Genomic DNA, 48,165 nt, shown 5'->3' with positions numbered 1-48,165 from the left:
TCAATAAAGATTTTTAGGTGCCTATATCGGCGGTGTCTACCTCTTCCCATTCCGAACAGAGCAGTCAAGCCCGCCAGAGCCGATGGTATTGCCGTAACAGGTGGGAGAGTAGGTCGGTGCCTTTTTTCACGGAAGCCCTTGCTGGAAACAGTCAAGGGCTTCTTTCGTTTAAGTACTTCCGTATTTCCATGTACAGGCTATGGCATATCCTCCGCCTATCGGTTATCGCAGCACAGGACCGTCGGTGAGTCCGGTCCATCGGAAGCTGTTCCGCAACCGTCGCTATCCTGCATATCCGGTACGAGAATATCCCTTTTTCAGATTTTTAGTCCCTTAGCTTATTTGAACTCTTCCCTTACAGTGGCCATAGCATGAATTAGTCTCAGTACGCTACGTAAAAAACTCTATTTTTTAATCCTATATTTTTTAAAAGATATGCCCAAATTGTATTCGCATTTGGAGTATTATATAAAATTATGTTCATTTGTTTTTAATAGAGAAACATACCGTGAAAAACAAAGAGGGACAAAGTGATCAAGACTTATTGTTGGCAATGAAAGATAATAGCCGACACGCATTCGATTGTCTCTATCATCGCTATTGGAATAGATTACTGGATGCAGCGTATAGTAAGCTGGGGGATGCTGATGAGGCGCAGGAGCTAGTACAACAGTTATTTGTGGATCTGTATCGAAACAGGGAAAGTGTTCAAGTGCGTACGACTTTAGAAGGATATCTTCTTGCCGCCCTAAAATATAAAGTCATTGACCGTTATCGGAAGATGATGCGTCAGACAGAAAAAATGGATACCTGGCAGTCTTTTACAAGCCAAGATGTCCCTTCTCCCGACGCCTTATTGGAAATTAAGGAAACAAATGAAAAGTTGCTTCGGATAATCAATACTTTGCCTGAAAAATGTAAGGAAGTATTCCACTTGAGCCGCTTTGAACATCAGTCTCACCAAGAGATTGCGCAGCAATTGAATATCTCCGAAAGCACTGTAAAGAAACACATTCATAAAGCATTGTTTATCTTACGAAAAGAGATGAAAACAGACTTTCTATTTTGTCTGTTGGCCACGATTTTTATCTCCAAATAAGCGTCGATCTCATCAATACATCCATCGTCTAAGTTCTTTTAGCAGTCAATTGTAGGTTTTAAAAGAAATATTCAAAAAAATACTTTTTGAATAGAACCTCGGCCTCTTTCGTACGACTTATCTATAAACAGGCTAACCAAATGTACAACTATCAACGATTAAAAGAGCTTTTTGAGAAGTTTCTCTCAGGGAATCTAAATGCTTTAGAGCAGCATGAATTGGACCATTGGTACGCACAATCGGAAGATAAGACGTTTTTCGAGGAAAATCCACAATATCATCAAGCAGATATTCGGGATAAATTACTCGGTAGCATCCACGAGGAACTTGGAATTGGTACTGCACACCGAAGTTTGTTAACGATCAGAAGACGTATAGTTCATTATTGGATTGCTGCGAGTTTATTGGTTTTCTTTTTAACTGGATTGGCTGTATACCATTGGTATGGGAAGATCGGAGCCGAAGTCCAACATCAGATAGCTGCAGAAACAGTAATGCCCGCAAGAGATCAGGCATTGATCCGTCTTGCTGATGGTCAAATAGTCGATCTTGATCAACTGAAACCAGGAGCCATGTTACGCGTTGGTAATTGTAATGTGATAAAAAACCGGGATGGCCAGGTTGAGTATGTGGCGGCTAACAGCAATTTGAACCAAGCGGTCATCAATCAGATCGAAACGCCTAAAGGTGGTACAATTAACTTAAAATTACCGGATGGTACAGAAGTTACCCTAAATGCGGGTTCGACGCTACGCTTCTCTCAGGATTTGGCCAGTCAGGAAATCCGTCGGGTAGAGTTGATCGGAGAAGGGCTTTTTCATGTATCTAAGTTGATGGAAAATGGGCATAAGAAACGATTTATCGTCCATACCGTTGAGCAGGATGTGGAGGTATTGGGCACTATTTTCAATATACAGGCTTATGCTGGAGAAATGCTGACCAAAACAGCGCTTGTGGAAGGCAGTGTTATGGTAAAGTATCAGCGTGAGAATCGGACCGTCAAATTGAAGCCAGGATATCAGGCTATTTGGGATAGCAATAAAAAGGATGTCGATGTCGAACCTTTCGACAATACGATTCAACTCGACTGGATCCATGGCGATTTTGTCTTTGAGAATGAATCCTTGAGGACCGTGCTCGATAAGGTCTCGCGCTGGTACAATGTGGATATAAAATATGAAAAGAGCTATCCAGATGTCACATTCTACGGTAGCGTCTCGCGTAAAAATAGTCTTGCCGATGTTTTGGAACTCTTGAAAAAAACTTCAAATATCACATTTCGCGTTACCATGAGCAGTCAAGGAGAGAAAACGCTGATTGTTGAATAGACGTAAGTACCTAATCTCATTATACCTAAATAACTATGAAAGAACAGTTACCTAATTTATGGACTGAAAGTCCATTAAGCCCCTCTATGGGGCGAATGCTCAGAAAGAGCGCACTTGCAATGTACCTTATCGTTCCATCTTTTTTTCCTGGAATTAGCTTGGCCAGCGGACAGTCTATTACGCTACATCGGCAAGGTAAGCTATCGCAGATTTTAGAAGAGGTTAAAAAGCAGACTGGATACGACTATATCCTGACGGGAGAACTTGCCAAAAAGGCTGGATCTGTCGACGTGGATCTCAACAAAGCAACGATAAAGGAAGCGCTCAACACAATTTTTGAAGGGCAGAACCTCGACTACCTGATGGAAGGAAAGTCGATTGTCGTGGTAGCCAAAAAGCCAACAGCTGCGCAGCAGCAAAGCGTAAGTGGTATCGTTGTCGATGCAAATGGTAAACCGCTGGCGGGTGCTACAATTCGTGTAAAAGAAAAGGCGACTATACAGACCAGTAGTGGGTCGCAGGGTGAGTTTCGGATTGCAGCAAAAAAAGGGGATATACTGATCGCCACTAGTATAGGATACCGTACTGTCGAACAAAAGGTTGAAGCAGGAAATGTATTAATTAGAATGACGGTCGCGGATAACGTGATTAATGATGTCGTCGTTGTAGGATATGGTACAACAAAACGTAGTGATTTAACAGGTTCTGTAGCTTCCGTAAATCCATCTGAAATAAAGAATGTACCCTTTACGAGTATTGATCAGGCTTTGTCTGGTAAGGCTGCTGGCGTACAGGTGGTACAATCGGATGGCTCGCCCGGTGCTGTAGCACGTATCAGAATCCGAGGAGGTGCCTCCCTGTTGGGTACAAATGAACCACTGTATATTATTGATGGCATACCTGTCAATGTGCAAAATCGCTATGTGTCGAGCAGTGCAGAAGTTGTTAATCCGATGGAAAGTTATTACGGCGATGATATGGGCAGTATGGTATCGGGATCCTTTAACAGGGGGCTCAATAGCTTGGCAGGCTTAAATATCAATGATATCGAAAGCATAGATATTCTTAAAGATGCTTCCGCGACCGCCATATATGGGTCCAAGGCAGCGAATGGCGTGGTTATTATTACCACAAAAAGAGGTCTTGCAGATAGTAAACCAATTTTGGACTTTAATTATTACACAGGGCTTACTTCTCCTTTTAAGGAAAAGATACTCAATGCAGATCAATATAAGATGATTATGAAGGAGGCAGCCCATAATCTCAATATAGCAAGGAGCAACATGGGGCTTCCGCCAAGCGCGACACCTACAGCCATTGAAAACGATCCTAAGTTTTTCGGAAATAATAATACGGATTGGCTAGGCTTGGTTTTACGGAAAGGGATCCTTCAGAATGCTGATTTATCGGTGCGTGGTGGTGGCATGAATACAAAGTATTATACCTCCTTAGCTTATAATAATCAACGCGGAACAATTATTGGTACAGACTTTAATCGGCTGTCGGGTAAAATAAATTTGGACGCGACGATTGCCCCGCGCTTTCGTATGAATACCAATGTTGATTATAGCTATACGACAAATCATATTACAAATGGAGCCTATACGCAGGCGCTGTTTGCCCCGCCAACAGAATCCCCTTACAATGCTGATGGTACTTTTTCGAACTTTGGCTTATTGCACGCGGAATATCAGGGCTATCAAAACCCTTTGGCAATGGCCTCGGGGATCAATCAGGGAAAGACGGGTATGTTGCTGGGGTCCTTAGCTGCAGAATGGGATATCTTGCCCGAGCTGAAATGGCGATCCGTGGGCTCAATCAATTATAGCACTTATAATCAATTGAATTATGTGCCCAGCTATGTGATGATGAGCGGCTTTTATGGTGCTGGGGATTCAAACGGGGGGACAGGAAGTCAGGCTCATACCGAATCGATCAATACATTCATTGAAAACACATTAACCTGGGACAAACAATTTAATGAAGACCATCGTCTGAATGCATTGATTGGGACATCATGGGAAAATTATAAGATGAATTTTTTCTCGGCTTCCGGCGCTGGTTATCCGGATGATGATTTTCTGAACAATTTAAATTCCGCTGCGATTCCAGTAGCTGTTAAGGGGAGTAGCCCTGCACAAACGAATGCGTTGTTATCGTTCTATTTGCGTGCTAATTATACGTGGAAAGACCGTTATCTCTTTACATTCACAGGACGTTCTGATCGTTCATCCAAATTTGCTCCTGCAAATCAGACGGGCTACTTTCCTTCAGGTGCTGTAGCATGGAAAATTTCGGAAGAGGAATTTATGAAAAGCGTCCCTTGGATAGACGAGCTGAAAATTCGTGTCAGCGCAGGTAAAACGGGTACACAGAATATTGGAAGTAATCTTTATAGAACCTTATACTCGCCAGTAAGTTATGCCGGTAAAAATGCATTTATTCCGACACAGTTAGGTAATGACAAAATTAAGTGGGAGGCGACCACTCAGAAAGATGCCGGTCTGGATTATGCTTTCTTCAAAGGAAGATTGAGGGGATCCATCGGATATTATGAAAAGATTACGGACGGTTTATTGCTCAATATCACAACGGCGCCTAGCTCTGCCTATTCGAATGTGGTGCTTAATATTGCTAAAATTCGTAATCGGGGGCTAGAGTTTGATATTCGGGGTGACTTGATTAGAAAACAAGATTTCAATTGGAATTTGGCCCTCAATATTTCGAAGAATAGGAATAAGGTCTTAAATATTAATGGTGGACCGTTTTCGAATCCCAATGATCGTGATGGATTAAATCTAGGGACAAGTATTGTTAAGGAAGGCGAATCGTTAGGTTTGTTATATGGTTATGTAACCGATGGCCTGATCCGAACTGCGGATGAGCTTAAGGCTTATAAAGAAAGTTTTCCTTTCCTAGAGTACATGGAGTATTACATCGGAGTGGGGGATATGAAATATAAACTAGACCCCAATGGCATCGGGGAAGGTGAACCTTTTTACAAACAGGATATTATTGGTAATGCAACGCCGGACTTTTTTGGCGGTATCACCAATACACTCAATTATAAAAACTTCGGACTGACCACACTATTTACATTTTCTTATGGTAATGATTTGATCTATCAGGCGGATATTGCGAATGGCTCTGCTGATAATTTGGCAAATCGAGGTGTGAGCGTATTGGGACGCTACAATGAGGATAATACTAGTGCGACAAGACCAAGGCTGCTTTACGGTACGGCACAGTTTAGACCATTAGCAGACGTCAATGTGTTCGATGCATCCTATCTCAAACTTAAGTCTATTACCTTGTCTTATAATTTTGGAAAATCTTTGCTGAATGGATTAAAGTTGAGAAGTGGCTCGGCCTATGTTTCGGCTACAAATCTCTTTACAATTACGCATTATCCGGGAATGGATCCCGAGGTTTCTGATGATCCTACGTCAGTCATTGGTGGTGGGCGCGATATCTCTGCCTATCCAGCGAATAGGATGTTTTCCTTTGGACTACGGTTTGGTTTTTAAAACATAGAGCTGATTTAAGAAAATAAATTAAACGAATGAAAAAGAGCTTTCTACTATATTTTCTGTTAGCAGCGCTAATAGGAATGAATACATCCTGTGACAAGACGCTAAATGCGTTACCGACACAGGAAAAAGTTGACGACAATGTCATTGTGGATCAAAAGAGTGCAGAAATTGCATTAAATGGGGTGTATTATTTATTTGTCAATGTAACTGAAAACAGAACAACTGGTCTACCTGGCACTACCTGGGCACCGGCGCATGAAATACTTCCGGCCCAGTTCGCAGGTCTCATTGAAAATTATCAGGGGCCCAGTCGCCCTGAAATGCATACGATGACCGCAAAGGATAATGGCGAAGTCCTGCCGATATGGAGCGGAAATTATAAACTTGCGAATGCTGCCAACGGCGTGATAGCGGGCCTTGAAGCATTGAGCGAAGAGAGATTTAGCGGAAGCAGACGTACGGAGATACTTGGAGAAACCCGGTTTTTACGAGCCTATGCCAATTTTAAGTTATTAGCATACTATGGCGAATTTTTTGACAGCAGCAGCAAATTCGGGGTCATGATACGTACAAAACCTGTTACGGTATCGACAATAGCTACTGTTCGTAAAAATGTTGCCGATAGTTACGCGTTTATCCTGGACGATATTGATTACGCAATAGCAAATGCGCCAGAGAATAATCCAAACTACTATGCAACAAAATGGGCTGCCATGCTGCTGAAAATGAGGATTCTGATGTTACGACAAGCTCCCGCTGACTATACCGCCGTCATTACATTGGCGAATCAACTCATTGAACAATCCCCATATGCCCTTGAAGCCCATGTTGAGGACCTTTTTTCTACAAAAGGGTTGGTCAGTAAAGAGGTGATTCTTGGTACAAAAGCTTTTGCTAACCAAATTGCAGAAATGGAAAAATACTATTTCCGCGCTAATTATAATTATAATGCAACACCATTTTTATTGGATCTCTTAAAGAATGATCCAAGGGCCAACTGGATGATTGGCACAGTAGCCAAACGTCAGGTTTTTAAGAAACATTCAGGCGGACAAGCGGAAGCTAAGTTTGTATTTCGTTTGACCGAAGCTTATTTACTGAAGGCTGAGGCTCTTGCCAAATCGAATGGCAGCTTGACAGAAGTCCGGGACCTACTTAAAATGGTCAAATCGAAAGCTGGTATTACGGATTTTACAGCATTAAATGCAATGAATACGCGAGAGCAGTTGACTACGGAAGTTTTTAGAGAACTTATGCGAAGTCTCGTTGCAGAGGACGGTTCGGACTGGATGGCTTTGTTACGTTTACCTTTTGATACGATTAAACAACTGAATGGTAATATGAAAGCGAGATGGCAGTATATCCTACCTGTACCTTATTCAGAATATGAGAAAAATCCAACGTTTGGAGATCAAAATCCCGGATATGGGTGGTAAAAGTTAGTGGACTTGTAAAATTAGCGCAACATACAAATAAAGAAATAATCAAATGAAACATATACTAAAAATAGCCGCCCTTATGGTAGTTCCTATGATGGGAATGGCGCAGAAAAAGTTTGTTCTGGATGGTGAACTTAAAAACGGGACAACCGAAAAGCTTTACCTTTTTTATATGGAGGGTCAAGGTAAACAAGTAACTGATAGTGCCTCAGTTCTCAAAAACCATTTTCAATTTAAAGGCACGTTGATGGAGCCTACCCTGGTATTTTTGACCAGATCGTCACATCCTGAGCGCGCAGCTGAGGGTGATTATACACAAATGTACCTGGAGCCGACCAAAATGAAATTGGAGTTTCGAGATGATAATCTAAAAAACTATACGCTGACAGGATCAAAATTGGATGCCGAACACAAGCAGTTAGAACTCGAAAAGTCAGCTATCAGAAAAGGAATGGAGCCCATTAGTAAGGCTTATGCTGCGAAAAATAAGGAGTATAGTCGTGCTGAGCGAGAACTAGAAGCTTTAGAAAAGAAAGTAAAGCTACTTAGTGAAGAGGCTGCCAGCATCAAGAATCAATTTGAGCCTTTTAATGAAAGAGCGGCCCAGATTGATATGACCTTTATTAAAAACCATCCACAGTCCTTTTTGAGTCCTTATTTGCTGATGTTCAGCATGAACAGCCTATCGTTGGAAGAAACTGAAACGTTATTTGCTGGTTTTTCCAAAGAGGTGCAAAATAGTTGTTTTGGAAAAGACATTTCGGAAAAACTAGAGGAAAGCCGAAGTGGTGCTGTTGGTAAGACTGCACCCGTATTTAGCACGACAGATATCGATGGCAACGCCCTAAGTTTGTCGGATTTCAGCGGTAAGTATGTCTTATTGGATTTCTGGGCTAGCTGGTGTGTGCCTTGTCGTAAAGGGAATCCACATCTTATTAAGTTGTATCAGCAATATAAAAGTAAAGGTTTTGAAATCATAGGGATAGCAGATGATGACAGTAAACCTGAAAAATGGCACAAGGCGGTTGAACAAGATGAGATTGGCATTTGGAAACATGTTTTACGTGGTGCAAAATTCGATGGAACAAATTTTGACCTTAGCAAAGATGTAACGAAGGGGTATGGTGTCAGTTCGCTACCAACAAAAGTGTTAATAGATCCGCAAGGCGTCATTATCGGACGTTATGGTGGAGGCAATGGCGGTTCGGACGAACAGTTGGATGCCAAACTTGCTGAAGTATTTAAATAACAGCATATCCTGTACGTAACGATGTCCTGCGGATCACCGTTACTTTAGTAGGTATATTGTGTAAAAGAAATAAGGGACTGTCATTTGACAGTCCCTTATTTCTTTTACTTATACGGCTTAGCTTATGAAATCCTTGCGATGATTTGAGCAAGGATAGCCTTGTCCAGAGGTTTGGTCATGACGCCATCAAATTGATGTAGCTGTCCTTCGGGAATCTGTACGGTTACTTGTGATTCGTCTGACGTCAGTGCAATAACTTTGCTATTCCATCCCTTTACGCTATTGTTGTCTTTGACCGTATTGAGGATATCCCAGCCGGTAGGTCCATGCATTTTGAGATCGGTGATAATAATATCCGTTCTATTTTCCTTCAGATAGGCTATTGCAGTAGCTGAATCCTGATAGATCTTCACATCTTCGAAATGTTGCAATGCTTGTTTTACGAATAGATTATTGATCGGATTGTCATCAATAACGACAAAGTGTAGCTCTTTTGAGAGCTGATCCAAGCTCGTAATTTGTTTCCTATTTTTCTTTTCTTCGGTGAATGGAACGACTAACGTAAATGTTGATCCCTTGCCTTGTTGACTGCTAACGCTTAACGTTCCGTTTAGCTGTTCGGCCATGAGTTTAGAAATATGTAATCCTAATCCAAAACTATTCTTGGATTTCTGATCGGTCATATAGTACTGTTCGAAAATATGCTCCTGATCTTTTGCCGAAATACCTTTTCCTGTGTCGTTAACTAATATATGTAATTTGGATCCCTGATCTCTGCTGATAAAGGCTTTCACCTCTATTTGGCCTTTATCTGTATATTTAATCGCGTTGCTAAGGAGATTGGAAACAATCTGGCGTACACGATACGTTCCGCTTTTGATTAAGATGTTTGGATCGATATCAATGTAACTGATGAGTTTTAACCCTTTTTTATCTGCTTGAGCCTGCTGCATTTTTATGAGGTTCGCGAGCAATTGAGTTGGCGAAAAATACTCAGCCTTAATTTCTAGTGTACCAGACTCTAGCTTACCCAGATTCAGAATATCTTCCACGGTATCATTGATCACATGGATATCTTGTGTAATGGAATCTAATAAAATAGGGTTGACCCGATTGTTTGCTGCATTGCTTTTCAACAGATCAATAACACTGACCAAAGAATTGACCGGTGTGCGCACATCATGACTGACATTGGCTAGTATGCTGGCCTTCTCCTTCGCTGTTCGCAAGGCATAATCTCTAGCGGCAGTAAGCTTGCGCTCATACACAAGTGTGTTGTAATGGTAGGACAACAAGAGTGTCACCATAATAATCATGAGAATAATAGAAGCGATCACCTGTTTGCCGAAAATGGAAGAGTTTTCTTTATAGAGTTTGAAATCTTGAATTTCCGCAGCCCTTAGTATCTCATCTTCATGGGTCTTAATGCGAAGCAAGGCCGTACTAATCGTGCTGAATAAGTTGTAATTAGATTGTAGAAGCTGTCTTTCCTTGTGTTGAAGCTCAGCAAAAGAACGACGAATCTTACTGAAATCTTGCCGGTGAAATATTTCATTTTGCTCGATCAAACTTTGGATCTGGCTATGTATTGCCTTGATTTGGTTAACGTTGAAATTTTGTTCTAGTTTATCGGCAACCAAGGTGTCGTTTTTAGCTTTGAAAATACGCGTAAAGAGTTTTTCTTTCTTTCGCACAATGGTATCCTTCTTACTTACATTGAGTGCGGTATCACGTAATATTTTATTGACAACAGAATCTGCGAGTATCCGATTATTCCCTGGACGGATTGTTCTATTCGTTTTCGTTAAGAGTGACAGCGAGTCTTTGGCTAAAAAAATCATGTTGTCAACAGCCAGTTTGATGTGGGCAAACTCGTCGGAAAGGGTGATATTTTGTTCCAAGGATGTCTTCGTAGAGAAAGTAAGTCCCTTTTGGGAAGATAATTTAGAAAGGGAATCGATATAAAATCGTAACGTATCCAAACTATTGCTGTAATTCTTTAAATTTTCGGTACTGAAGTCAACGGTATAAGAGCGAAAGGCATTTCCGGCAGCATTATATGAGGAAAAGAGTTCGTAAAAAAGATTCGTCAATTGATTTTTAGAACTGTAAGCTTTATTTAAACGGGCTTCGGTCTTTTGGTACTCAATATATTGATAGGTAAATATCGAACCGATATAAACCAAGGAAAGAATCAGAAAAGCAATTAAAACTGTCCTGATAATAAATAATTTTTTACTGTTTTTCACGTTATTGTTCTTTCACCCCAATAAGTTAACTATAGCCTATTTTGTTTTGTCTGGAAGTCAAATTTAATACTAAAAAATCATATCCGCTACTTGCTGCTGTAGCCGGTCAGCTACTTTTTGAAAATCTTACACAATCGTTTGATTGAAAGTTGGGGTAGAAGGATCATTTTTTATTTTTTATTTTGCATAACGAAACCCGTAAACGGTCTTTTTTTTGTCTGTTTATTTAAAAATAAAAACTTAAATTTTAATGAAAACACTCCTCTGTTCAGTAGCGTTATCCCTTTTATTTGCGCAAGGGCTCCATGCGCAGTCTGGGATTGATATTATCCCCAAGCCTCAGGAAATCAATAGGGGAGCAGGCCAGTTTCTGTTAAATCCACAAACTACCTTAAGTTTTAAGAACTGCGATGTGAAAGATGTGTCTTTGTTTGTTGAGCAGCTGAGAAAAGTAACGCATTATCCCCTGAACATAAAGAAACAGGCGAGCAATAGTATTGAATTTAGACTAGACTCTAAATTGACAACACCTAATGATGAAGGCTATCAGCTAGAGGTTTCCGATCGGGGAGTTGTTATTATAGCAAAAAGCTCCGATGGGCTTTTCAATGCAACGCAATCACTGCGGCAACTTTTACCGACAGCTTTCGAGGGTAGTAACCCAACCAAAGAAATAAGCTGGAATATTCCAGCAGTGAAAATTAAAGATTACCCTCGTTATCATTGGCGCGGTTATATGAAAGATGTAAGTCGGACTTTCTTTGATGTGAAAACCGTGAAAAAGTATTTGGATGTCATGGCATTATACAAAATGAATACGTTTCATTGGCATTTGACGGATGACCAGGGCTGGAGGATCGAAATAAAGAAATATCCGAAATTGACCATGGAAAATGCGACGGTATTTCATCGAACAGAAAAGCAACCTGCAGAACGCAGTGGATTTTATACACAGGAGCAGATCAAGGAAGTTGTCCAATATGCACGGGAACGCAATATTACGATTGTGCCCGAGATCGATGTTCCTGGACATTCATGGCCAACCATATTAGCCTATCCTGAACTTGGGGTCAACAAAAATTCCTACCCGAATCACATCTTTCCTTTTGTGTCATCTTGGGGCTATTGGGGTAATCAATTTACCCCCAATACATTGGATCCGACAAAAGAGTTTACGTATGAATTCTTGAATAATGTGTTCACTGAAGTCGCTAATCTCTTCCCAGGTAGTTATATTCATTTTGGAGGGGATGAGGTTCGTCATGATTTGTGGGAAAAAGAGGCGCATGTGCAGGATTTTATGAAACAGCACCAGATTAAGGATGTCAAAGCACTTCAGAGCTATTTCGTTCAACGTGTTTCTGCTATCATTGTTCAAAAAGGAAAAAAACCGATCGGGTGGAATGATATTTTGGCCGATGCTGAAAACTTACCAAAGAGTACAGCGATTATGAGCTGGCTTGGTGAAGAAGCGATCAAGGAAGCAACCAAAGAAGGGTTTAAAGCCGTGGCCACACCAGCATCGCATCTCTATTTTGATATTACCCAAGCCGATCGAAATGATGGTACCATGACGGATCTGGCCTATCCGCAGATAAACTCGCTGAAAAGAGTGTATGAATTTGATCCTTCTGCAGGACTTAGTCCGGCTGAGGATCAGCTTGTCCTCGGTGTTCAGGGAAATATGTGGACAGCGTTGGCCCAGGATATTAAAGACCTGAATGTGCAGAATTTTCCGCGATTGCTTGCCGTTGCTGAAATTGGATGGTCTGCTAAGTCTGCGAAAGATTATGCAGCGTTTAGCCATCGATTGGATGCCAATCTTCCAAGGTTAGACTCCATGCGTATTGATTATTATCGTCCCGGGGGATACATTGCGGGATCATGGGGTCCTAATGATATCAAGGAAACGTATAGTTTTCTAACCTTTGATGTGAGCAGGAAGATTTACGATAATGGTAGAGCGCAAGCTGGATTTTTCTTTGTGGAGGGGAAGAATTTTCTGGAGATTGATGCCGTACAATTGCTACAGGACGGGCATGTCATTGCAGAGGATGGACATCATGCGCTTGCGGATAAATTTAGGGGAACCAACAAGATCAAACCTTTTTACTACAATTTTACAGTAACAAATTATAATCCGCAATCGAAATACGAAATCAAAGCCCGTGTCAGAGGTGCCGGCGGTGTGGATTCAAAAGGAAATTTTACATTTAATTTGTCTCCGAATAGACCTTTTGATAAGATAGAGAAAAAATAAAGGGTATTACCCTTTATTTTTCACTTATTTGAGTTCAATCATCTTTTGATCTGCATTCTCTTCTTTTACTTCTTGAAGGATTGCAATTTCAATAGGTGCAATCAGGCTTAGAATAATCAGTGCAATGAAAGCTACAGGGAAAATAATTCCGATAATTACAGCTAGTAGCAAGGATATATTTAAGTATTCTTGTCCATTCTTGGATGAAACTTTTAAACGTGAGCTTTTGAAGGAATCAAAAAGATCTTGAAAAACTTTAGTAATTGTTTTACTGTTGATGCTGAATGTTGTTTTAGTTGCCATGATGTTTATTTTTTAATTTTTTTATTTCTTGTTTGATGACTCAAAGATAGGAAGCAAATATGGCCCTGAAGAGAGGCATTAGGCCAGTCTCGAGACAATCTCGGTAAACGACCCGCTTTTATCGGTTAATACTTTTTTGAAATTAGGGAAAGTGATATGATGATCACTATAGCTGAGGGGGGATACATTCTTAAACAAAAAACAGGGATAGCTTTTTAGGCTACCCCTGTTTTTTTGTCTATTATTTTGCTAACGTGATTATAGACCTACATGCTCTGTTTTCGATTTTGTTGGTCCTGACGGTCCTTGTTTAAACGCTGGGTCATAGTTCCATTCAATCGTGTCGGTTAATACCTTACCGTCTTTTTGGATTACTTTTGCTTCCACAGTATTCTTTCCCGGTTTTAGCTTTACGTTTTCGAAGATGTAGTGTACATTGGTCTGACCAATTTTGGCTCCTTTGATCGTTTGCCCATTGATGATCAATGTTGGCTCACCTCGGTTCGAATAAACCGTAATAGGCGTGATTTCATTACCTCTGTTGATCATACGTCGCTGTGTAATATATAACACGGGTTCTTTGCTCCAATTGGCTTTGTACCAATAAAAGCCATCCTTCTTCAGTTTACGGTCAAAGGAAACCAGTCCTTTATAATTCCGGGGGTTAACATTCAGCGCAGTAATGGGCGTGGCAAAATCGAATGTGTTCCAGACGTAGGAACCTAAGAAAATTGGACTTTTGGATATCACACCCCAATGTACTTCATGAAATTTGGTTGCATATTCTTCAGGGAAAAACGATGGATTGCTCCATTGATTTCCAAAATTTCCAACTTCTTCTGCTTGATCTTCGGGAATGGCTTCTGCACCATATTCCGAAAAGATAATCCGGTAGTCCTTGAATTCTTCACTGATACGTTTTGCCCAGGAGGCGACATCATCCTCTTTATCTGATTTATCTTCCAGTTCACCATTGTACCAGCCAAAGTAATGATTGATGCCCTGTACATCTGCGTTATTGTTAACTGGATGGTCGATAACATTGTAACCGCTGACAGAAACGGTATAGCGATCAGGATCTTCGGATTTAGCGAGGTCATTTAATTTGGTCGTTAGTTCGACGGTATAGGCAGAAGGAGAGTATACCTCATTGTGCATGCCCCATATATAGATGGAAGGATGGTTGAAGTTCTGGCGGATCAGTTCTTTCAGTTGCTGTTGTGCGTTGTTGTCTTCCAAGGTGGTTACCCGATTGACAAACGGGATTTCGGCCCAGATAACGAGGCCCATGCTATCGCATTTTGAATAGAAGTACTCAGACTGTTGGTAATGTGCCAATCGGATCGATGTTGCTCCCATTTCTTTGATGATTGCTAAGTCTTCGTCGTGGTCTGCATTGCTTAGGGCCGATCCTTTACCTAGTCGATCCTGATGGCGGCAAACACCATATAGTGGATATTTGATATCATTTAGAAAAAATCCTTCACCGGTTCGTAATTCAAATTTACGAAGACCAAGAGGTGCTGTTACCTCATCAATTACCTGGTTGTTCTTTTTGATCTGTGTGACCACCTTATAGAGATAGGGATCATCTAAACCTTGCCATAAATGTGGACTTTTGACTAGGATTTGTTGCGTAACGGTTTGACGACCTTGCGGTAACAACGTGTACTGTGTGCTTTGTTTGGCTTTAATTGATCCGTCTTTTTCGAAAACGGTTGTCAATAACTCAATTGGTTGTTTTTTTCCGGATTTGTTGTCTATTTTTATTTTTACAGCAACATCGGCTGTTTTCTTGGAGACATTTTTTTGCGTGATATAGATTCCTTTAGCTGCAAAATCATTCACCGCAATATGGATGTCGTCGGTTACAATAAGCTCGACTGGTCTATAAATACCGCCGTACATGGGGAAAAGGGTATGGTTAACAGGAATGACCTGTGGAGTAGCTTCATTGTTTACCTTCACCAAAATCTCGTTTTCTTTTCCAAATTGGAGCATATTGGTCAGTTCGAATACAAATGCAGAATAACCACCCTGATGTCTGCCCACGAAGTTATAATTTCCATTGCGTTTCGTATTGTCGTAGGTAATATCATTTTTGCCTTCTTTGGTAGGAAGGGGCTGATTGTTTACGTATACTTCTGTGTTGGTATTGACCCCTTCAAATCGAATGAAAATGCGTTTGCCTTTCCAAGCTGTTTCGGGAACAAAAGATTTGCGATAATAAGCATCACCGGTATAAAAACGCTCATTTTTTCCTAAACTACCAGACTTAATCTCTTTGGCCTGCATATCGTTTGCATTCCAGGTGTGCGGTAAATTGACAAGCTGCCATTTCCCTTCAAACAGTTGATTATAGTCTAATGTCGAAGTAGAAAAAGGTCCCTTTTTGAAAGTCCAGCTGGTATTAAATGGAACTACGGTTCGTGCTTGTACGTTCAATAGCAGTATTCCAATAAAGATTAAGGTATAAAAGATCTTTTTTATCATACGGTTTTAACTTAGGGTGTTGTATTTGTGTCTTCAAATATAGCTAACAAAATGATAATGACTAATTGGACTAGCCTCGGTAGAACTGCTATTCGATCTTGTTTTTAATTAATAGTGATCAAAATATCGCTATTAATAATTGTTTTTTCTTTATTCGCTTTGTTGCGTCCATTCACTACAACGTTTTCGAGATTTGCGCAAACGATTGACTATACTTGGACTACAGTAATACATAATAAATTCTTTACCATTGTATTACAAGATAAACTGTGGGCAGAACCGATATAAACAGTTCATACGATGGATTTTCGTATTCCTTTTACATCGCATGCTGGCTGTGGTGAGCCGATTATAGCACAAACTAGGTTTGAATAATGTAGGATCGAACCTCGTTAGAAACAAATACTTTACACAAGCAGATTTAATCTGATCAGTTGAAAATAACTATAGAACGGATGAAACATAGATTAATAGGAACATTTCTTTTGGTATTCTTGACGATACAGTTTGTGGAGGCACAGGTTGCTATTATCCCACGTCCGCAGCAGCAGGAAGCGCGGAAGGGGAAACTGATCCTAGGTAGAAATATAGGCATTATAAGCGATCCTTATTTTGATCCCACGATATTGTATTTCAAGAAGCTCCTACTTGGGCGTTTCGGGATTTCGGCCTATGCTGCGACCAGGGCCGACGAAGCCCAGGTTATGGTAAGCTGGGATAAAACACTTGAACATGAAGCCTATCGTTTGCAGATCGATGCTACTCATATTCGAATTTACGCTTCAGATAAATCAGGACTTGTCAATGGAATTGCAAGTTTAGACCAATTGTTGTCCGTTGCAGCTCAAAGCGGTGGTCAGCGTGAGTTGGATGCTGTTGAAATTACAGATAAAGCACAATTTACATGGCGCGGTTTTATGTTAGATGAGTCGAGACACTTCTTCGGAAAGGAAAAAGTGAAGTCATTGTTGGACTGGATGGCTTTCTATAAATTGAACAAGTTTCATTGGCATTTGACGGATGAGCCTGCGTGGCGGCTTAGTATACAACGTTATCCCTGGCTGGCTCAAATAGGTGGGATAGGCAATTATTTAGATCCCTATGCTGGAGTACAGTATTATACGCAAAATGATATCAGTGAGATTATTGCTTATGCTGATGAACGTAATATTGAGGTCATTCCTGAGATTGATATGCCTGGACATGCAACAGCGGCAAACCGCGCGTATCCGTTTTTATCGGGCGGGGGTAATGAAAAACACCCTGATTTTACTTTTCACCCAGCAAAAAATACGACATATTCATTTTTAAGCCATGTGTTGCGCGAAGTAAAAGCGCTTTTTCCTTCGACTTACATTCATTTGGGCGGAGATGAGGTTGCTTTTGGTAGTGATGCCTGGAATAATGATCTAAAGGTGCAGGAGTTAAAAAAGGCAGAAGGGCTGAAATCCAATAAGGAAGTGGAAGAGTATTTTATTCGACGTATGGCAGATTCCGTTGCCCGAATAAATGGAAAAATCATTGTTTGGGATGAGATGGTAGACGCAAAACTGAACAAAGCGCAGACTGTGATGATGTGGTGGCGCCATGATAAACCCGAACAGCTCAACAAAATTTTGGATAAAGGATATCAGGCAATTCTTACACCGCGTTTACCTTTATATTTTGATTTTGTGCAGCAGGAAAACCATCGGTATGGACGGAAATGGGGCAAAGGGTTTAACCCTATTCAAGATGTCTACAATTTTGCAGGCGAACAGTTGGATAGTTTAGGTGGTCGAAGAAAACAGATATTGGGTATCCAGGCCAATCTATGGACTGAAACCGTGACAAATACCAATCGATTGGATTATCTCGTCTTTCCGAGAATTGCGGCATTGGCGGAAGCAGCATGGACATCTGGCAAGCAACGCAATTTTGACCAATTTACTAAAGTGTTAAAGAAACATTTAGCATTGTATCGGGAACAGGGACTCTATTACTTTGATCCATTTCAGGACAGTAACCCTGAACCGGTCGTCATGAAGAAAGTACAGAAACAGTATATTGATCGTCCCGACTAGTTGTGTTGTTTGTCTTTGAATAAGTTGGACTATATAGAATCGTGGTAATAAACAATTAGATAAAATATGATAAGCTATAACAGATTGATGATGCCCTTGCTCTTGGCTGGTGCGCTATTGGCCGGAAAAACTGTTTCTGCCCAATGGACTGGGCCACGCAAAAAGGTGGAGCAAAGAATTGACGTAAAATACGGGCCTTTAATACCGGCACATCGAACCGATGAAGCGATGGAGCGTTTTCGGACATATGGTTTAGGACAGTTTATCCATTGGGGCCTTTATGCTATCCCAGGAAATGAATGGGAAGGAGTAAGCGCTCGTAAAGGTGCGGCCGCTTCCGAATGGATTCGTACCTGGAGTGGACCTACTGCACCAAAGGACTGGAAAAACACCTATGACAATTTATACAAGCAATTTAATCCCAAAGGATTTGATGCAAAGCTATGGGCTAAGCAGGCTAAAGAAATGGGTGCAAAATACCTGATTTTTACCACCAAACATCACGATGGATTTGCCTTATGGCCTTCGAAGTATACAGACTATACCATTAAGAAAAGCCCTTATAAAAAAGACATCGTCAAGCAGGTTGTAGACGCTTACACCGCTGAAGGGATAGATGTGTTTTTGTATTTTTCGATCTTAGAATGGAATAATTCAAACTATATGGGTAAGGCGCCGTCTACACCGGAAGAAAAGGTAAAATTCAATAAGTTTTTGGAGTATACCCGTAACCAATTGTTGGAGCTGCTTCAAAACTATCCGCAGATAAAAGGGTTTTGGTTCGATGGTACCTGGGATCAGTCCTGGATTCAGTCCTATGATTTTACCTATAAACTGGAAAAGGAACTCCGTGAGAAACATCCGGGCTTAATCATCGGTAGCCGTTTTCGAAACGATGAATTTGGAAAACGGCATTTCGACTCGAATGGTGATATGTTGGGGGATTATGAGCAAGGCTGGGAGCGTAAGATGCCGAAAGAATTTGAATGGCTAGAGGGACGTGACTGGGATTGTGTGATGACGATACCACCAAATGGTTGGGGTTATATGAAAGATTGGTCGGGTATTTATACAAAGACATCCGACGATTTGATCGATATGTTGATGAATTGTGTGTCGATGAACGGGAATTTCGTGTTGAATTTTGGCCCGGATGGAAATGGTCGGATGCATCCAGGAGAGGATAAATTGGCGAAAGAGATTGGTGACTGGATCAAAATCAATGGTGAAGCTGTTTATGGTGTAAGACATGCAGGACTTGCTCCATCTAAATTGGGTTATTTTACCAAAAAAGAGGACAATCTCTATCTTACTGTCTTTAATCGACCGGTAAATAATATTGTCCGCATTGCTGTACCCAAGAATTCAGCTGAGGTTCCGGTAGAGGCTGTCTTATTGCAAAATGGTCAATCATTAGCTCTTAAACGTTCCGATATTGGTTTGGATCTTGATAAGAATACATATTATGATGTTGTTCTTCCGGCAACGTTTAGTACAGATAAAGCTTTTGTTGTAAAAATGAAGCTTGGTAGGCCAAAAGTACAGGCTGATCAATTAATGGATGCAAAAATGTAAATTTTAGCGTTCGCGCGAAGGTTTTCGCGATCTTATCGGCATTTCAAATGTATAGGAGCGCTACTCCAGACCATTGGGAGTGATCTAAAAGGGCGGGACTTAAATCAGTGTTGATTTAGGTCCCGCTTTTCTTTTATAGAATTTCCAACAGTTCCTGTGGATGGTGGATAATATGCTGTGCACCGTGTTGTCTTAACTCGCTCTCTTCCCGAAAGCCCCAAGTAACACCGATAGCTGTTACCCCTGCATTATTGGCGGTATCCATATCCACGGATGAATCGCCTACATAAAAGCAATCTTGTTTGCTAACACCGAGTGTTTGGATACTGTCGAAGACAATATCGGGATCAGGCTTGGCGGGGCGACCTGTTCGATGCCCCAAAACGAGATCAAATGAAATATCGGGAAAGTATTCGGCCATCAAAGGTATCACCGCTTCATGGTATTTATTTGATGCTACCGAGATTAGATAGCCTAATGATTTCAGTTCTTGTAGTAGCGGTATAATCCCTGTGTAGGGTCGTGTATGCGATACAGGTTTTTGTTCATAATATGTCTTAAAAGCTGCAAGTAAGACTGTGATCGTCTCTACTGTCCGTGCTTCTTCGGGTAACGCCCTTTCGATAAGTTTCTGTACGCCATTGCCTACAAATTTCTTATAGGCAACGAGTGGATGCGTTGGGTATCCATGTTGTTCAAGAATAGCATTGCAGCTGTCCCCGAGGTCTTGTAATGTGTCTAGCAGTGTTCCGTCCAGATCAAATAGTATAAGCTTCATCTGCTAAATCTAGTGAAAAAGTAGGATTTATTATCTCTTTTATGATGTTATGCAAACGTTTGCTCAATATGCGCAAACGTTTGAGTTGTTTTTGGAGTCGTGATATTCAATTTCACTTATATACATTTGGTAAACTAACAAGCAATTATTGCCGTACCAGAATTAGAATTTTAATGCCGTAGCATATACTATTATATGCGCTACCGATACGCTTATACCAATTCAAAATTTATAGCCTAAAGTCAAAATCGAATGAGAAGACTATTTTGTTTTTTATTTCTTGTGCCCATGTTTCACAATAACCATGCGAAAGCTTGGGATAGGTGGAAGTTGCAACAAGACACTTCACAAATCAGTGAAGCGGATCAACAACTTTTGCGAGGAAGGCTCAAAGCCTTGTTGCAGAAGCAACAGGTGAAGGATAGCCTCAGCAAGGGAAATGTTGAGACGCTGCCTCTTGTGGGAATTCCTCAGTTATTGAAAGGACAGGTCTCTGGACTTTATGTTCAGGAATCCACTGGTGAACCTGGAACGCCAAAGAATATGGTCATTAGAGGGCTAGGAAGTCCCCTGATTGCGGCGAAGGATGCTGTAGGGGTTCAACCAGCAGTGTATGTCAATGGCATACCAATAGCACGGGATAACAATTTTACCTATTCAATTCAACAATATCAATTTAACCGATTAGGGCCAGGTACAGATAATTTTGCGGGAATTGAACTGTCTACGATTGAATCAGTTGAAGTAATCAAAGATCCTGTCTTGTTGGCTAAATTGGGCCCTTTAGCTGCAAACGGGGCCATTTGGATTTTGACCAAACCCGGAAAGGAAGGTAAACGAGAAATCAGTTTTGACGGTTATGTCGGATTAGCAACTAAACCGGTCGTAACTCCGGTAAATGCGCAATATGAGAATTTATTTCGGTCGGCCTTTTACGATAAATATGGATCTACATCCGATAAATTAAGCTATCCGGGTTATCTGAGTGATGAAACTAATGTAAATTACTATGGTCCTGCAAATTGGGACGATGAGTATTATAAAAACACACCAATTTACGGCGGTAATCTAGGGATAAGAGGGGGTGGGGACCGTGCGAATTTTGCTTTTATGGGCGGCTATATGAAAAATGCCAATGCAGCTGATAAGACAAATATTGAACGATATAATGCCCTTTTTAATGTCAATATGGCACCATATAAGTGGTTTAATTTTGGTACCACCATCAACGCCAGCCGCAGTTTGCGGGACCGCAACCGTAGTTTACGAGATCGCTTTGGTGAGGCGGCTTATGTGCCCGATTTGTCTGTTCCAATCTCTCCGAATAAGGATAAGTATAGTGAATATCTTGCTGTCTATAAAGGGGCATTGGATAATAATACGGTCAATATGCTCAATTTGGCTGTTAATTTGGATCTCTATCTATTACCTAACCTGAAGTTCAATACAAACTTTGGCGTAGATTATTCCGAGGGTAAACGTGAAGCATTTTTTCCAGGATCATTGATGGAAACAAATAACTACATGTCTAGTTATTTTGGTTTTAATCAACGTTTAGTGTTCAATAATAGTTTGGATTACAATTTCAAACTTGAAGACAAACATAAATTTGATTTTAAGCTAGGCTCTGCTTATACCCAAGATCTGTATCGTTATCATTATGGACGGGCATATGATGGCCCCAATGATTTTATTAAGGTCAATGTGGTTGAGGGGGACTCTCAAAAGGGGAGCTATCTTACGCCAATCGGCGGACTTTATGTAAATCGCTGGTCCAACCGAGAGGATTTTAGATTACACTCATTGTATTTGTCGGGCCATTACAAATGGAATGATCGTTTGGATATTAACGCGTTATTGCGCTATGATGGTTCGTCAACTGTACAGCCAGACTCGCGATGGCTGATGACCCCAGCATTCTCGGCTAATTATCAGTTTGTAAAAGAAGATGAAGCAAAGGTTGTTGATAAGCTAAGTGTAAAGGCTTCCTGGGCGCGTATTGGTAAACCTGTCTTTACGAGTAAATATGCTGTTGGTCCCAATTATACGGCTGATTTAAATTGGGGGTCGGAAAAGTCTCTGGTTTCTTATAATGGATTTGCAGTCGCTTCTCGCCCTTATTCAGAAGGATGGGTAGGCTATGATATTCAGTGGCCCTATACAGATCATGCTGAGCTGACAATTGATGGGACTTTATTGGAAAAACGGTTAGATGTAAGAGCATCATTATACCAAAAGAAGGACGTAAATCAACTGGTCAATATGCCTATCCCAGCAGAATATGGATACTCAGGTCAGATTATTAATGGTCTTACGGTTCAAAACAGAGGCGTAGATCTGAATCTGGATGGGAAAATATTGAGTGATCCTGCTGGTTTCCAATGGACATCATCCTTAAATCTAAATTTTAATCAAAATAAACTAACGGCATTGCCAAATGGAAAAACGGAACTGAAAGTCGGAGACCGTTTATTGCGTGTTGGGCAGGCTGTTGATCAATTTTGGTTATACGAAAACGAAGGAATTTATAATACAGACGCAGAAATTCCCGTTCAAAATGGCCATAAATTACAATTTGACGGTGTAGATTTTGCCGCTGGAGACCCACGTTGGAAAGATCAGAATGGAGACTTTGTTATTGATGAGAAGGACCGCGTATTAAAAGGAAATGCTATGCCTAAACTGGTGGGCGGTTTTACTAATCAGTTTAAATTTAAAGGGTTTGAATTGAATATGCAATGGTATTTTGCTTTAGGTCAAAAAGCGCTAAATCAGCGCGCAGCATCCAAATATGATTTTATCAATACGGAAAATACCAATTCCCTGGATGGTATTCGCGAAGTATTCCACTGGCAACAAGATGTGGATATTACAAAATATCCGATTTATAATCCATGGAGTCCGCTTGTTGCGTACCGTGTTGACCAGGACTTATTTCTCGAAAATGCTTCATTTCTTAAGCTTAGAGCGTTGACCTTAGGTTATGATCTGATTCAATTAAACGGTATTAAAAAGAAATTCCAATCAATGCGCCGAGCCTATGTATACGTTTCGGGAATGAATCTATTGACGATCTCTAAATTTTCGGGAAAGGATCCTGAACTAATTGATTTCAATGGCTACTATACAGGATATGGATTACCACTTTCTCCGATGGTCAGTGTAGGGATAAAATTGGAACTGTAAACCTTAATAATTGAATGTTTAATATGAAAAGATATAATCAATGGGGGAAATTCCTCGTGCTCATGCTGAGTATGTCGATGTTATTTTCCTCTTGCAATAAAAAATTAGATATAGTAGCCAGTAATGTTGGTGCTGAGGGGCGGGAATGGGCATCTGTATCTGACACCCGTGCACATTTGATGGGTATTTATGGTCTGATGCGTGCGGCTATGGTCGATAATTATGGACACTGGGTGTATGGTGAGATGCGTTATGGTGATTTTAATTCCTATTCGCGAGCTGATTTACGTGTTGTTCAGGAAAATAAACTGAAAGCTTCTTATCCCCTTATAAAGGACTTGACGGACTGGCGACGTTTTTACGCGGTAATTAATGCGGCCTCATTATTTATTGAGCGTGCGCCGGAAGTCTTGAAAAAAGATAGCCGTTATACCGAACGGGATCTGAAATATGATATTGGCCAAGCCCGTAGCATTCGAGCGCTGATGTACTTTTATATGGTACGCATCTGGGGCGAGGTTCCTTTATTAAAGGATTCCTATGATAATGGGAGCTTTGCTGAAGTGGCACAATCTTCTGAATCTACTGTACTAGCATTTGCTGAGGAGGAATTGCTTAAAGCGGCTGAGGATCTACCTTATCGATATGCTGTTGGTCAGCAAACTTATTACGGCGAGTCAGAATCTGTTTGGAGTGGAGTTTTGGTGAATAAAATCACCGCCTATTCTATTCTGGCACATATTGCCGCTTGGCAGGGAAAATATATCAATGCGGATGTCTATTCAAAATTTGTGATTGATAATTACACAAAGGCTAATCTGGCTTTGTTAAATGTACCTTCACTTGTGAATCCGACGGACGGTTTATTTGGTCCTAGCACGCGCGCTCAGATTTTGGCGATCCGCTCGTCTTATGAGCTTGGAGAAGCAACAAATACAGGTCATCTGGAATCGTTGACATTGGGGTATCCGATTGTAACGAAGGCTAAGCCGGATATTTATGTTAACCGTGATACAATCAATGCCATCTTTGATGATCCCAATGACACGCGTTTTGGTATTGACTCTGTTTCAGGACTGATTCGGACCAACTATTTTACCAATTATAACGGCGATATACCCATTTTTAGTAAGGTTAAAGTGATACGAAATGGTGCAGGAGACTCTGATTTTTCAATATTTGGTTCAAACTTAGTATTTACGCGTTTAGAGGAAATTTTCTTATTGTATGCAGAAGCTAAGACGGTGCTTAACCAACGGGATGAAGCGATAAAATACTTGAATCAAGTCAAAGCACAACGCGGATTGAAGCCTTATATCTCATCATCGCCAAAAGACTTGTTAGGAGAGATATTCTTGGAACGTCGTCGCGAACTGATGGGAGAGGGATGGCGATGGTATGATCAAATTCGTTTTGCTAAAATCAAGAAAAACAATCCTACGCTGAACACTTTGATTGAAAATGGTGGAATTTTTTGGCCGATATCAGCAGATGTATTATCTCGAAATTCGAAGTTGAAACAAAATTCCTATTGGAAATAACCAAAGCACTAACCATGATGAGAAGAATATACTATATAGGATGTTTTTTGCTATGCATCCTACTTGGATTTACCGCTTGTAAAAAAGGGAACACCTACTATGAAAACTATAGTCTGAAGTATACGGAGTACAATGGTACGACCCTGCAATTTCTGGAGGAGCAAGGATCAACCTACGACTCCCTGTTATTGGTCTTGGAACGTGTGCCGGATTTGCGGGCAAAGCTTGGTAATGCGTCGGAAAAAACAACATTCTTTGCTTCGACAAATAACAGTTTTACGAATGCAATTGAAGCGTTAAATGCCGTACGTCAAGCCTCAAATCGCTCAAAGATGTATTTGGAAGATATTCCAAAAACTATTTTGGACACATTAACCTATCACTATGCTTTTGATGGAATCTATGATACAGATGCTTTACGGGACTTTGTTGAAGGAAAAGAGGTGCTTTCTATCGATAAATATCGGATGACCATACAATATAAAGTTACTTCTGCCTCTGGAATCGTTGGCGGTGGGCAGCAGCAGCTTGTACTCAGTGATATGAACAACTCTATATTTAAAAGGTATTGGCAGGAAAGTAATACATCCATTGTCAATATTCGAACAACCAATGGTATGCTACATATTTTGGCACCGAGCCACAATTTTGGATTCAGCAAATTGGCCAAACTCTTAAACAACTAGCATCATGAAGATGAAATTTTATACTTCCGTAAAAAATATAGCGATGTTTTGTCTGGGATTATTGGTCCTGGGAGCGTGTAAAAAAAATATACCCACCGATCAAGATTCATTAGGCGAGGATATCGTATACAACACAACTGAGTTCACACCAATGCTGGGTAGAAATACTTTTTACAACAACATTGTCAGCATTGGACAGAATACCTCACAACCGCTAAGCTTTAAGATTGTCAATGTACGTGATTTAGATGGGGAACCCGCGACCGTGTTTAACGATAAGTTCCCAGTCAAAGTTTGGAAAGAAGCTTATACCGGTCTTGAAAAAAGTATCGCAGAGATTGAAGCGAAAAGAAAAATTGAATATCGTCCCTTATTAGAAATTCTCGAGCATTCAGGCAATATCAACTTTTGGGGGCAATCTGCCCGCTCGGCTTTTGTTAAAGCACAGCCGGATTCGGGTTATGTATTTGATATTGAAGTTAGCAACTCTGGCGGACGACGTTACTTGCGTAATTTTAAATTAAAGCCGTTCCGTGAACAGCCTTATGAACCGAGTATTGAGGATCCAATTACAGGTTCGTCTTCTTATCCCTATACCAATGCTATTGTGTCAAATATGATTGGCGCGCGAACGGGAAGACCATTGGGGCCCGCCGATATTCGAGTTTATATGAATAAAACTGAAAATAGGGGAAATGGGGCTAAGACACTGACCATTAGTTTTTTGGATTCATTAAATAATCCAATAGATCCCGCTAAGTTTAGTGAGACCGATTGGCCGAAGCTGGTTCATGGATTTAATTCTAGGATGGTTGATAAGAAAGTAGTTTACGATGTTGCTTACCCGATTCCTTTAGCTCGTATCGAGACAGAATATACACTTGGAAACGGAACCGCGGCCTATTTGGTATTTGGGTATAGAAGAAAAGGGAATCTTGGCTATCTGGAATTATGTGCTTTTGCCATTCCATTTGCAATATATGAAGAGGGGGATTGGGAGATCCAGTTCCGATTTCCACATGAAGCGCCAAAATTTGATTGATAGTGACCGGTTAATTTAGCTTAAGAATTATGAAACAATTATGTATACTAATACTCTTTTTTACCTATGTGCTAACCAATTCGGCAATGGCACAGTCCACGATGATAAAGGGAACGGTAAAAGGGAATGATAATAGGCCTTTGGCTGGAGTATCCATTAAACTGGAATCTCCCAAAAGGGATCTGGGCAAAACAGGTGACGATGGACGCTTCGTTATTTCGGTGCCCGCACAAGGTGTTATGTTATTTTCTTATCAGGGATATGCTACGGTTAGACAGGCCGTAGGCGATTCAAAAAAGGAGTATAATATCGTGATGCAGATGACCACACATGAACTTGAAGAAACAGTGGTTGTAGGGTATCAGCAACGGAAACGCGAAACCTTAACGGGCTCCGTTGTGACCATTTCAGGAAAGGAAATCCAAGATATTCCTTCGGGTAATTTTGTGGATCTTTTACAAGGGAAAGTCGCGGGGATGAATATCCAGAATAATACAGGTAGCCCTGGGATGCGTGGATCGATCGCGGTACGCGGTATTTCCAATTTTAATGTGTCTGGAAGCGGCGATAATACCTTTTTGACACCAACATCACCTTTATTTGTCATTGACGGTGTCCCTATTGATGATAACTCCGGATACGAGTATGGCTTTGAAACAGCAGGCCCTGGCGTTTCGCCCATCTCGATGATTCCACCAGAAGATATCGAAGATATAACGGTAATGAAGGATGCACAGGCCACAGCGCTTTATGGCTCACGGGGCGCATATGGCGTTATTCAGGTACGGACTAAAAGAGGAAACTCAAAAATTCCACTAGTGCAATATCAATTTCAAGGATTTATGAGTGCGGTGCCTCCCTTACGTAAAGTGATTGGAGGTCGGGGTGAACGTATGGTTCGGATAGAGCAAATTTTAATGAATGATTCTACGCTAGCAGCAGCGATTCAGCGGATTAATGATTCTCCGATGCTGGCAGATAGTTTAAATCCGTATTACAACAATTCGACGGATTGGCAATCCTATTTCTATCGAAATACCTATAATCAGACACATAATGTGAACATCTCGGGTGGAGAGCGTGTGTTTAACTATAAAGTGAATATGAATTATTACGATGAAAATGGTATCATCGCAAATACAGGATTCAAGCGATATACGGTACAGTCCAATATGCAATATGAACCCAATGACCGCTTTCGGATGATGGCCAATGTGAATGCCAATTTAGGACAAAATCGAATGGGAAGTGGTAATGCAACAATGCAAACTGGGGTTGGAAAGTCCGCCAATACAACTTCATTGTACCCTGCTCCGTCACTTTATTCGGGTAGTATTGATGCACTGTCTGCACTAAATGTAAACGATGACAATAAAACTGGAAATTACGTAGCTCAGGTCGAATTGCAATATGAACCTATTAAAGGTTTAAGAGCAACTTCTACCCTTAATTACAATTATACAACTGCAACAAAAGATCGATTTACTCCCGAATTATTACTAGGAAATAGCTCAGAGGTATATGGTTATTATCAGAACAAGAGTAAGGTGTATAACCGTAACCTATTGTCTTGGGTTAAAACGTTTGGTGAAAAACATATGATCAATGTCTATGGATTCTCAGAAATGGAAATTTCATCATCTTCTGAAAACCTGAATAAGTTTAGAGGGACTGCCAACGATCAATTCCAAACTGGCATTAGTTATGACACACGTAAAACTTTAGGGGGCTTACTTAATAATCTTTCTAATTTCCGTTCTATCGCCTATGCAGGTAATTTCTCTTACAACTACGATTCAAAATATATTCTTGACCTGACTTACCGTGTGGATGGTACTTCCGTTACGGGAGGGTCATCCCCATGGTCCTCAAATCCTTCACTCGGTTTTCGCTGGAATTTCAAGAAAGAGAGTTTTATGAAAGATTTGGATTGGTGGGACACTGGTTTCTTGCGTGGATCGGTAGGTCGTACGATTTCCCCAACGGGCACAGTGGCCGATCTATATGGATGGTATAAGGTCGATGACGGCCGTTATAACAATAGGCCGACAACCTCCCTTGATCTAAAAAATGCCCCGAATACAGGACTCGTTCCGCAGACAACAACACAATGGTCTGTGGCCGCTGAACTAGGCTTTTTCAACAGTGCCTTATACGTTACCTATGAGACCTATTATAAGCAGTCTGATAAAATCTTACGTTCGAAGAAGATCGCTAACCATAATGCTTTTGAAAATGTGCTCACAAATGAAGCCGCAATGGTTAATATGGGGCATGAATTGACAATTAATGTGCGTCCGCGTTTTCAGAATCAAGATTGGGACTTTACAGGTACAGCGACATTTGCTTTGAATAGAGGTTTTACAACGGCATTGCCTGATGGGGCTAGACAATTAATACAAGCAGACGACTCAGGATTCGATCTACCACAACTTTTTAGATTGGGAAGAAATCCGCTTACCTTCGTTTTATACGATTATAAGGGGGTATACAAATCGGATGATGAGGTCCCAGTGAATCCATTGACGGGACAACGGTACCGCGCAGGTGGCCCGCTTTCAGATGGGAAATACTTCCGTGCAGGGGATCCCATTTTTACGGATCTGAATGGCGATTACATTTTAGATGAGAATGACTTAATATTCGTTGGTGATGCGCAGCCAAAAGTAACTGGCGGGTTTAGTTTATATACGCGTTATAAAAATTGGTCTTTGCGTACGCAGATCAATTATACCTTGGATCGGGATATTTTGAATACTGCCTTGGCAGACCGTTTTCGTAATTACGATAGACCAACAGGGATTAAAGAGGGCGATTTGAAATATGTTCCAGGCGCTTATGTTCCATTGGATGCTTACAATGTATGGCGCCAGTTAGGTGATAATGCAGATTACCCGAATGTATCTGATTTTACACGTTTGTCTCTCTATAACCCATACCGTTATAATTCGACCATGTTTTTGGAAGATGGTTCATGGTTGAAATTGAGTTCAGCGACAGTAGGCTACAATTTTAACCGGATATGGTTAAAGCGTTATGGTTTGACTTCTGCACGACTCAACTTTACTGCAAGTAATATCTTCACCTTTAGCAATTATTCGGGACCTGATCCGGAGTTGGTGACTGGCGTAGGAAGGGATGGATCCAATGGCTATCCGAGCAAAAGAACCTATTCATTGGGGGTCAGTGTACAATTTTAATATGAAAATCTCATGAAAAGAAAGTTTATATATACAGCATTACTTGGAGCTAGTTTGATGCTAGGCTCCTGTGGTAAGGATTTCTTGAATATTACACAGATTGATAAATTAACAGGTAATAATTACTGGACCAATAAGGGGGATGTCGAGCAATATATGGGCGGAATCTATTCTACATTCCGGGAAGCAACCATGACGAACATCTTCTTCCCCGCTTCTGGCGACTTGCGTTGTGCGCCCACTAACCGAACAAGTGCTACTAGTGGAGTGGGAAGAAATTATATTAGTTATTTGCGAAGCAACGATTTATCCACACTTTTCGCGATGGAAGGAAATTATACTTATTTCGGTTTTCCAAGAATAACGAAATGGAACACTTTTTATAAAATGGTCCAGAATGCAAATATTGTTTGCTATCAGTTGGATAATAAAGATATGCCGTTTTTGTCTGAGCGGCAAAAGAGCGCCTATAAGGCAGAGGCGATCTTTCTTCGCTCTTTGGCCTACTTTTTTATGGTGCGTCTCTATGGTGATGTGCCTTACTATACGGATGTGAACACCAACCCATTGCCGCGAACGAACATGGTGACTGTTCTGAAAAATATTTCAGCCGATCTTGATGCTACCTATAAAGATCTTCCCTGGACTTACGATGATCCTTCTGTAATTGCTGTTAAAGCTATGCGTGGTAGTGCCCTTGCATTGAATATGCATATTAATATGTGGATTGCAGGATTTACAACCGAAGATAAATCCATCAATTATGAGAAAGTAGCTGCTTTGGGAAAAGAACTGATGGAGGAGAACGGAGGGGCTTACGAATTACTAGATCTAAAACGAACCAAGGAAATTTTCAAAGGCCGTACCAAAGAAGGTTTATTTGAAATTGTACAAAATTTTAACTATGGGGAGAGCTTCCATTTATCAGCTTCTTATTCGGATTATGTGTTACATGCTCCAAATAAGGTAACATCGAAATCCTATATTTACTATGATCCGAAATTTATGGAAAAAATGTACCCTGTCGCAGAAGCTGACTTACGTAAAACCTATTGGTTTGATAAGGATATTTATTCGACGAACGGCGATTTCCAATGTTTGAAATTCTCCAATGTATTTATGGAAGAAGGAGAGGACAACAATCCGGATGATAATCAGATGATATTTCGCTATTCTGATCCAATCCTTTTGCGTGCAGAAGCCTTAGCAGAATTAAATCGCGATGAGGAAGCGCGTACAGTAGTCAATGTTATTCGTAAACGCGCCGATGCTTCTGAAATTTCGCTGTCAGGGGATGAGCTCAAAGATGCAATCTGGTGGGAACGTGTTCGGGAGCTGTTGGGCGAAGGAAATTTTTATTATGACCTGGTGCGGACCAAAAAGGTTATGAATACAGAATATACTATGGCACCGATGTCGGTGGGTGCATTTAATGCTGGTGGATGGACATGGCCTATTGATAAGTCTGCAATGGATAACAATCCTTATATGCGTTTAAATAATTATTGGAATTAAGAAAGGAAGAAAGATGAAAAGTTTATTGAAACTAACTCTGTTTTTGGCATTGATGATACTGGGGATCGCTGCTTGTAAAAAAGATGATTTTATCGATACAGGAGTTCATAATCCAAAATTTGATGGTACAGTATGGCAATACTTGGAGAGCCGCCCCGATCTGTTTGATACATTGATGGTGGCTTTGAAGATTTCTAAACTGGATGAGGTGTTAAAAAAAGAAGAGGTGACCTTTTTTGCCCCTCCGGATCCAACAATCCTAAAAGCTGTTTGGCGACTCAACCGAACATTATATATCTCAGGTCAGGATACAATAAAAAAACTGGAGCAGATCAAACCGCAGGTCTGGCGTAAATACCTGGGACAATACATCCTCAAAGGAAAATACTTATCGAAGGATTTTACACAGATTGACACGATCAATCTGGCAGCATATCCAGGTGGGGTTTACAAAAATTACGATGGTTCAGACATGAATATAGGGGTATTATATAACGATGTTCGTTCAAACGATCAGGTGATTAAATATGCAGGCTATCGCCAGTTGTATTTCAATTTCCCTTATTCAATAACATCTCCGGGTGATATACAGGAATATTTTACGCCATTTGTTACAGCACCTGTGGCCACATCGGATATTCAACCGACCAATGGTGTATTGCATGTTTTGCAATTTTCAAAACATACCTTAGGTTTTGTGGGATCTCTTTTTGCCGGTGATGCATACACGATCGGCGTTTTACCAAATTAATTGATTTGACTGAATTATGATGAAACGATTAAAAACAAAAATAGGATACCAGCTGGGTTTACTGTCCTGCCTTGCAATAAGTTCCTGCAGTAAGGATATTGCCCTGGGTACAGATCCTTATGCGGGAGGAAAAGGATCGCTTGGCATTGGATTTTATAAAAGCTATTCGGAGCCAGGTACGGCAAAACCCGGCGAATTGGTTGACTTTTATGTCAAAGGCATTGAACCATACCTTGGCAAACTTAACTTCTATGTCAATAATACGAAAATGGAAGTCGTCAGTGCAAAAGATTCTTTGGTAACCATTAGGGTCCCGGAGCAAATTTCTTCGGGTGACGCGAAGATCGAAGCCGATGGGCAGGTATTTTACGGACCACGGCTTGAGATCGACGGGAATGTTTCCAGAGATGTCAACTACGGTATGGTGAATGGATTCTCCTCGATTGTGTCTGATATTTTGCCTAACGCCGGCGGTTACATCGTGACCGGTGCGTTTAACAATTTTGAAAATGAGGCGGTAGATAAGACGGTTTTTCGGAATGCTATTCATTTTATTGATGGTAACGGAAAGTCTTCAACCTCAATGACGTTTGGCGAGGGCGCAAATGGATATGTAAGCTCTGTGACTAAAATGAGCGATGGGAAGTTTCTATTAAGTGGCCTCTTCAATAAGTTTAATAAAACCAATGTTTTTGGCCTTGTGCGACTTAATGCCGATGGAGCCGTTGATTCTAAAATTGTGGATGTCATTAATACAACTGGAAATCCACTGGATGGACGCGATACGGTATGTACCTTTAATGCAGGGATTACGGGTAGTGTCTCTAAGGTTTTTGGGGTATCAGATAATCGCGTCATTGCGGTTGGGAATTTTGACAATCATTATAAGATAGATTATACCTATTCGTCCCGCACAAATAAACGTCCAATTGCTACGAAAGTGAAGCATATTATGCGTTTGAAAGCGGATGGATCGTTAGATTCAAGTTATATGATAAATAATATAGGAGCAAATGCGGCGATTTTTGATGCGGAATTGATTGACAATGAGCGTGTAATTCTTGCTGGGCCATTCACAACTTTTAATGGGCAGCCCGCACATGGCATCGTCTGTATTAAAGCAGATGGCAGTATAGATCCTTCCTTTAATTTAGGCGGAACAGTCGATCGTGTATTTGACGTAAGTTATAATGCAAAATTAAAGAAAATTCTGATAGCGGGCGTGTTCAGTGGTTTGGGGGCGAATGGGAAAGTAAAAGGGATTGCTGTAATGAATCCGGATGGTAGTATAGATGATCAGTTTGTACTGGGAGATATGGGCACAGGAATGGTCAGCTTTGCACAGATGCTGAATAATGGTCGGATTGTAGCTCAGGGGACCTTCGATAGCTATAATTCAATTAAGAGATCGAGCTTCTTGGTATTGGAAAAGGACGGTACCTTATTGCAAAAATATAATAACCAGTCTCCTTTTACTGGCAGTGCAAATAAAATTATAGAGTCGACTTCTTCGTTGGGCTTTCCAGCACTATTGATTGGTGGAAGTATTTGGCAATATGGGGCCGACCGTGTTGGAAATGTCTTTAAGATGGAAATCAAGGATTAACCTTTTATGGAACCGAATATGAATAAGTATATAAAAATGATAAAAAATACCCTTTGGGGAATCGGAGGAATTCTTCTTTTGGTTGCCTGTAATAAGGATTTTCCAAATTTGCTCCAGAATTTTAATGAGGCGAAAGATAGTCCCGAAAGCAAGGACAAGGTTCTATTGGTTATCGTAGATGGGTTGTCTGGATCTGTAGTACAGGATATCGAACCTGAAAACATGACGCTCATGACACGCAATGGATTGGTAACCTATGGCAGTTTAGCTGATCCGACTACGGATTTTAAAGTAACGAATACTTCTGTTGCGGCATCACTATTGACTGGTGTTAACAGTGATAAAACAGGAGTTACATCTGGAGATATCAGTACATTAAATCCGCAATATCCAACGATTTTTGAGCGCTTGAAAAATGAAGCGCATCGTTCCAATTTTTATACTTCATCGTCAGCGTATGGTACTTACTTAGGTAAAAATGCGACTGTACAGATAGGTGCTGATGATAATGCTGTAGTGAACGATGCGTTAAAGGGGATGCAGACCGATTCTGCCGACTTAAATGTGGTTCATCTTACAAAAGTTGAGCAAGCTGGGGTTGTGAGCGGTTATACAAGTGAGTCGGCTGGTTATGTCAGTGCTGTTCAAAACGCAGATAAACAAATTAAACAATTGGTGGATGCAATTAAAGGCCGAAAATCGATTTCCAATGAAAACTGGTTAGTGATCGTTACGTCAGGCAAAGGAGGCAAAACTAAAAACTCAGAGAGCGATTTTACAGCATATGGAGATAGTGAGCGGAGTACCTATACATTGTTATACTCACCTAAATTTACGCGGAAAATTATCCCTCGGCCGAGTGCAAAAGATATTCCTTTTGTAGGCAATGCTACACGCTACACCTATGCCGCCAATAATCAGGTATATGGTCAGCTGACTGATCCGAACAAGTTTAACGTAAGTGCAAGTGAAGATTGGACGATTACCTTTTTTGCAAAACACAACAGTCCCAATACGACTTATAACTATGCAGTTTTTCTTGCGAAGCGTTTGCAAGGATTCAGCGGAAACGGCTGGAATATTTTTTCAGAAAGTGGAGGCTGGGGCTTCAATAGTTCTTTTGCCAATCAGACTTTTGGGGACTATATCAATGATGGTGAATGGCATGCACTTACTGTTGTGATTAAACGTAGCGGTACGCAAGATTCGGTGTATACGTATACCGACGGTACAAAAAATTCGATAACAGGTAAGGTTTCGCAAAATGTGGTTGCTAACAGTAATTTTGACAACACAAGTCCACTACGTATCGGATACAGCCCAGGTGATGGAAATACGGGCTGTGATCTTTCGCTTTGTAATTTACAAATTTATAACCGTGCCTTTACTCATGATGAGGTAAAACGCTATGGTGGTGTAACACATATTGATGAATCCTTTCCATTTTGGAGTAATCTTCAGGGATACTGGCCAGGTTATGGCGATGTGAATACAAGTAAGCTTACGGAGAAAACAAAAAAAGGTGCTGGAGATCTAGCGCTTAAGGGGCCGGTTTCATGGACAAGTTTCAATGAATTGGTTCCTTTCTTTCAACCTCCGATCGAAGGATCATTTTTTAGACAAGTTCCAAATGCGGTTGACGTTCCTTTTATGGTCTATCAATGGCTGGGAATAACCGTAGAAAGCGCATGGAACTTGGACGGAAAAAGCTGGAGTCCAGCGTATGTGCAAATCAGAAAGTAATCATTAGAACTAACCAATATGAATAAGATATATATAATGGGAGTATTTGCAGGGATGATTTCTTTGGCCTCATCCTGCAGCAAATATGGCTATGACTTTAAAGATGGTTATCAGCTTGGGGACTCCACTGCTTCCGAGATTTTAACAGACACCACAATGGGTAGACCCGATAAGAGCTTGTATACACGTGCTCGGATTTATCCCGGTCTTGTAGGTGATGGCGTTAAACGCGTGATGGATACAACGGTGACATTATTGATGAATAAGCAATATGTGGACAGAAATGAGTTTAAAGTTCAGGCGACGCCAGCACCTTATTATAGTACCGGACTCTATGCACCGGCAGGAGAAGTCGTGCGGATAACTGTTCCCCAAGGAATAATGGGACTTACGGTTCAGCTGGGGGTACACCAGGACAATATAGCGGGAAAAGATGCCCCTCGCCGTGATGCCCTTATTTATACCCGTAAAGAGCTTTTTCCAGGTGTCAACTATGTCCGCAATTTATATGGTGGAACAATTTGGATTATCAATGAAAAACCAATACCATCACCTGTGGCACTAAAAGTTGCTGGCGCGGTTAAAGCGACGGATTTTGTGCTAGGGAAAAGTACGATTGCACAGTGGCAAAAGGATGTTATGGCCAGTGATGTCCCTTGGATGGATCTGATCGGCAAACACGTGGCTTTTTCAGTGCCGCGCTCGCTTGTCTCCCGTTTTATTCAGTCGGGCCGGGCAGATCATATTGATGAGGCGCTGGAGCTTTGGGATAAAACGTATGAAGAAGATTACTACGATTGGATGGGATTGAGCCGTAATGCTCCAGATATTATTAACCGCTACCCTGAGTTTTGGGAGCGGGGTGTCATGGATATTCATCCGTCTGCAGGTTATGCGCACAGCGGTAGTCCATGGGTCATGCAGGAAGATGAATACTGGCTTGATGAGCTGATTAATCCGAATACTATTAAAAAGGGAACTTCTTGGGGAACATATCATGAGGTTGGACACAATTATCAGGCAGTGTTTGCATGGAGTTGGAGTGATCTGGGCGAGACGACAAATAACCTGTTTATTTTCAATGCTGCGCGAAAACGAGGTAATACTGACCGGCTTTCATTTCATCCGGCTTTAAAAACTGAAATACCGGCAGGATTAGCTTTCGCAAAAGATAACGTGCCGAAGAATTTCTCAAATATACCGCTTAGTTATGGACTCAGTTCCCCAAATAACGTGGTGTTTGCACGCTTGACCCCATTTCTGCAGATTTTTGATAAAGTAAAGGGGAAAAATGGTGAATTAGGCTGGGATTTCTTCCCTTATATTTATGCAAAAGCTCGGAATGAGAATTTTTCGACGTCGTTGGAACAAGCGAAACGAGATTATTTTTATCGTCAGCTTTGTCATTTTGCTGGGACAGACTTCAATCGTTTCTTTATAGCTTGGGGTATTCCTGTCAGTGCTTCGGCAAAGCGGGAAATTCGGAATCTGTATCCCCCGTTGAAAACAACACTATGGGAGTATAACCCATTGACATTTACTGGTGGCGATACACCGCTACCGACCAAATATAAATTGCCAAGCAATCTTTTTACGTTCACAGCGAATGTTGCAACGGCGACGAATGAAAGTTTGGGGACTTTTGCAGCATTAACAGATGGTAAAGCAGATACTTACTGGCATACCTGCTGGTCTGGTTGTAGTATTCCAACAACCCTTCCTGTTGAATTAACGCTAAACATGAATGAGATGAATGCTTTTAAGGGATTCTATATTCAAAATCGTCAGGGTGCTACCTATCAAACGAAAGTGAAAGTGTTGATTAGCAGTGACAGTAAGAACTGGAAGGAAATGGGAACTTATACATTGGCTCAAAGTGCCGAAAATACAGCACAGCGCAACGCTATGCGCGAATTTGCATTCTCTAGTATTGTGGAAGCTCAGTATGTCAAGTTTGTGTTCCCGGATCAAAACCTAGGTGGAGCTGTTCACGTCGCCTTGGCCGAAATTGGTGTGTTTTATGATATTTAAGCGGAGTAATATGAAAAGAAAATATAGCCTGAAAAAACTTGCTTTGATCGCTTTAGGAGCGGCATTCACCTTAGCAAGCTGTACAAAGTATGCAAATCCGGCGGCAGTATATGAAGATTACGATCAAGGGGTAGACCAGACCGTGAAGAGAAGAGTCTTATTTATTTCCATTGATGGGGCTGTGGGGTTGGAGATGAAAAAGATCATGCCCACGAATATTGCGGAGTTGCTGAAAACAAGTAAATATTCATTTGAAGCAATTGCAAATGAGAATACAAAGGATGCGGCCACGTGGACGTCAATGATGTCTGGGGTAACACAGGATAAGCATCAGATTGAAGATGATTCGTATATTCCAAAACCGGACGAAAATGACCCGCATCATAATGCTGCGGGTTATCCTTCCATCTTATATCGAATTTCAACAATTTCTCCGACGACGAAAACGTATGTAGTGGCCCGTGATCAGGCAATTACGACTAAACTTTTGGTCAGCGCTGACGAAGCAACAGATGTCAAAACGGATGAAGAGGTTAAAAATAAAGTAGTAGACCTGCTGGGAAAAAAGAATCCAGGGCTGGCAGTTGTACAATTTAAAGATGTTTTGCAGGCAGGTATAGCTGGAGGATTTTCTTCTGGAAATTCTGGCTATGTTGATGCGGTAAAGAAAGTGGATGGTTATATCGGGGAGATTATGAAGGCTTTAAAAGCACGGAAGAATTATCCTTATGAAAACTGGCTGGTTATTGTTACAAGTAATCACGGTGGAACAGATAAAGTGTATGGCGGGGATTCGTATGCCGAACGGAACATATTTGCTATTTTCCAGAATAATAATTTCAAACAGTTAGAACTGAAAGCAGATATTATGAAATCTATGCGTTTTTATGGTTTTTATGACGCCGGTCAAACTTCTTTTGGTGGGTATGGACCTAATGCTTTTCGTGGTCGAAATAATCCAGTTTTGGCAAATGAATCTATCTACGAAGTTGCTAAAACAGGTGAATTGACAGTTGAAGCAAAGATTAAAATGAATCCTGTGGACGGTAAATTTGATTATGCCAGTAATGCTCCTTTTCTAGGCAAGAATGCTTCTCGGACAGGATCGACAGCAGGATGGGCATTTTTTAAATCAGGCAGTGCATTAACATTTTTTGTTGCGGATGGTAGCACGAATGTACAGCCAGGAATGGGACCTGTTTCATCTGTCGGCGAATGGACACATATTGCGGCAACAGTCGCTAAGGTAAATAATGTGCCTACAGTCAAAGTGTATGTCAATGGTCTAAAAACGGGGGAAGCGACTAGTACGACGATGAATCTTAATAATGTTACGAGTGCTACTGGCTTGACTTTTGGTTATTTCCCTTATATTTTTTCGGGCCTAGCCGTAGATATGCAGTTATGTGATGTGCACATTTATAACAAAGCTATGGACGAAGCAACATTGAAGAAAAATGCCAATCGTGTCGGTATTCCAGATGCTGAATTGAACAATCCTAATCTTGTTGGTTATTGGCCAATGGATGGTCTGGTAAACAATTCATTTATGAACAAGGTGACTGGAAACCCCAGTATTGCCGCACAAGGGGCCTCACGGCTTGTCCTTTCAGGAAATACCTTACCTTTTGTCGATCAGAATAACACGGTTTTAATCCAACCTGCTGACATGTTTACCCAAATTTTCTATTGGTTGGAATTACAGGCACATAAAGACTGGAATTTGGACGGTCAGGTTTTCCTTAATAAGTATGAAATCGAATTCTTAAAGCCCTAAAGGATACTGAACAATGAAGAAAAAATTTAAAGTAGTAATTGGCAAATGCCTTTTGGTTGGTAGTGTGCTATTGGCTGTTCAGGCATGTAAAGAAGAGGAACTCGTATTTCCCTCGCAGTCGGAACAGGAAGTCGTCGTTAGTGAAAAACGTCCTACTGCTCGCCCTTCTAGTTTGACCTACATTTTTGCATTTAATCAAAATGTTGAAATCTATTTTCCACAGCTGAGTGATCGTGTGACAAAAGCGACCATCACTTATACGGATGGCACAGAGAAAAAATTAGAACTTACCAAGTTTGAAGAACCCGTCATTATTCATTTGAGTGAATATAAATCCTATGATTTCGCTATTCAGTATTTTACAAAAGATGGGACATCTTCAAAAGTGACCACTACGGTATTAAAGCCCTTGCCCTATGAAGTAAAGTATAAACTTGATAATATACAAAGCGAGCCAATCGATGGTGGAGTAAAATTCACTTTTCCTAAGACTCTTGACCGCTCGTTGAAATATACAATTACCTACACGGTAGAAGGGGAACAAAGAACAAAGAATGTGGAGGGAGCAGCTGTAGAATCCATAACTATTGATAAATTGTTGGATGAAACAAAACCTATTTCATTTAAACTTACTATTGCTGATGCCGAACTGAAAGTTGAAGCAAGCAAAGTTATCGAGCAAGCTCCGGGAGCTCTGGCTGAGTTTACCGATCGATCCAATTGGATTGCAACTGTTTCAGATTCTCAGATTGATGATGGGGGAGGCGCTCAAGCGTTAATAGATAACGATATAACGTCCTTCTGGCATTCACAGTATGATCCATCCGTTCCTTTTCCGCATTGGTTCAAAATTGATTTTGGCAAGGCACGATTCATTTCTAAGATTGGAATGATCAGAAGATCTGGAGCAAGTAACGGTTTTATTCAATATGATTTAGAAACGTCATTGGATGGAATCACCTTCACAAAAGTAGCTTCAAATCTGTCATTTGATCCAACAAATAGCAATTGGCAATATTATATATTACCTAAAATTACTAATGGGCGTTATATTCGGGTGACCATGACAAAACCAAAAGATGCAGGTGATGATTTTACACATTTAGGCGAGTTTAAGGCCTTTGGTTATTAAATTGAATTTTTTTAATTATAAAGGCGGGGAAATCTATTTAAGATTTCCCCGCCTTTTTTTGAAGGGAGTTTGTTCTCGTTAACTTCCTTCTATTACTTATCGGAATATTCTAACCTTACGAGGTAATGAGCAAAACAAGTTGTTTTTTAGCTTATTTTACCAAATAGATCAATGTTGGAAAGTGATCTGAGTAGCCATTGATAAATACTCCCCCAGAAAATGTTCGATGTGGGTAGCCTTTGTTGCGGCCTTCCTGTTGAACCAAAAAGTCCCGATTGAAGATTTCTGCTTTGACAAAACGTAAGCCTTTGTTTTTATTGTCCAATAAAGGTCTGGAAATGATGATCTGATCAAAGAGATTCCATTGTCCCTGATAACCTAGAGAGCCAATTCCCTTATCGTAAAACTTCCACATGGTATTATACATGCCCTGAGCAGGTACATCCTGCGGATTTTTCTTGGCCTGCAATACTTCCTTTACACTTTTATCTTTGGGATCATCATTTAAATCGCCCATAATAATAATCTTGGCCTCGGGGTTCTCACGATATAACGAATCGCATATGCCTTTGGTAATTCCGGCTGCAAATTCGCGGAGTTCAGAAGATTTATTGCCATAACGCGAAGGCCAGTGATTGACAATGATATGTACCGTATCTCCAGCAATCGTACCGGATACCAAGAGTTGATCTCTCGTCTTAAAGCCTGGGTTTTCCGGTAGGTTGAACGGATGAACCTTGTCATTAAAAGGAGTGAAGAATTCAGGATTGTAAAGGAACCCGACATCCACACCGCGACGGTCAGGAGAATCGTGATGAACGATCTTTAATCCCAGCTCACGGAGCTGGGGATCTCGTGTAAGATCTTCCAAAACCCGACGGTTCTCAATTTCGGCTACACCAAGAGCAATGGGACCCAGACTAGAACTAGGTGAACCGATGGCACGAATCGCTCGTGCCATGTTTTTTATTTTTTGCTGATACTTCGCTTCTGTCCATGTATTGGCTCCCTTTGGCGTAAACTCATCGTCATTGATCGTGGAATCTTTTACAGGATCGTATAGGTTCTCCAGATTGTAGAAGGCGATGGGGTAAACCCGACGATTACTCTGTGCGAAACTCGGGTGTACAGCAAATAAAAGGAGAAGTAAAATACAGCTGATGTGTTTATAGTTCATCTTTTATTTATTTAGTAACGATAATCGTATTGTCTGTACCGTTTCCGCCAGTTGCGCTTACGATTTTAATATTATCTAAGCGGAAGCCAAATGCATTGTCAGCGCCAGTCATTATAAATTCGACGGTACTTGTTGCTGCTGCTGTGATATTCGGAATACTGATTGTATAGTATTTGTTGCGATCGTCTGTTGAGTTGATCGCTACAGGTGTGCTTGGAATCGTATAAGTTGTTCCGTTGACCTTCACCTTCATTGCATTGAGGTTGGTCGCTTCACCAACATTGTAAATATTAGGTACGAGCTGGTAGCTCAGCGTAAGATCTGCTTTGTTGGCCGTTTGGATTCCGGCGATTTTCAGTGTTATATCTTTGTTTGCCGGAAGCCATACCGAGGCACTGATTCCTGTCGCTGTGCGGATATCTGCCGAGCCGCTTTCTTCGGTGTAAGTTACTGGAGACTTCATGTCAAACCCTGTAAAGTCCGCAATTTTTGGGCGGTTGCCACTTGGATACGTACCATCACCAAATGTTTCGCTGAAGATTGTTCCTCCAGTTTCAGGGTCCGTTGGTGTTGTTCCGGCGTCGGTTCCATCAAAGTCAACAACATCTGTTTTATCACGTAAGAAGAGCTGCCAACCACCATTGTAACGGCCTAAAATACCTATTAATGTTCCTTTTCCTTTTGGTAGAATCTCTTTGGCAAATGTGGAGAAGTTGCTGTTGCGCACATCCAATGTTTTGCCATTCGCATCTTTGACTACTTCACTAACAGTCGCCGTTCCACCGGCGAAGGCATTGACACCACCATTATTAAAACGCACATTTTTAATGATGACCAACTTGTTGACCATCGAAGCATCTAATTTAGAAAGATCAACTTCCAAGGGTGATAGGTTTGTTGCATCAGACCACTTATTTCGTAGTACGTGCTCTTGAAAAACAAGCCAAGAGATACGATTCGCATTGGTTCCACTAAAACCAATTTGCAATTCACCTCCATATTTGACCATGGATAAACCCTTTAGGTTAACGTAAACTTCTTGGCCAGCTCTGAAGGATGAATAAACGCTATTTTGATCGACGCCGATATTAATGGCTGCGGTTTCATCCTGGATGTACAATTGTTTGTAGATATTACCCGAAATATCGTTTCCGGTCACCAGTGCTTTAATGATCAGATCCTCATCGATTACTTTTGGATCGGTAATGTTGGCATATTTTTCTTTTAATGCTCCTATTGTTATGTTAGCACCTGGACCACTATAGATCGGTTCAGTCAATGGCGGTTCCTCATAGTCGCGCTTACAGGCATTGGTAAATAAGATAAGTCCGACACAGATGACCGATAACATCGTGGTATAGACAGCTTGTATATTTTTTTTATTCATGATTATTGAAGTTAAAATCTATAGGATACATTCATAAAACAGTTGATTCCCTGCATATAATAATATTTCGAATTAAATTTACTAGGTGCAGTAATGTCAAGACGTGCATTTTCGTAACCGCCTGTTCGGATGTTTTTGTTGTTTAATACGTTATTGACAGCCAAATTGAAGTTGATTGATTTACCACGATCTTTTAGGTATAGAATCTTTCCGATAGAAAGATCTACAGTCGCACTGTTCTTAAATTTCTCTTGATGCGTTAAATTTTGATATGCCTCGTAAAGTTCTGTATCATCGGGACTGATCGTCGAATAGTTGGACATTAACTGGCGAAGGGGCGCTTTGGCTAAATACATATCGCCCGCATAGTTTACATTGGCCCCAAAAAACCAATAATCGACAAAATAGCGGAGGCCAAATGTTCCTGTTGTTTGTGGCATTCCCCCAATATAATAATTATTGAGGTATACTGTTTCACTCACATTAGTGGCAGGAATACCATTGATATACCCATTTTCAGAGTTCATCACTCCCATTGGATTATTACTATAGTAGTATTCGGCTTTTGTAGCGGCAAGATCGATACTCCAGTTGTTATCGATCTTGTATGTTAAGCCTAACTCAACCCCTCGATGAATCTGATCCATATCTTGTAAACCGTGGTTGATAAAGGTGCGGGCAGCATCGTTGTAATAACTTTGACGGCTAATGAGATCGGTGAAATTAGTTTGAAATACCGATAAGCGTCCATTCAACTTTGGCAAGGAGAAAATATAGCTAATATCTGTTGAGAAGATCTTTGCACTTTTTAAGTCTGCTAAGGTGAAATCACTTACACGTGGTGAGATGTAGGCATCATTGGCCAGAGGAGCCTTGGTTTGGTAACTGATTTTCGCATTCAACAAATGACGTCCGTTGAATTTGTAGGTCATCCCCCCTTTAAATGCATAGTCTATAAAATGATGTTCCTCTCCTTTCCCATAAGAATCATTTGGGAAACGTCCATTTTTCATATAACCAATCCGTTCAAAACTGGTATAGGAAAGTTGTGTCCCATAGAAGAAATCGATATTCGAATAGCTGTATTCATTTTGTAACCACGCATTTGCCGATTTCATATTGATATTGAAGCGGTAACCAAAGGTATCACCTTTACGAGCTTTGAAATCTGGATTTAACAGGTTATTCTGGGCTGGTAAAGCTCCTTGTCCAAAATCCTGTTCTGCGTATTTATCGGTGTCCAACACATATTCAGCACCTAGCAAGTCGTCCACTGTTTTATATTGCTGTGATTGTGAGCCTTTAACTGCAATGCCGGCCGTTAATTTGGAATGTTCGTTAATGGTTTTGTTTAACGTTGAATTGAAACTACTTTCCAGCAGGTCGCTGTGACGTTTTTCGACCATATATAGCGCTGAAAGTTCACCATTCATTACGGCTTCCTTGTTTTGATTATATAAACTGGCCCAGTCGACTTGAGATACTGCTTTGGATTTCCATGCTTCGGTATATTTGTCAATATCCTCTTGCTGTGTATAGTAGCTAGGTAAATTGCGGTAGTAGTCGGGTCTTGGGTCTTTTGCTCTGTACCAGTTCAATGCAGTACTGGCGTATTTGCCATAGTGCAGCGATATACCTGTCGTTAGTTTTGTATTTGGATCGATTTTCCAGATATGTGAAAGGATTGCTGTAGGGTCATAAGCAGTGACGACACGCGAATTCCTGATTTTTCCGTCTTGATAGCCCCAATTGGGGTTGTATAGGTTGTTGTCGAGGAGATCATAGGCTTCCTGGAAAGAACCAGATTGTTGGCCACGCTCTACCGGTGAACCAAAGGTGACCAGTGATAAACTATGTTTGCCTTGCTGGAATTGTTTTTCGATGGAAAGTGCGTAGGAGAAGTTTTTGTAAAATGTACCTTCAATGTTTCCTTTGTCAGCATAACGACCACCGATTAAGCCTGTAAATGCCCAGCCATTGTCCATTAGTCCCGTCGAATAGCTCAGCATACCCCGGCTATAATAATTGCGGTTGGTGTATGTGGCTGTTGCTTTTGCTCCTTTGGCGAAGGCGCTGGCGCGCATATTGATATTTTCGGAACCGCCGATGGAGCCGAATGTAAAGGTCGAGGCGTCCATAGCATTGTCTTGGTCTCCATTTCGGGTCAAATCATTGATGGCACCAATGGAAGCATAGTTGAAGACTCCGCGCAATTGGTCGTTGAAGTGTACGCCGTTGATGTATTTTTGTTCGTAGCGGTTGTTGTATCCGCGGAGGCGAAAACGGAATTGAGAGAGCTGATAACCAATTTTGTTGACGTACACGTCGTTGGAAAGGATAATCTTGGCTGCAATGTTTTGGTCGAAAGATTCGTTGTCATCGTCCAATAGATCATCGGCAGCCATGCTTAATTGTACCATGTTGTCGTTGTCGGTACTTGGAAGCACGTAGATATCTTCCATTTTGAGCAGGCCGGAGGCCGGGATCTGAACGGTAATTTTGGTTTCCTGGATATTTCCGCCTGTAATCAGGATGGTTTCCTCGCCCGAGTTTAACTTCGGTAGACTGAAGTTCCCTTTGGAATCGGTGACGACCGACTTTTGATTTTTCTCAAAGACGAGACGTACATTGGAGAAAGGTTCTTTGCTCACCTGGTTGCGGACAATACCCTGTACATTGGCCCTTTGGGCAAATATAGGTGTACTGGCAGCAGATAAGAGGGCAAAAAGTATGTATTTTTTATACATAGCTTGAGGTTAAATAGTGAAATGTATTTAGATGACAAATGCAACACATTTTAGATGTGTTGCATTTGAGGATGTTTTTATTGTATTTTATTTTTGGCCCTTAAGAGAAATATTGTCAATACGGATACCAACTGTATTATTTGTTGCTGTCGTTGAGAATGTTAATTTGGAGCTAGCAGGAACTGATGTTGCCGCCGAAAGATCAACTTCTATCGTGTAAAAAATATTTGCATCATTATTGTCTTTCGACAATACTTTGGAAATGGCGCTGAATTTTTGGCCATTTAGATCTATCGACAAGTCTTTTACATCGAATTTCGTACCTGCATTGAATACATTGGCTGCGATGTCAAATGTAAGTTTCAATTTAGCAGCTTTTTCTGTATTGATGTTGCTGATCGCTAATTCAGCTTCCTTATTAGCAGGTAGCCATACGTGATTTGTTTGATTTTCTCCACTTTTTAAGTAGCGAATATCAGATACAGCAAATTGATCTGCATAAGTTACAGAAGTATTTGACCAGCCGTTGAATGACGCAATCTTAATGTTTGAGACTGTTGTTTCACCAAAATTCTCTTCATACAATGTTTGTTCTACAGGATCAGTTGTACCACCATTATCTTCGTCTTTACCGATCACATATGAACCCGACGGTACATCGGTCCAGTCTGTGATATTGCCAGAAGCCACAATAGCAGCATTGTTTCCAGCCTGCTCTTGTAAAGTGATATTGTAGCTGTATTTTTTACCCGCTTCGTAAGTTGTTGATGATGGTAAAGTCCAGGTATAGATCTCGTTACCAATTTTGAATTCAACTTTTGCACCGGCAACGCTAGCTACAGGCAATAAGATAATCTCTGCCGCTGTTGTTGTTGTTCCTGCTGTTGTTTTTGCTTTGATGGCAGCTGGATTAGCACCTGCAGCTAATGTACCTGTTGCTAGGTCGAAGTTCGCTGTAGTATTAAATCCGTTGTAAGTTACGGTAAGACCAGTTAAAGAGCTTACACCAGTTCCAGCAGCAATAGTCAATTCGACTTTGCTGAGTTTGTGGCCAAATTGCAGTTGCGCATTTGGTTTATTCTTGTTGGCTCCAGTTACGTTATTCGCGTATAATAGATCAATTTTATTTTGTTGGGTTTGATCAGCTACATTAACTGGATAAATGTTGTTTGTGATTGCTGTTTGGTAAGGATAGTAGGCAATAAAATCTACATTGGAACCATCTGCTGGATAATTGATTTCTTCCGTAGTGTTGCTTGCGCTAAAATTACCATCTCCTTTTGTCGTTACATACTGCTTGTTGCTTGCCAATGCATTGCTTAGACCGCTACCGGTTTTCATGAAAACACCGATTGCATCGTTGCTTTCCCAATTTGTGCCAGCAGCTTTTGTGGTCACTTGATTGGAGATGGTTGACGAAAAAGTCACCGCTTTGGTGATTTCTTGTTCTGAAACAGGTGCCTTTTGGCAAGAGCTGGTTACGGCAGCTGCCGCAGTCGCTAGGAATAAAAGTTGGTTTACTTTCATAATTAAACTGAATTGATATGACTAAATCGTTTATTAATTATTTCCAAATGGAGGTATTTATACTTCCTTTTTGTGTATCATTTAGATCAGGAAAAAATGTGAAGCCGGTTGCTTTTTCGAGATCGCTCACGGTTAATCTATAATTTTCGAAGGTTACTCCTGAAGGAGGGGTTTCATTGTTTATCTTATAGGCAAGAGTATAATATTCGGACCCTTTCTTCATGGCTAATGCTTTGAAGTAATATTTGGGTTTGGCGATATCTTTTCCGTCGTTATCTTGCGCAAAATCCAACACGGTGTTGGTGCTTGTGGTAGGCATTGCTCCTGTTACGACATACATCGTGTCACATTGTGCCGTCCAGGTTCGGACTTTCGTTTCTAGGTTTGCCCATATCCCTTGGTTGAGACGTGAAGCTTGTGCTGTCATGTTGGTAAAATAAAACGTTGTTTTATTTTGGGTGGTATTTAGGTTGCGGTCTGCACTTGGCAATTGGTGGCCTCTATCGTAGCCTGTTGGCTTGAAACCATTAAATAGATTAGGTTGAAACGCAGTTGAGACTTGTGGATCATATCCCCAAGCATCTGTACGATTGCCTGATCCGAGGATGCTGCTGTATAATGGGTAAGCTACCCAATATGCCATTTTTAACTTTTTGTCATAGAGCATCGCATAGTTTCTGCTGTCGCTCGCGTCGGGCATGAAATGCTGTATAAATACTTCATCATTGCCTAGCTTGCTCATTTTGGG

Annotated in this window: 29 protein-coding genes and 1 rRNA gene; 21 read left to right on the top strand and 9 right to left on the bottom strand. The window is 40.9% G+C overall.

What is annotated here, in order from left to right:
- The first annotated feature begins 13 nt into the window (after positions 1 to 13).
- The 6 genes from rrf (at position 14) to ACHWSC_RS12605 (ending at position 8,648) form a co-directional block, all read left to right on the top strand.
- Positions 14 to 125 (top strand): 5S ribosomal RNA (gene rrf, locus ACHWSC_RS12630).
- A 383-nt stretch (positions 126 to 508) separates the two neighbouring features.
- On the top strand, positions 509 to 1,099 hold the full coding sequence (locus tag ACHWSC_RS12625; protein WP_394676999.1) for an RNA polymerase sigma factor: 591 nt from the start codon (positions 509 to 511) through the stop codon (positions 1,097 to 1,099).
- Positions 1,100 to 1,185: 86 nt separating this feature from the next.
- Positions 1,186 to 2,427, top strand: coding sequence for a FecR family protein (locus tag ACHWSC_RS12620; RefSeq protein ID WP_394676998.1), 1,242 nt, complete (start codon positions 1,186 to 1,188; stop codon positions 2,425 to 2,427).
- A 35-nt stretch (positions 2,428 to 2,462) separates the two neighbouring features.
- Positions 2,463 to 5,954, top strand: coding sequence for a TonB-dependent receptor (locus ACHWSC_RS12615; RefSeq protein WP_394676997.1), 3,492 nt, complete (start codon positions 2,463 to 2,465; stop codon positions 5,952 to 5,954).
- A 35-nt stretch (positions 5,955 to 5,989) separates the two neighbouring features.
- Positions 5,990 to 7,396 (top strand): RagB/SusD family nutrient uptake outer membrane protein, encoded by a 1,407-nt coding sequence (locus tag ACHWSC_RS12610; RefSeq protein ID WP_394676996.1) that lies wholly within the window; start codon positions 5,990 to 5,992, stop codon positions 7,394 to 7,396.
- 52 nt (positions 7,397 to 7,448) lie between these two features.
- Positions 7,449 to 8,648: a redoxin domain-containing protein gene (locus ACHWSC_RS12605; protein ID WP_394676995.1), complete on the top strand. Its 1,200-nt coding sequence runs from the start codon at positions 7,449 to 7,451 to the stop codon at positions 8,646 to 8,648.
- Between the two features lie 122 nt (positions 8,649 to 8,770).
- On the opposite strand, the gene ACHWSC_RS12600 is transcribed toward ACHWSC_RS12605, so the two are convergent.
- Complete coding sequence (locus ACHWSC_RS12600) at positions 8,771 to 10,897, bottom strand: hybrid sensor histidine kinase/response regulator (protein ID WP_394676994.1); 2,127 nt, start codon at positions 10,895 to 10,897, stop codon at positions 8,771 to 8,773.
- Positions 10,898 to 11,147: 250 nt separating this feature from the next.
- On the opposite strand from ACHWSC_RS12600, the gene ACHWSC_RS12595 reads away from it, so the two are divergent.
- Positions 11,148 to 13,157 (top strand): beta-N-acetylhexosaminidase, encoded by a 2,010-nt coding sequence (locus ACHWSC_RS12595; protein ID WP_394676993.1) that lies wholly within the window; start codon positions 11,148 to 11,150, stop codon positions 13,155 to 13,157.
- Between the two features lie 24 nt (positions 13,158 to 13,181).
- On the opposite strand, the gene ACHWSC_RS12590 is transcribed toward ACHWSC_RS12595, so the two are convergent.
- Together ACHWSC_RS12590 and ACHWSC_RS12585 are read right to left on the bottom strand one after the other, a co-directional pair.
- Positions 13,182 to 13,460, bottom strand: coding sequence for a DUF4342 domain-containing protein (locus ACHWSC_RS12590; protein ID WP_201670012.1), 279 nt, complete (start codon positions 13,458 to 13,460; stop codon positions 13,182 to 13,184).
- A 258-nt stretch (positions 13,461 to 13,718) separates the two neighbouring features.
- Complete coding sequence (locus tag ACHWSC_RS12585) at positions 13,719 to 15,953, bottom strand: glycoside hydrolase family 2 TIM barrel-domain containing protein (protein ID WP_394676992.1); 2,235 nt, start codon at positions 15,951 to 15,953, stop codon at positions 13,719 to 13,721.
- 455 nt (positions 15,954 to 16,408) lie between these two features.
- On the opposite strand from ACHWSC_RS12585, the gene ACHWSC_RS12580 reads away from it, so the two are divergent.
- Both ACHWSC_RS12580 and ACHWSC_RS12575 read left to right on the top strand, forming a co-directional pair.
- On the top strand, positions 16,409 to 18,016 hold the full coding sequence (locus tag ACHWSC_RS12580; RefSeq protein WP_394676991.1) for a beta-N-acetylhexosaminidase: 1,608 nt from the start codon (positions 16,409 to 16,411) through the stop codon (positions 18,014 to 18,016).
- A 66-nt stretch (positions 18,017 to 18,082) separates the two neighbouring features.
- Positions 18,083 to 19,591, top strand: a complete 1,509-nt coding sequence (locus tag ACHWSC_RS12575; protein ID WP_394676990.1) for an alpha-L-fucosidase — start codon at positions 18,083 to 18,085, stop codon at positions 19,589 to 19,591.
- A gap of 133 nt (positions 19,592 to 19,724) precedes the next feature.
- Here ACHWSC_RS12575 and ACHWSC_RS12570 read toward each other — a convergent pair whose 3' ends face one another.
- Positions 19,725 to 20,369 (bottom strand): HAD family hydrolase, encoded by a 645-nt coding sequence (locus tag ACHWSC_RS12570; RefSeq protein ID WP_075990723.1) that lies wholly within the window; start codon positions 20,367 to 20,369, stop codon positions 19,725 to 19,727.
- Positions 20,370 to 20,621: 252 nt separating this feature from the next.
- Here ACHWSC_RS12570 and ACHWSC_RS12565 point away from each other — a divergent pair, with 252 nt between their 5' ends.
- From ACHWSC_RS12565 to ACHWSC_RS12510, 12 genes are read left to right on the top strand one after another with little or no spacing between them, the layout of a single operon-like run.
- The gene (locus ACHWSC_RS12565; protein WP_394676989.1) at positions 20,622 to 23,555 is read left to right on the top strand and encodes a SusC/RagA family TonB-linked outer membrane protein; all 2,934 of its coding nucleotides are present in this window, start codon (positions 20,622 to 20,624) and stop codon (positions 23,553 to 23,555) included.
- A 23-nt stretch (positions 23,556 to 23,578) separates the two neighbouring features.
- Positions 23,579 to 25,096: a RagB/SusD family nutrient uptake outer membrane protein gene (locus ACHWSC_RS12560; protein WP_394676988.1), complete on the top strand. Its 1,518-nt coding sequence runs from the start codon at positions 23,579 to 23,581 to the stop codon at positions 25,094 to 25,096.
- Between the two features lie 14 nt (positions 25,097 to 25,110).
- The gene (locus tag ACHWSC_RS12555; protein ID WP_394676987.1) at positions 25,111 to 25,782 is read left to right on the top strand and encodes a hypothetical protein; all 672 of its coding nucleotides are present in this window, start codon (positions 25,111 to 25,113) and stop codon (positions 25,780 to 25,782) included.
- Between the two features lie 4 nt (positions 25,783 to 25,786).
- On the top strand, positions 25,787 to 26,824 hold the full coding sequence (locus tag ACHWSC_RS12550; protein WP_394676986.1) for a DUF5007 domain-containing protein: 1,038 nt from the start codon (positions 25,787 to 25,789) through the stop codon (positions 26,822 to 26,824).
- A gap of 29 nt (positions 26,825 to 26,853) precedes the next feature.
- The gene (locus ACHWSC_RS12545; RefSeq protein ID WP_394676985.1) at positions 26,854 to 30,024 is read left to right on the top strand and encodes a SusC/RagA family TonB-linked outer membrane protein; all 3,171 of its coding nucleotides are present in this window, start codon (positions 26,854 to 26,856) and stop codon (positions 30,022 to 30,024) included.
- Positions 30,025 to 30,036: 12 nt separating this feature from the next.
- A complete protein-coding gene (locus ACHWSC_RS12540) occupies positions 30,037 to 31,539 on the top strand; it encodes a RagB/SusD family nutrient uptake outer membrane protein (protein WP_394676984.1) in 1,503 nt (500 codons plus the stop codon).
- Between the two features lie 13 nt (positions 31,540 to 31,552).
- Positions 31,553 to 32,290, top strand: a complete 738-nt coding sequence (locus tag ACHWSC_RS12535; RefSeq protein WP_394676983.1) for a fasciclin domain-containing protein — start codon at positions 31,553 to 31,555, stop codon at positions 32,288 to 32,290.
- Between the two features lie 16 nt (positions 32,291 to 32,306).
- Positions 32,307 to 33,896, top strand: a complete 1,590-nt coding sequence (locus ACHWSC_RS12530; protein WP_394676982.1) for a DUF5008 domain-containing protein — start codon at positions 32,307 to 32,309, stop codon at positions 33,894 to 33,896.
- Positions 33,897 to 33,932: 36 nt separating this feature from the next.
- A complete protein-coding gene (locus tag ACHWSC_RS12525) occupies positions 33,933 to 35,639 on the top strand; it encodes a DUF4983 domain-containing protein (protein WP_394676981.1) in 1,707 nt (568 codons plus the stop codon).
- An 18-nt stretch (positions 35,640 to 35,657) separates the two neighbouring features.
- Positions 35,658 to 37,670 carry a M60 family metallopeptidase gene (locus ACHWSC_RS12520; RefSeq protein WP_394676980.1) on the top strand — a complete coding sequence of 671 codons (2,013 nt, stop codon included), beginning with the start codon at positions 35,658 to 35,660 and terminating at the stop codon, positions 37,668 to 37,670.
- A 10-nt stretch (positions 37,671 to 37,680) separates the two neighbouring features.
- Entirely contained in the window at positions 37,681 to 39,447 is a 1,767-nt protein-coding gene (locus ACHWSC_RS12515) for a LamG-like jellyroll fold domain-containing protein (protein ID WP_394676979.1), read from the top strand.
- Positions 39,448 to 39,460: 13 nt separating this feature from the next.
- Entirely contained in the window at positions 39,461 to 40,579 is a 1,119-nt protein-coding gene (locus ACHWSC_RS12510; RefSeq protein WP_394676978.1) for a discoidin domain-containing protein, read from the top strand.
- Between the two features lie 151 nt (positions 40,580 to 40,730).
- Here ACHWSC_RS12510 and ACHWSC_RS12505 read toward each other — a convergent pair whose 3' ends face one another.
- From ACHWSC_RS12505 to ACHWSC_RS12485, 5 genes are all read right to left on the bottom strand, one after another.
- Positions 40,731 to 41,756, bottom strand: coding sequence for an endonuclease/exonuclease/phosphatase family protein (locus ACHWSC_RS12505; RefSeq protein WP_394676977.1), 1,026 nt, complete (start codon positions 41,754 to 41,756; stop codon positions 40,731 to 40,733).
- Between the two features lie 7 nt (positions 41,757 to 41,763).
- On the bottom strand, positions 41,764 to 43,143 hold the full coding sequence (locus ACHWSC_RS12500; protein WP_394676976.1) for a DUF5689 domain-containing protein: 1,380 nt from the start codon (positions 43,141 to 43,143) through the stop codon (positions 41,764 to 41,766).
- Between the two features lie 11 nt (positions 43,144 to 43,154).
- Entirely contained in the window at positions 43,155 to 45,890 is a 2,736-nt protein-coding gene (locus tag ACHWSC_RS12495) for a carboxypeptidase-like regulatory domain-containing protein (RefSeq protein WP_394676975.1), read from the bottom strand.
- 87 nt (positions 45,891 to 45,977) lie between these two features.
- Positions 45,978 to 47,417: a fimbrillin family protein gene (locus ACHWSC_RS12490; protein WP_394676974.1), complete on the bottom strand. Its 1,440-nt coding sequence runs from the start codon at positions 47,415 to 47,417 to the stop codon at positions 45,978 to 45,980.
- 37 nt (positions 47,418 to 47,454) lie between these two features.
- Positions 47,455 to 48,165: DNA/RNA non-specific endonuclease (locus ACHWSC_RS12485; protein ID WP_394676973.1), on the bottom strand; the 711-nt coding region annotated here is incomplete at its 5' end.

Source organism: uncultured Sphingobacterium sp. (assembly GCF_964277905.1).
Taxonomy (GTDB): domain Bacteria; phylum Bacteroidota; class Bacteroidia; order Sphingobacteriales; family Sphingobacteriaceae; genus Sphingobacterium; species Sphingobacterium siyangense.
The sequence above is the reverse complement of the archived record's forward strand: the minus strand, read 5'-3'. Positions and strand labels throughout refer to the sequence as shown.

Bases quoted from the DNA above. Each gene is read 5' to 3' on its own strand.
- ACHWSC_RS12615 (WP_394676997.1), top strand. From the start codon at position 2,463: ATGAAAGAACAGTTACCTAATTTATGGACTGAAAGTCCATTAAGCCCC.
- ACHWSC_RS12610 (WP_394676996.1), top strand. From the start codon at position 5,990: ATGAAAAAGAGCTTTCTACTATATTTTCTGTTAGCAGCGCTAATAGGA.
- ACHWSC_RS12605 (WP_394676995.1), top strand. From the start codon at position 7,449: ATGAAACATATACTAAAAATAGCCGCCCTTATGGTAGTTCCTATGATG.
- ACHWSC_RS12595 (WP_394676993.1), top strand. From the start codon at position 11,148: ATGAAAACACTCCTCTGTTCAGTAGCGTTATCCCTTTTATTTGCGCAA.
- ACHWSC_RS12590 (WP_201670012.1), bottom strand. From the start codon at position 13,460: ATGGCAACTAAAACAACATTCAGCATCAACAGTAAAACAATTACTAAA.
- ACHWSC_RS12585 (WP_394676992.1), bottom strand. From the start codon at position 15,953: ATGATAAAAAAGATCTTTTATACCTTAATCTTTATTGGAATACTGCTA.
- ACHWSC_RS12580 (WP_394676991.1), top strand. From the start codon at position 16,409: ATGAAACATAGATTAATAGGAACATTTCTTTTGGTATTCTTGACGATA.
- ACHWSC_RS12575 (WP_394676990.1), top strand. From the start codon at position 18,083: ATGATAAGCTATAACAGATTGATGATGCCCTTGCTCTTGGCTGGTGCG.
- ACHWSC_RS12570 (WP_075990723.1), bottom strand. From the start codon at position 20,369: ATGAAGCTTATACTATTTGATCTGGACGGAACACTGCTAGACACATTA.
- ACHWSC_RS12565 (WP_394676989.1), top strand. From the start codon at position 20,622: ATGAGAAGACTATTTTGTTTTTTATTTCTTGTGCCCATGTTTCACAAT.
- ACHWSC_RS12560 (WP_394676988.1), top strand. From the start codon at position 23,579: ATGAAAAGATATAATCAATGGGGGAAATTCCTCGTGCTCATGCTGAGT.
- ACHWSC_RS12555 (WP_394676987.1), top strand. From the start codon at position 25,111: ATGATGAGAAGAATATACTATATAGGATGTTTTTTGCTATGCATCCTA.
- ACHWSC_RS12550 (WP_394676986.1), top strand. From the start codon at position 25,787: ATGAAGATGAAATTTTATACTTCCGTAAAAAATATAGCGATGTTTTGT.
- ACHWSC_RS12545 (WP_394676985.1), top strand. From the start codon at position 26,854: ATGAAACAATTATGTATACTAATACTCTTTTTTACCTATGTGCTAACC.
- ACHWSC_RS12540 (WP_394676984.1), top strand. From the start codon at position 30,037: ATGAAAAGAAAGTTTATATATACAGCATTACTTGGAGCTAGTTTGATG.
- ACHWSC_RS12535 (WP_394676983.1), top strand. From the start codon at position 31,553: ATGAAAAGTTTATTGAAACTAACTCTGTTTTTGGCATTGATGATACTG.
- ACHWSC_RS12530 (WP_394676982.1), top strand. From the start codon at position 32,307: ATGATGAAACGATTAAAAACAAAAATAGGATACCAGCTGGGTTTACTG.
- ACHWSC_RS12525 (WP_394676981.1), top strand. From the start codon at position 33,933: ATGATAAAAAATACCCTTTGGGGAATCGGAGGAATTCTTCTTTTGGTT.
- ACHWSC_RS12520 (WP_394676980.1), top strand. From the start codon at position 35,658: ATGAATAAGATATATATAATGGGAGTATTTGCAGGGATGATTTCTTTG.
- ACHWSC_RS12515 (WP_394676979.1), top strand. From the start codon at position 37,681: ATGAAAAGAAAATATAGCCTGAAAAAACTTGCTTTGATCGCTTTAGGA.
- ACHWSC_RS12510 (WP_394676978.1), top strand. From the start codon at position 39,461: ATGAAGAAAAAATTTAAAGTAGTAATTGGCAAATGCCTTTTGGTTGGT.
- ACHWSC_RS12505 (WP_394676977.1), bottom strand. From the start codon at position 41,756: ATGAACTATAAACACATCAGCTGTATTTTACTTCTCCTTTTATTTGCT.
- ACHWSC_RS12500 (WP_394676976.1), bottom strand. From the start codon at position 43,143: ATGAATAAAAAAAATATACAAGCTGTCTATACCACGATGTTATCGGTC.
- ACHWSC_RS12495 (WP_394676975.1), bottom strand. From the start codon at position 45,890: ATGTATAAAAAATACATACTTTTTGCCCTCTTATCTGCTGCCAGTACA.
- ACHWSC_RS12490 (WP_394676974.1), bottom strand. From the start codon at position 47,417: ATGAAAGTAAACCAACTTTTATTCCTAGCGACTGCGGCAGCTGCCGTA.